Source organism: Mycobacterium sp. MOTT36Y (assembly GCF_000262165.1).
Taxonomy (GTDB): Bacteria; Actinomycetota; Actinomycetes; order Mycobacteriales; family Mycobacteriaceae; genus Mycobacterium; species Mycobacterium intracellulare.
Genome location: NC_017904.1, coordinates 4,862,154 through 4,919,824 on the forward strand (window position 1 = coordinate 4,862,154; position 57,671 = coordinate 4,919,824).

Below are 57,671 nucleotides of genomic sequence, written 5' to 3' on the forward strand. Positions count from 1 at the left end.
ACCGACTCCGAGCTGCTGGCCGCCCTGGCCATCCACCACGAGCTGCACCTGTGGCTGCCGCACCCCAGCGACCGGCTGTGGCGCGCGCTGGCCGGCACGCGCGGGGCGATCCCCCGCCGCGAGGACACCAGCCACCGCGCCGTGGGCCACCCGCTGCTCGCCACCCTGGGGCGGGACCTGCGCGAGCTGCAGCGCGGCCTGCCGGCGGACGCGCAGACCGACGAGTACCTGCCCGGCGAGGCGCGCCCGGACACGCTGCTCGGCTGGGTGCAGTCCGACATCGCCGCCAACGCCGTGCGGCCGCAGGGGCGCGCGCTGGCCGACGACGACCGGTCGGTCCAGATCCACAACTGCCACGGCCCGGCCCGCCAGGTCGATGTGCTGCTCGGCCTGCTGGCCGACGACCCGACGCTCGAACCGCGCGACATCCTGGTGATGTGCCCGGACATCGAAACCTATGCGCCGCTGATCGTGGCCGACTTCGGCCTGGGCGACGTGGTGCACGGCGCGCATCCCGCCCACCAGCTACGGGTGCTCCTGGCGGATCGCTCACTGGTCCAGACCAATTCGCTGCTGGCTGTGGCCTCCCAACTGCTGGGGCTCGCCGGCGGCAGGGTGACGGCCACCGAGGTGCTCAACCTGGCACAGGCCGCCCCGGTGCGCGCCCGGTTCGGGTTCACCGACGACGATCTGGAGGCCATCACCCGCTGGGTGCGCCAAGCCAACATCCGGTGGGGATTGGACCAGGAGCACCGGCGGCCCTACCACGTCGACTTCGTGCACAACACCTGGCGTTTCGGCATCGACCGGATCTTGGCCGGCGTCGCGATGTCCGACGATTCGAACGCATGGATCGACGCGACGCTGCCGCTCGACGACGTGAGCAGCAACCGGGTCCCGTTGGCCGGCCAGTTCGCCGAATTCGTCGCCCGGCTGCACCACGTGGTCGACTCCCTCACCGGCACAAGGACATTGACCGAGTGGCTGGCCACCCTCGCCGGCGCCATCGCCTCGTTGACGCGGGTGCACGAGTCCGAGGAGTGGCAGACCGGTCAGGTGCAACGGGAGTTCGCCGCGGTCCTGGCGCAGGCCGGGTCACGGGGCGGCACGATGCTGCGACTGCCCGACATCCGCGCGCTGCTGACCCGGCACCTCGCCGGGCGCCCCACGCGGGCCAACTTCCGCACCGGCACGCTGACGGTGTGCACCATGGTCCCGATGCGCTCGGTCCCCCACCGGGTGGTGTGCCTGGTCGGCCTGGACGACGGGCTGTTCCCGCGTCTCGGTGTCGTCGACGGGGACGACGCGCTGGCCCGCCGCCCGATGGCCGGGGAACGCGACATCCGTTCGGAGGACCGGCAATTGCTGCTCGACGCGATCGGCGCCGCCACCGAGAAACTGGTGATCACGTACACCGGCGCCAACGAATATTCGGGGCAGCCGCGCCCACCCGCGGTGCCGCTGGCCGAATTGCTGGACGCCCTCGACGTGACGACGCCGACGAAGGTGCGCCACCGCATCGTGATCGAGCATCCGTTGCAGCCGTTCGACGTTCGCAACGTCATCCCCGGCGAACTGGTGCCGAAGGTGCCGTTCAGTTTCGACCCCACGGTGCTGCGCGCGGCGCGCGCGGCCACCGGCGAACACACCGAACAACCCAAATTCGTTGCGGCGCCGCTGCCGCCCCCGCCGGCCGACGACGTCAACCTCGCCGACCTCGTCGGCTTCTTCAAAGACCCGGTGAAGGGCTTCTTCCGCGCCCTGGAATTCACGCTGCCCTACGACGTCGACGGCGTCCAAGACGCCATGCCGGTCGACATCAACGGCCTCGAGGAGTGGACCGTCGGCGACCGGATGCTGGGCGACATCCTGCGCGGGATGAGCCCCGATGACGCGCGGCAGGCCGAATGGCGCCGCGGCACACTGCCCCCCGGCCAGCTGGGCTGGCGCAAGGTCACCGAGATCCGCGACCAGGCCGCCGCGCTGGCGCTCGAGGCGCTGCGGCATCGGCAAGACCACCGATCGGCCGCCGCCTATGACGTCGACGTCGACCTGGGCGCCGGTCGCCGGCTCACCGGCACGGTGTCGCCGGTCTACGACGACGCCCTGGTGTCGGTGACCTATTCGAGGCTGGACGGCAAGCACCTGCTCGAATCGTGGATTCCGTTGCTGGCGTTGGCCGCTCACGACCCCGGCCGCGACTGGTCGGCGGTGTGCATCGGCCGGATGCGCCGCGGCAGAAGCATCCGGGTCGAGGGGCTGGGGCCACCGGACGGCGATCCCGTCGAGGTGCTGCGCGAGCTGGTGACGATCTACGACGCGGGACGGCGGGAACCGATCCCGTTGCCCATCAAGACGTCCTACGCGTGGGCGGCGGCCCGGCACGGCGGCGACGACCCGGCGGCCGAGGCGCGGCGCCGGTGGAAGACCAGCGACCGCTTCCCGGGTGAGGACCAGGCGCCGGCGCACGTGCGGGCGTGGGGGCGCGGCGCGCCGTTGGACGATCTGATGCAGCCGGTGCGGCCGGGCGAGGAGTGCGACGGCGAGGACAACCGGCTCGGCGCGTATGCGGCCCGGCTGTGGCTGCCGATGCTGCGCGCCGAGCGGAAGCTCATCTGATGCAGCGCTTCGACCTGTTGGGCCCGTTGCCGGCCGAGCGCTCAACCACCGTGCTGGAGGCCAGCGCGGGCACCGGCAAGACGTTCGCGTTGGCGGGCCTGGTGACGCGGTATCTCGCCGACGGCGCGGCGAGCCTCGATCAGATGCTGCTCATCACGTTCGGCCGCGCCGCCAGCCAGGAACTGCGGGAACGTGTCCGCTGCCAAATCGTCGCCGCGGTAAGGGTTTTCGCCGACCCGTCGACGGTCGGCGACAACCAGCTGGTGGCGTACCTGCTGGACGGCACGGACGATCAGCGCGCGGCGCGCCGACAGCGTCTCCGCGACGCGCTGGCCGGCTTCGACGCGGCGACCATCGCCACCACCCACCAGTTCTGCCAGCTGGTGCTGCGCTCGCTCGGCGTGGCCGGCGACACCGCCGCCAGCGTGACCCTGCTCGACAGCCTCGACGACCTGGTGACCGAGATCGTCGACGACCTCTACCTGGCGCACTTCGGGCAGGAGCGCGACGACCCGGCGCTGCACTACTCCGAGGCGCTGCGGCTGGCCCGCGAGGTGGTCAACAACCCGTCGACCCAGCTGCGGCCGCGCGACCCGGACCCCGATTCGCGGGCCGCCGTCTGCCTCCGGTTCGCCAATGACGTTCTGGCCGAGCTTGATACGCGCAAGCGCCGGCTGGGCGTCCTCGGCTACGACGACCTGCTGACCCGGCTGGCCGACGCGCTGGCCACCGACGGCTCCCCCGCCCGGCTGCGGATGCACCAGCGTTGGCCGATCGTCATGGTCGACGAGTTCCAGGACACCGACCCGGTGCAATGGCAGGTCATCGACCGCGCGTTCAGCGGGCGCTCCACGGTGATCCTGATCGGCGACCCCAAACAGGCGATCTATGCGTTTCGCGGGGGCGACATCGTGACCTACCTGCGGGCGGCCCAGACGGCGGGTGAGCGCAAGACGCTGGACATCAACTGGCGCAGCGATTCCGCGCTCGTGGCGCGGCTGCAGGTGGTGCTGCGCGGCGCCCAGCTCGGTGACCCCGCGATCGTGGTGAACGATGTCGGCGCGCATCACCGCGGCCACCGGCTCGCCGGCGCGCCCCGCAACGACCCGTTCCGGTTGCGCGTCGTGTCGCGAAAAACACTGGGACGCCGCGGCATTCAAAACCTGCCCATCGACGAACTGCGCGAGCACATCGGCGCCGACCTCGCCGCCGACATCCGCGCCCTGCTCGCCGCCGGCGCCACGTTCGACGGCGAGCCCCTGCAGGCCCGCGACATCGCGGTCATCGTGGAACGGCACCGGGACGCGCACGCCTGCTTCAAGGCCCTGTGCGACGCCGGCGTTCCCGCGGTCTACACCGGCAACACCGACGTGTTCACCTCCGAGGCCGCCGAGGACTGGTTGTGCCTGCTGGAGGCCTTCGACCAACCGCACCGGCCCGGCATGGTCCGCGCCGCCGCGGCGACGATGTTCTTCGGCGAGACGGCCCAAACGCTGGCGGCCGGCGGCGACGCCCTGACGGACCGGATCGCGAAAACGCTGCGGGAGTGGGCCGGTCACGCCCGGGAACGCGGCGTCGCGGCCATCTTCGAGGCCGCCCAGCTGCTGGGTATGCGCGATCGCGTGCTCGGCTGGCGGGGCGGCGAGCGGCACATGACCGACCTGGCGCACGTCACCCAGCTGCTGCAGGAGGTCGCCCACCGCGAGCATTACGGACTGCCGGCGCTGCGCGACTGGCTGCGCCGGCAACGCGACGAGCGTGGCGGCGCCCCCGAACGCAACCGCCGGCTCGACAGCGACGCCGCCGCCGTGCAGATCATGACCGTCTTCGTCAGCAAGGGCCTGCAATATCCGATCGTGTACCTGCCGTTCGCGTTCAACCGCAACACCCAGGACAGCGACGTGGTGCTGTTCCACGACGAGGACGGCACGCGTTGCCTGCACGTCGGCGGCAAGGACAGCCCCGACTTCAAAACCGTTGAGCGGCTGGGCCGTAAAGAGGATGCCAGCGACGACAGCAGGCTGACCTACGTCGCGTTGACCCGGGCGCAGGCACAGGTGGTGGCGTGGTGGTCACCGGCGTACTTCGAGCCCAACGGCGGCCTGTCGCGGCTGCTACGCGGGCGCCGGCCCGGCGACCCGGTCGTTCCGGACCGATGCGAACCCGCGAAGGTCTCCGACGATGACGCACTGGCCCGGTTGCGCGAATGGGAGGCCGCGGGCGGGCCGGTCATCGAGGACTCGGTGGTGGCGCCCGCGCCGTCGCTGCCGCCCGCGCCGGTGCCCCGGCACCTGGACAGCCGCCACTTCCACCGCGCCATCGACACCACGTGGCGGCGCACCTCCTATTCGGGACTGATCCGGGTGGCCCAGGCCAGCGGGGTCGGCAGCGAGCCCGACGTCGCCGGGCTCGACGACGAGGTCGGCGATATCCCGTTGTCCTCCCCGGCCGCCGGGCCGGACGTGCCCTCGCCGATGGCGGACCTTCCGGCGGGCGCGACGTTCGGCTCCCTGGTCCACGCCGTGCTGGAGACGGCCGACCCGTTCGCCGCGGATCTGACCGCCGAGCTCGAGGAGCACATCCGGGAGCATTCGGCGTGGTGGCCGGTCGCCGCGACCCCCGAGGAGCTGGCCGCGGCGATGGTGCCGATGCACGACACCCCGCTGGGACCGCTGGCGGGTGGGTTGACGCTGCGCCGCATCGGGCTCTCGGATCGGTTGCGGGAACTGGACTTCGAGCTTCCGCTGGCTGGCGGCGATCGGCCGTCGGTGGGGCCGGAGGCCCGCCTGGCGGACCTGGCGCCGCTGCTGCGCGAGCACCTGCCGCACGACGATCCGCTGGTGTCGTATGCCGACCGGCTGACGGACCGGGCGCTCGGTGACCAGTCGTTGCGCGGGTACCTCACCGGCTCGATCGACGCCGTGCTCCGGATTCCCGACGGCGCGGGGCACCGCTTCGTGGTGGTGGACTACAAGACCAACCGGCTCGGGGATCCCGAGCGGCCGCTGACGGCCGCCGACTACGACCGGCCGCAAATGGCGGAGGCGATGCTGCACTCGGACTATCCGCTGCAGGCGTTGCTGTACTGCGCGGTGCTGCACCGGTTCCTGCGGTGGCGGATACGCGATTACGACCCGGACAGGCACCTCGGCGGTGTGCTCTACCTGTTCGTGCGCGGCATGTGCGGCGCGGACACCCCGGTGCGCGACGGGCACCCGTGCGGCGTCTTCAGTTGGCGGCCACCGCCGTCGTTGATCACGGCCCTGTCGGACCTGCTCGACGCCCGGACGGTGCCCGCATGACGGCAGACGTGATGTTCGCGACCGGATTGCTGCGCACGTTCAGCGATGCCGGCGTCTTCGAGGCGGCGGACGTGCATGTGGCGCAACGGCTTACCGCGCTCACCGGCGAGTCCGACGAACGGGTCGCCCTGGCGGTCGCGCTGGTGGTGCGCGCGCTGCGGGGCGGTTCGGTCTGCGTCGATCTCCGCGCCACGCCCGGGCTGCTCGGCGACGCCGAGCTGCCGTGGCCCGGCGCCGACGACTGGCTGGCGGCGGTGCAGGCCAGCGCGTTACTCGGGCCGCCGCCGGTGCTGCGGTTTTTCGGCGATCTGCTGTACTTCGACCGGTACTGGCTCGAGGAGGAGCAGGTGTGCACCGACCTGCTGGCCCTGTCGGCGTCGCCGGTCGGCATCGAATCGTCCAGTTACGAACGGCTTTTCGAGCCCGGGTACGAGGAGCAGCGGGCCGCCGCCGAAATCGCGGTGTCGCAGGCGGTGACCGTGCTGACCGGCGGCCCCGGCACCGGCAAGACCACCACGATCGCGCGGCTGCTCGCCCTGCTCCTCGAGCATGCCGAGCGGGCCGGGATGCCGCCGCCCCGGATCGCGCTGGCCGCACCGACCGGCAAGGCGGCGGCGCGGCTGGCCGAGGCGGTGGCCGCGGGAGCCCGCCGGCTCGGCGCGGCCGACCGGGCGCGGCTGGCCGGCCTGTCCGGGACCACGCTGCACCGGCTGCTGGGTCCCCGGCCGGATACGTCGGTGCGGTTCAAGCACAATCGCGCCAACCGGCTGCCGCACGACGTCATCGTGGTGGACGAGACGTCGATGGTGTCGTTGACGATGATGGCCCGGCTGGCCGAAGCGGTCCGCCCGGACTCCCGGTTGATTCTGGTCGGCGACCCGGACCAGTTGGCCTCGGTGGAGGCGGGCGCCGTGCTGGCCGACCTGGTGGACGGGCTGTCCGCCCGCGGCGACGTGCGGGTGGCCGCCCTGCGCACGCCGCACCGATACGGCACGTCGATCGGCGCGCTGGCCGAGGCGATCCGGGTCGGCGACGCGGACCGGGTGGTGGAGCTGCTGGCGGCCGGGGGCGAGCACGTCGAGTGGGTGGATGCACAGCGCCCGGCCGATCGGCTGCGCGAGGTGCTCGTCGCGCACGCGCTGCGGCTGCGGTCGGCCGCGCTGCTGGGCGCGGCCGACGAGGCGCTGGCCACGCTGGACGAACACCGGCTGCTGTGCGCGCACCGCGAGGGCCCGTACGGGGCGACGCACTGGAACACGTTGGTGCAGAAGTGGATTGCCGAGGCGACGGGGCAGCCGGCATGGTCGCAGTGGTACGCCGGGCGCCCGCTGCTGGTGACCGCCAACGACTACGGCCTGCGGCTCTACAACGGCGACACCGGTGTGGCGGTGGCCGGCGCGGAGGGCCTGCGGGCGGTCATCGCCGGTGCCAGCGGGCCGCTAGACTTCGCGACCAGCCGTCTCGGCGAGGTGGAGACGATGCACGCCATGACCATCCACAAGAGTCAGGGCAGCCAGGCCGACGAGGTGACCGTGCTGATACCGCCGGAGGATTCGCGACTGCTGACGCGGGAACTGTTCTACACGGCCGTCACCCGGGCGCAGACCAGGGTGCGGGTGGTCGGGCCCGAGGCCTCGGTGCGCGCGGCGATCGAGCGCCGGGCGATGCGGGCCACCGGATTGCGGCAACGGCTGCGGGCCGACGCCGCCGCGACGTGACGGATGGCGGGGGCGCGGGCGACGGTCCCGCCCCGGCGTCCCAACCCGTCTCGCGGCGGGGCCCGGTCGTGCGCCTCGCCGTGTTCGCGGCCTTCCTGGCCGTGGTGTTCTACCTGGTGGCCGTCGCGCACGTCATCGACATCGAGGAGATCCGGCGGGTGGTGTCGGCCACCGGGCCGGCGGCCCCGCTGACCTACGTCGTGGTCTCGGCGGTGGCCGGGGCGCTGTTCGTGCCGGGCTCGATTCTGGCCGCGGGCAGCGGATTGTTGTTCGGTCCGCTACTGGGCGTGTTCGTGACGCTGGGCGCGACGGTGGGCACCGCGATCGTGGCGAGTTTCGTCGGCCGCCGGGCGGGTCGCGACAGCGCCCGGGCGCTGCTGGGCGCGCAGCGCGCCGACCGCTTCGACGCCCTGATCGGGCGCCGGGGGCTGTGGGCGGTGGTCGGGCAGCGTTTCGTTCCCGGCATCTCGGACGCGCTGGCCTCGTACGCGTTCGGGGCGTTCGGAGTTCCGTTGTGGCAGATGGCCGTTGGCGCGTTCATCGGTTCGGTTCCGCGGGCCTTCGTCTACACTGCACTGGGCGCCTCGATCGGCAACCGGTCGTCGCCGCTGGCCTACGCGGCGATCGCGGTGTGGTGCGTGAGCGCCATCGTCGGCGCGTTCGCCGCCCACCGCGGGTACCGGAGATGGCGCGCTCACGCCGGCCGTGACGCGGACACCGGTTCGCCAGAGCCGGGTTCCGAAGCCCGCTAGCCAACCAGCCGGGCGAAGCGGGTCGGCGCGATCTGACCTAGCGGCGATCGGATCTAGTGGCGATCGCGAACCCCGTTATGCCGCCCCTGGATTGTCGGCTTCGTCGTCGTTGCTTTCGTGGTGGAGGAGTTTTTCGGGGTGGTGGTAGGTGTTGGTGGGGGGTTGGCCGCGCTCGAGGTGGGGTGGTGGTTTCCATTCGGTCTCGCCGCGGGTGTTCTTTCGGGTGGTCCAGCCGCCGGGGTCCAGCATGCGGTGATGCGGGCCGCAGGCGAAGGTCAGCTGGTTGATGTCGGTGCTGTGACACTTGCTGTAGTCGGTGACGTGGTGGACTTCGCAGTAATAGCCCGACACGGTGCATCCCGGGGCGGTGCAGCCGCGGTCCTTGGCGTACAACACGATTCGCTGCCCCGGGGAGGCCAGCCGCTTGGTGTGATAGAGCGCCAGGGCCTTGCCCTTATCGAAAATCGCCAAGTAGTGATGCGCGTGGCGGGCCAGGCGGATCACCTCACTCATCGGCAGGATGGTGCCCCCGCCGGTCAGGGCTCGCCCGGCGGCGGCCTCCAACTCGGCCAGGGTGGTGGTGACGATGATGGAGGCCGGTAACCCGTTGTGCTGACCCAACTCCCCAGAGGCCAACAGCCCACGCAGCCCGGCCAGCAGGGCATCGTGGCCGCGCTGAGCAGCCGAACGGGTATCACGGTCGATGGCGGCCTGGCTGGGCGTGCCCTCCACACACGGAATGTCATCGAGCGGGTTGCACATCCCCGGGGCACCGAGTTTGGCCTCCACGGCTTCGAGGGTGGCGCGTAGTTCGGGGGTGATCAGGCCCCGCAACTCCGACATGCCGTCGGCTTGTTGGTTGCCCAGGGTCACCCCGCGGCTGCGGGCCCGGTCCTCGTCGGTGAACGTGCCATCGGGGTTAAGCGCATCGGTGAGCCCGCGGGCCAATTCTTTGAGGTGTTCGGGGCCGAACTGGGTGCCGAACCCGGCCAGTTGGGCTTCGGCGAACTCACGCGCCGCAGCGCTCACCCAGCCGGGTAGTTGGTAGTAGAACTTGCGGATCACGGCCACCTGACCCGCGCCCAGGTCTCCGGCGCGCTGGGCCGCCGCGGTGGCCGCCAACACCGGCGGCAACGGTTCACCGGTCAGGCCGTGGCGCTGACCTAAATCGGCGGCCTCTTTGATACGCCGAGACGCTTCGTGACGGCTGATCAGGGTGCATTCCGTCAAAGCATGGGACAAGCCGCCGCCCAGATCCTGGGACGGGACTTGGCGGGCCAGCGAATTGAGCAGCGGATGCTCAATGACCGGGATGCGCCGGCGCAGCCTCTCACAGCGCTCCAACACCGCCAGCTGCTGCTGAACGGTCAACGCGTCGAGCACCAACGCACACGCGCGGTCCACCTCGGCATCGAGCGCGTCGAACACCGCGTCGACATCGGGCAGACCAGTGGAACTCACACCGCCAAACTATCGACACACACCGACAAAAAACCCCGGATTGTGACCACTGAAACCACAGTGACACAAGGAATTTCGATATGCGTTTTCCGTATTCGAAAACGCGTCCGCGTCAGGCGTCGCGACGGCTTGGCCAAGGAGAGAAGGCGACTCGGGACCCTAGCCGGCCGCCCGCTGCGCCGCGACGAACAGGTTCCCGGGCACGTAGTCCCGCACCTCCTTGGCCGCCGCTCGGCCATAGCCGGCCATCAACTCGTCGGACGGTGTCACCGTCACGTCCCAGCCATGACGGCCGAACCACTCGCCGACGTCCTCGCGCTCCTCGAAGTACCACAGCTCGTCGGTCCTCGGCACCTGCCGGTCGGGATCGACCTCGGCCATCAGCGCCGCGATGCGATCCATCCGCTCCCGGCGCCTCGCGCGAAGCTGGGGGTCGAGGAACTTGGGGCCCAGCGCCTCCACGGCCACCCGGCTGCCGGGGACGGTGAGTCCCTGAATGCGTTCGAACAGCAGCTCCTGCGCCGCGGCCGGCAGATAGGGCATCAACCCCTCGGCCGACCACACGCTGGGCGCGCTGACGTCAAAACCCGCCTGCCGCAACGCTTCCGGCCAATCCTGGCGCAGGTCCACCGCGACGGGGACGCGGTGACAGGCGGGCTGCGCGCCGTGCTCGGCGAGCGTCGACGCCTTGAAGTCCAGCACCCGGGGCTGGTCGAGCTCGTAGACCGTCGTCCCCGCCGGCCAGGCCAACCGCCACGACCGCGCGTCCAGACCCGCCGCCAAGATCACCGCCTGCCGGATGCCGGCGGCCGTCGCGTCGAGGAAGAACTGGTCGAAAAACGCGGTGCGCGAGGCCATGTAGCCGACCATCGATTGCATCTGCAGCGGCAGCGTCGGTTCGGCTTCGACGACAGCGTCAGGTAGTCGCCCCGCCGAATGCCAGTTCCACACGCCGTCACCGGCGGCGTCGAGGAAGAGCTGGGCGAACGGATCGCTGATCAACGGGTTCTCGCCGCGGGTCTCCGCGGCGCGGGCGGCGGCCACGCCCAGGGCGGTCGCCCCCACGCTCTCGGTGATCTCCCAGCTGTCGTTGTCGGTCCTGGCCACGCGCACGTCCTTCCCACTTCGCTAGCAGGGCTACGTACCCGACCCTACGCGCGGCGGATGAGTGGCAGCTGTCCCCGAGCCGGGTATTGAAGTTAACTTGTCGGCGAGCCCATCGGCAGGGGCGAATCCGAAGGATCGTTGATACATGCGAGTTGACGGGCGCGACATCCCCGTTTCCGGCAGCCTGCTGCAGCCACTGACCCGACGGACCAACGACATCCTGCGACTCGTCCTGGCCTCGCTCTTTTTGGCGCTGGTGATCACGGGTTCGTTGGTCACCCGCCCGCAGTGGATCGCGCTGGAGAAATCCGTCTCGCAGATCGTGGGCGTCCTGTCGCCCACCCAATCCGACGTGGTGTACCTGGCGTACGGGCTGGCGATCGTGGCCCTACCGTTCATGATCCTCATCGGCCTGATCGTCGCCGGGCAGTGGAAGCTGCTGGGCGCTTACGCGACCGCGGGGCTGAGCGCGATCGTGCTCTTGTCGATCAGCGGCACCGGCCTGGCGGCGCCCCGCTGGCACTTCGACGTCCACGACCGGCTGAGCACGCTGCCGGCGCAGCTGCTCGACGACCCGCGGTGGATCGGGATGCTGGCGGCGGTGCTGACGGTGTCGGGGCCCTGGCTGCCGGCGCGCTGGCGGCACTGGTGGTGGGCGCTGCTGTGGGCCTTCGTCCCGATCCACCTGGTGATCAGCGCCGTCGTTCCGGCGCGATCGCTGGTGGGGCTGGCGGTCGGGTGGGTGGTCGGCGCGCTGGTGGTGCTGGTGGTCGGCACCCCCGCGCTCGAGGTGCCGCTGGACGCCGCGGTGCGCGCGATGGCCAAAGCCGGCTTGGTCGTCTCGCGGCTCACTGTGGTCCGGCCGGCCGGGCGTGGCCCGCTGATTCTTTCGGCCGACGGCGACGACGATTCCGGCCGGACGGCGCTGGTCGAGCTGTACGGCCCGCACCAGCGCAGCGGCGGTGCGCTGCGCCAGCTGTGGGGGAAGCTGAAGCTGCGCGACACCGAGACCGCTCCCCTGGTGACGTCGATGCGGCGCGCGGTGGAGCATCGCGCGTTGATGGCGATCGCCATCGGTGACGCCGGCCTGGCCAACACCGCGACGGTCGCCCTCGCCCCGTTGGACCGGGGATGGATGCTGCACTCGCACAAGCCCGCTCGGGGCACGCCCATCGACCGCTGCGCGGCGACGACGCCCGTCGTCCGGCTGTGGGAAGCGCTGCGGATCCTCAACGACCGCCAGATCGCCCACGGCGATCTGCGCAGCCAGCACATCACCGTCGACGACGGCGCGGTGTTGTTCGGCAGCTTCGGCAGCGCCGAGTACGGCGCGACCGATGCCCAGCTGCAGTCGGATATCGCGCAGCTGCTGGTGACGGCGTCGGCGCTGTATGACCCGAAGTCCGCGGTGCGCGCCGCGATCGAGGTGTTCGGCGCGGACACCATTTTGTCGGCGTCCCGCCGGCTCACCAAAGTCGCTGTGCCGCGGTTCATTCGGCGGTCGGTGCCGGACGCCGGCACGGTCATCTCCGCCGCACGCGCGGAGGTGAAGCGCCAAACCGGCGCCGATCAGATCAAGCCGCAAACCATCACCCGCTTCACCCGCAGCCAGATGATCCAGCTGGTGCTCTTCGGCGCGCTGGTCTATGTCGCGTATCCTTTCATCAGCACGGCACCGACGTTCTTCTCGGAGCTGAAGACGGCGAACTGGTCGTGGGCGCTGGTGGGCCTGCTGGTGTCGGCACTCACCTACGTCGGTGCGGCCGCGGCGCTGTGGGCCTGCGCCGACGGCATGGTGAACTTCTGGACGCTGTCAATCGCCCAGGTGGCCAACACTTTTGCCGCGACCACCACGCCCGCCGGGGTCGGCGGGCTGGCGCTGTCGACGCGGTTTCTGCAGAAGAGCGGCCTGTCGGCCATGCGGGCGACCGCGGCGGTGGCGCTGCAGCAGTCGGTGCAGGTGATCGCCCATATCGCGCTGCTGGTCGTGTTCAGCGCCGCCGCCGGCGCCTCGATGAATCTCTCCCATTTCGTGCCGAGCGCGACCCTGCTGTACCTGATCGCGGGTGTGGCGCTGGGCATCATCGGGACGTTCTTGTTCGTGCCCACGCTGCGGCGGTGGCTGTCCACCGAGGTGCGCCCGAAGCTGAACGAGGTGGTCGGCGACCTGGTGAAGCTCGCCCGCGAGCCGCGGCGACTGGCGCTGATCCTGCTGGGCTGCGCGGGCACCACCCTCGGCGCGGCGCTCGCGCTGTGGGCCAGCATCGAAGCCTTCGGCGGGGGAACGACATTCGTCGCCGTCACGGTCGTCACGATGGTCGGTGGGACGCTGGCCTCGGCCGCCCCGACCCCCGGCGGCGTCGGTGCCGTCGAGGCGGCGCTGATCGGTGGCCTGGCCGCCTTCGGGGTGCCGGCGGCGATCGGTGTGCCGTCGGTGCTGCTGTACCGGATGCTGACCTGCTGGCTGCCGGTGTTCGTCGGGTGGCCGGTGATGCGCTGGCTGACCACCAACGAGATGATCTGAGGAATCCCGGTCAGGAGTTGCCGGATTCGGCCTGCGTGACCACCAGAACCGTTGACCTGCGCGCGCTTTCGCCGGCCGTGGTGGTCAAGTACACCAGGTGGTAGTCCTCGGGAACCGACTGCGCCACCGTGATCGGGACGGAAACCGCGGCCGATCCGCCGTTGCCGAAGCGGCCGGGCGTGGGCGCCACGGTGATCCCGGCGTCGGTGGACGTGCCGGAAACCGTGTAGCCGTCGGGGACGTCGCGGCCGTCGATCATCCGTTGCGCGTCGAGGGTGACCGTGCCCGTGCGCCCCGGCGCGATCGTCACGACGGGTTGAGCGACGTTGACGGTCAACGCCGAGCTGCCCGCCCCGAACGACGGCGGCGCGTCCGCTTCGGATGTGCCCCAACGCTTGTCGGGATAGGCGGCGAGCGAGAACGTCAGCGTGCCGCCGGTGGTGATGATCGTCTCCGGCAGTGACGTGTGCTCGGTGGGCCGGCCGTCGACCTTCAGGCCGCTGACGTATTTGAGGTGGTGCGGCCCCGACGCGCCCGGCGCGGAGATCCGGAGGAATTTGCCTGCGGGCAGCGCGATTTCGATTCGGTCGAACAGCGGCGCGCCCACGGTGAGGATCGGCGTGCCCGGGGTGGCCGGGTACACGCCCAGCGCCGCCCACACGTACCAGGCGGCCAGCGCGCCCAGGTCGTCGTTGCCCGGCTCCCCGTCGGCGGTCGGCGCGAACAGTCCACGCACCCGGTCGACCGTGCGCTGGGTCTTCCACGGTTGCCCGATGTAGTTGTATAGCCATGGCACACCGAAACTCGGCTCGTTGCCCGCCCACAGGTAGGGCTGGTTGGGGCCGACGTTGAGCTTCTCGGTGAACCGATCGAGCCGGTCGGCCACGGCCGCGCGGCCGCCCAGGGCGGTCACCAGGCCCGCGACGTTGTGCGGCACCGACCAGACGTACTGCTCGGCGTTGCCCTCGTCGTACCCGACCTGGCCGAAGTTCTCCGGGGACACCACGACCGCGGGGCCGGGGCGGAAGAACCCGCTCCAGCTGCGGGGCACCACGGATCGGGTGGTGGGATTGAACAGGTTCTGCCAGTACTGCGACCGATTCTGGAATTCGGCGGCGGTCGCGGCGTCCCCGAGCGAGTCGGCGAATCGGGAGATGGCGAAGTCGTCGACCGACCACTCCAACGTGATCGAGGCGTCGGAGATCCAGCCGTTACGGCCGAATACCAGGGTGAACGGCGCATAACCGAACCGCAGGTAGGTCTCGATGCCCGGCCGCTCCACGTAACCGGCCAGCCCCGCCCCGCCCTTGGTCGCCCCGTCCACCATGTAGCGCAACGCGGCACGGACGTCGAAGTCCTTGGCCCCGAACGTGTTCAGGCTGACGATGAACGGCACCACGCTGTCCCCGGTCATCTCGCCGGTCGCGGCGTTGGCGAACGCCCAGCGCGGCAGCGAACCACTCTGCTGGGCGTCGTTGACCAGCGATTGCGCCATGTCGCTGGCCCGGTCCGGAAAGAGCATCGCCTGCAACGCCGCCAGGCACCGGTAGGTGTCCCAGTCGGAGAAATTGGCGTACTGGGTGTGGCCCGCGGCCACGGTGTGGATAGCGCCGTCGAACCCGACGTAGCGCCCGTCGGCGTCGTTGAACATGTTGGGGTGCAACAGGGATCGGTACAGGGAGGTGTAGAAGGTGGTCAGATCGTCGACATTCCGGCCGGCCACCGAGATGCGGGACAGCGCGGCGTTCCATTCCCGCGAGGCGGCGGCGCGCACGTCGTCGAAGCCGGCGGCGTCCTCGGCCGCCAGGTTGGCCCGCGCGCCCTCGATGCCGACGTAGGAGATGGCGGTGCGCATCTCGAGCGTCGTGCCGGCCGGGAATTCGACGTAGCCGCCGCTGTACGGCGCGTTCGCGCTGCGGGCACCGGCGTAGACCGTGGCGCCGTCCCAGGATCCGAAGGAGGTGAAGGGCCGGCTGAATTTCATGGCGAAATACACCGTGTAGGCGTTCGGCTTGTCGCAGAACCCCCCGCTGGTGGCCCAGCCGGTGATGGTGGTGTTGTCCTCCCCGATCTGGATGGTCGCGCGGGAGTTTCCCGCCAACGACGAGCCCGAGCGGACCTGCAACAGGGCGGGGCGGCCGTTGCGCGGGTAACTGAATCGCCCGACGCCCGTGTGCGCGGTGGCGGTCAGTTCGGCCCTCACGCCGGTGTCGGGAAACCGCACGGCGTAGTAGCCGGGCACGCCCTGCTCGGTGTCGTCGTGGGCGATCGTCTCCCAGGCGTTCCAGGGTTGCGGGCCGACGCCGCCGGTGGCCGGAAGCATCGAGATGTCGCCGAACGCAGCGCATCCCACCGACGCGTGGGTCATGCTGAACCCGGTCGAGCGCGGGTTGTCGTAGTTGTATCCGGCGTAGTTGCCGACGGTGTCCGGCGAGTACTGCACCATCCCGAACGGCACGGTGGCGCCGGGAAAGTTGTTGATCTCGCCGACCGTCTCGCCGCCCGTGCCGGTGCCGATGAGCGTCGCGACGTGGTCGACCGGATTGGCCACGAAGACGGGTGGGCCGTCATACCCCTTCGGCGGGGCGGCGGCGATGAAGGTCATGAAGACGGCCGACGCCGCGATGACCGCAATCAGCGCCCTTCGTGACCGCATAGAAGTCTCTTACTCCGATACGACCGCGCAGCGGCGCATTGCGGTGGCGTTTCCCCCGGGAATTGGAAAACGATCGCCCGACAACCGGGATGACGGCAAAATAGGCGAAAGATTCTGGCAAACATTTATTGCCTTTCGGCTACTGTCGTTTCAGCGTGCCGTACGCAGGTATCGGCCCCATTCTCGGGAGATGGGATTAATGAAACATTTGACCCTAGCAACCATTTCCGTGGCGCTGAGTTTGGCGCTCGCCGGTTGCGGCCACGACCACAAATCCAGTGACAAAACGTCCACGCCGACGACGTCGTCGACGAGCCCCTCGCAAACCACCGCGGCACCGGCGGCGAAGGCCAAATACACCATCGCCGACTACGTCAAGGACAACAACATCGCCGAGACGCCCGTCCGCCACGGCGATCCCGGGCCGAACGTCGACCTGCCGGTGCCCATGGGCTGGCAGCTCAATCAGAACTCGGGCACCTCCTACGGCGGCATCGTGCAGACCCAGCCCGCCAATCCTGCCGATCCGCCGTCGGTTTCGGCGCTGTTCTCCAAGCTCACCGGCAACGTCGACCCGGCCAAGCTCATCCAGTACGCCCCGGGCGAGGTGCAGAATCTGCCCGGATATCAGGGCGGCGGGGACGGCTCCGCGTCCACCCTCGCCGGGTTCCAGGCCTGGCAGCTGGGCGGCACGTACCAGAAGAACGGCAAGACCCGCGTCATCGCCCAGAAGACCGTGGTGATCCCCAGCCAGGGCGCGGTTTACGTGCTGCAGCTCAACGCCGATGGCCTGGAGAGCGATCAGGGGCCGCTGATGGACGCGACCAGCGTCATCGACGACCAGACCACCATCACGACCGGCTGAGTAGTAGGCCGAGGAGCCGGAGGGCCCTACATAGGAGAAACGGATGACAGAGCGGTCATACGCGGTAGATGCCGGGCATCCGCCGTCGGCGTTATTGCGTGTCGTCAACCCGGTGATGGGGCTTTTGCTGCGCAGCCCCTTTGCCGGCGCCGCGCGCAAGCAATTCATGGTGTTGAGTTTCACCGGACGCAAGACCGGGCGTCCGTACTCAGTTCCGTTGAGCGCGCATGTGATTGACGGTCAGCTCTACGCGCTGACGGGCGCGCCGTGGAAGCAGAACTTCCGCGACGGCGGCCCCGTCGACGTGGTGTACGACGGCACGACGACGGCGATGCGTGGCGAGCTCATCCGCGACCGGGCCGTCGTTTCCGATCTGTTGCTGCGCGCCGCCGAGTCTTATGGCGTGGCGCGCGCGCAGCGCATGATCGGGCTGAAGTTCCGCGATCGCCGCATCCCGACCCGCGACGAGTTCGCCGAGGCGGTCGACCGGCTCCACCTGGGGGCCGTCCGGCTGAGTGCGATCGGCTAGCCGCTCAGCCGGTGGGGTGGTCGGGCGCCCGCAGGTGCGCGGCGCGCAGGCACCGGTCGAAGCGCGAACGCGCGGTGATGACTTCCTTGCCCAGCGCCGTGAAGTCGTCGGCGATGCGTTGGGCCAGCACCCCGAGCTTCGTGTTTTTCGATTGGGACAGCGATTTGAGCATGGTGAAGGCGGCGTCCTCGTCGATGCCGTAGATCAGCATCAGCATCCCCTTGGTGCGGTCGATGACGCCGCGGCGCCCGACGATCTCGGCGACCTTGGCGCTGATGGATTCCTCCCGATTGCGCGCGGGCGGCGGCGTGACCTCGATGTAGAAGCCGTGGGTCCCGACGACCTCGTCGTTGTCGTCGCAGAACCGGTCGCCCACCACGATGACGTGGTGGATGAGGCCGCGGGTGTCCACGATGCGATGCCGCACGCTGAACGCCTGACGACGCCTGATCATGTCGTTGATGCCGTCGATCACCTGAGGCCGGTCCGCCGGGTGTTTGTGCGACAGCACCAGCTCGGTCGTGGGGGTCACGGTGCCGGGCTCGTAGCCGTGCATGCGCTGGACCTGGTCGGACCATACCCAGCGGTGGCCCTCGAAGTAGAAGCGGAACCAGCCGGCCCGCTGCGGGACGGCGCCGGCCAAACCGCGCTCGATCGCCGCGGCCTGGCGGTCTAATTCCCAAGCCACGGTGGGTTTTTCGCGTCGACGGCAAGCGGACCGGTAACAGCGTGCATCGGCGATCTCGAATGGATCGCCGACCCCCGGGCGGGAAATCCGGAACTGCGCATGCAGGAGTGAGATACCCCCATGGCCGTGAGGTTACAGTTTCTGACCGGTGGTCACCGCGGAAATCAGGAAATTGCCGGGCGAGTAAGTTTTCGGCGCGCTCATTGGCACGAACCCGCGCCGGCGGCCGCCCGGGTCCGGGTGATAACGGGCTCTTCGGCGGGTTGTTCGAAGCCGGCGTCGACCACGGCGCGCCGCACCGCCTCACCGACCGCCCCGGCGCGCGCGATCGGCACCAGCGCGATCACGCAGCCACCGAATCCGCCGCCGGTCATCCGCGCCCCCAGCGCGCCCGCGCGCACCGCGGCCGCCGCGATCAGGTCGATGCGTTCGGTGGTGATGTCGAAGTCCTCACGCATGGAGGCGTGCGAGGCGGTGAAGATCCGCCCGGCCTCGGCGTAGTTCCCATCGCCCAGTGCCGCAACGCAATCGATGACCCGCTGGTTCTCGCTCAGCACGTGGCGGGCGCGACGGGCATCGACCGGGTCCCGCACGGCGCCGAGGTCGGCGGGCCCGCGATCGCCGACCTCGCGCAGCGACGTCGCCCCGAGGTCGGCGGCGGCGCGCTCGCACGACTGACGCCGCGCCGCGTAGTCGCCGCCGGCATGGCTGTGGCGCTCCCGGGAGTCGATCAGCAGCAGGGCGACGCCGGCGGCGTCGGGGTCGAAGGCCACCGGCGTGACGGCGAGGTCGGCGAAGTCGATCAGCACCGCCGTCGCCGGCCGGCCGAACAGCGAGGCGAGCTGGTCGAGCAAACCCGTTGGGGCGCCCACGTACTCGTTTTCGGCGCGCTGGGCGAGGCGGGCCTGGTGCTTGCGGTCGATGCGCACGCCCGCGGCCGAGGCGATCGCCCCCAGCGCCGCGCATTCCAGGGCCGCCGAGGAGGACAGGCCCGAGCCCATTTCCACATCGCTGGTGATCGACATCGTGCCGCCGGGCACCGGGTAATCCGCCTGGCGCAGCGCCCAGACCACCCCGGCCACGTAGGCCGCCCAGCCGGTGACCTCCCCCGGGGCGGTGCCGAGCGCAATGCGCACCGGGGCGTCCGCGCGCTCACTGGTCACGGTGATCGCGTCGCCGGGGCCGGGCGTGAACGTCGCCACCGTGCGCTGCGGCAAGGCGATCGGCAGCGAGAAACCCAGGTTGTAGTCGGTGTGCTCGCCGATCAGGTTGATCCGTCCCGGCGCGCCGTAGCGCACCGTCACTGCAGTTCCCGTAACCGCTGCGCCACGCTTTCGGGGGTGACGTCACCGATGAAGGCGTCCATCGCCGATTCGGAGGCCGCCAGGTATTTGAGCTTGGTCGCGCTGCGGCGGATGGACATCAGTTCGACGTGGAAGTACCCGTCCGCCTGGACCCCGGCCCCGGAATACTGGTGCACCGCCGAAATGTAGGGCAGCGGCGTCGAATACATGCGGTCGAAGCGCCGCAGCACGTCGAGGTAGATGGCCACGAACCCGTCCAGCTCGTCCTCGTCGAGGCCGATCACGTTGGGCACGAACCGGTTCGGGTAGATGTGCACCTCGACCGGCCAGCGCGCGGCGAAGGGCACGAACGCGGTGAACACCTCGTTGCGCGCGACGATGCGGCCCCCATCGGTGACCTCGCGGGCCAGCAGATCACCGAACAGGTTGCCGCCGTGCTTGTTTCGATGCGCCCGCGCCTGCTCCAGCATGGCGACCGTCCGCGGCGTCAGGTAGGGATAGCCGTAGATCTGGCCGTGCGGATGGGTGAGGGTGACCCCGATCTCCTCGCCGCGGTTCTCGAAGCAGAACACCTGCTCGATGCCCGGCGCGGCCATCAGGTCGGCCGTGCGGTGGCGCCACGCATCGACCACCAGCCGCGCGTGCGCCGGCGTCAACGCCGCGAAGGAGCCGGTGTGATCGGCCGAAAAGCAGATCACCTCGCAGCGCCCGGGCGCCGGGGTCGACACGAAGCCGTCGGCGTCGCCGGGATCGGGAAGCGGCGTCGCGGCGCCCGACAGGCTGGGAAAGCGGTTCTCGAACACGACGACGTCGTAGTCGGGCGCGGGCACCTCGCTGGTCAGCCCGGTCGGGCCCGGGCACAGGGGGCACGCGTCGGGCGGCGGCTTGTAGGTGCGGTCCTGGCGCAGCGCCGCGACGATCACCCACTGCCCGGTCGTCCGGTCGAACCGCAACTGCGACTGTTCGGCCGTACGCGGCGGCAGGGGCCGGCGGTCCTCGACCGGCGCCGGACGATGCCCGGGCAGCGAGAAGAACAGCAGGTCACGGCCGTCAGCCAGCTTCGCTCGCGTCGGCTCAGTCACGATGTCGAAGACTAGCTTGGTCGCCGGCACCCGGTTCGGGTAACCATGGGGGTACGCGATAGAGAGGCGGTCACCGGAATAACTGTCCTGTACGAACGCGCCCGCAACTGGGTGATCGGCTCCGATCCGGGCTTGCTTCGGCTGCGGATGGCGACTCGGACAACGGCCGCGCTGGGCCTTTCGCTGCTGGTCCTTTTCGTCCTCACCAGGGCGACGGGACAACCCCTGACCGTCGCGCTGCTGGGCGTCGTCATCACCATGGTCGCGTCGCGGTCAGTCAACGAGCCCGACCCGCGCCAGCAACGAATCACCATGGCGCTCTTGCCCGTTCCCGCCGCGCTGGCCATCACCGCCGCCGCGCTGCTGGCCCCGCACGTGGTGGCCAGCGATGCCGTCTTCGTGCTGATCGTGTTCACCGCGGCCTACATCCGCCGCTTCGGGGCGCGCGGCAGGGCGCTGGGGATGGTCGCGTTCATGTCGTACTTCTTCACGCTGTACCTGCGGGCCCGCGTCTCGGAGCTGCCCTGGATGATCGGGGCGGTCGCGGTGGGCACGGTGTGCACGTACGTGATGACCGCCTACGTGCTGCCCGACCGCCCCGAGCGGGTGCTGCGCGCCACCATCCGGGCGCTGCGGGCGCGGATGGCGATCGTCATCGACACCACCGCCGAAGCGGTGCGGACGGGCCGCCTCGACGAACGGCGGCGCCGCCGCATGCGGGCGCGCACCACGCGGCTCAACGAGACCGCCCTGCTGGTGCAGAGCCAGATCGAGGACAAAGCCGATCCCGGCGCGCTGTGGCCCGGCGTCACCGCCGAACAGCTGGCCCCCTGGCTGCTGGACGCCGAGTTGGCCATCGAATGGGTCGCCACCGCCGGTCGGCGGGCCGCCGCCGTGGCGGGTGAGGCCCCGGAATCCATCCCGATCGGCACGCGGGTCCCGCTCGTCGACGCGCTCTCGCAGCTGGCCCGCGCGATCCGCCTGCCCGAACCCGAGGGGCTGCGGCGGGCGGCCGCCCGCGCGCAACGGCTGCTGGACGAGCTGCCCGAGGCTGGAGCCGCGGCCGAGGACGACCCGGGCGCCACCGCGGTCCGCCGCCTCGCCCTGGCGATCATCAACGCCGCGGGGGCGACGTCCGACGTGCGGGCGATCGTCGATCGGATGGCCGCCGGCGCCCCCCTTGACGAAACCGGCGGCGAGCGGCCGGCGGCCGACGAGCGCGCCGCGCCGGAGGGGGCCGCCGACGAGGCACGCCCCGGCGGGCTGCTGCCGACCACCCGGCAAGCCATCCAGGTCTGTATCGCCGCCTCGCTGGCCATCGTCACCGGGGAGCTGGTCTCGCCGGACCGGTGGTATTGGGCGGTGATCGCCGCGTTCGTGATCTTCGCCGGCACCAACTCGTGGGGCGAAACCCTGACCAAGGGCTGGCAACGCCTGCTCGGCACCCTGCTCGGCGTGCCCGCCGGCGTGCTGGTGGCCACGCTGCTGACCGGCCACGAAATTGGCGCTCTCGCCGGCATTTTCGTGTGTCTGTTCTGCGCCTTCTATTTCATGACGGTCACCTACAGCCTGATGACCTTCTGGATCACCACGATGCTGGCGCTGCTGTACGGCCTGCTCGGCCAGTTCTCCTTCGGCGTGCTCATGCTGCGGATCGAAGAGACCGCGATCGGCGCCGTCATCGGGGCGACGGTGGCCGTCGTCGTGTTGCCGACGAACACCAGAACCGCGATCCGCGCCGACACCCGCACCTTCCTGACGAGCCTGTCGGCGCTGATCGAGGTGTGCGCCGCCACCATGTGCGGAGAGGGCGGCGCCAGCCCGTCCGAGCAGGCGCGTCAGGTCGATCGGGATCTGCAGCAGTTCCGGGTCACCGCCAAGCCGCTGTTGGCGGGCGTCGCCGGACTCGCGGGGCGGCGCAGCATCCGCCGCGCCCTGGGCATCTTCACCGCGTGTGACCAATACGGCCGCAGCCTGGCACGCAGCAGCGAGCAGTATCGGGACCCCGTCGGGTCACCGCCGCCGGCCCCGAAACTGGCGCAGGCGTTTTCGGCGGCCGCCGCCCAGACGCGACGCAACATCGAGGCGTTGCAGGAGGCCATCGAGGGGGGTCACGCACCGACCCTGGTCTCGGCGGCCGACGACCTCGACGCCGCGGAAACCCTGGCGCGACAACAGGACGGCGACGGCCACGGCGCCGAGCCGCGGCCCGAGACCCGGCGGTACCTCACCGCGGTGCACGCCCTTCGCCAGATCGAGCGGGCCGTCATCACCGCCGCCACCAACCTCGGTGGACGCGAACGCGTGCGGACGGCCGAGCCCGCGTCACGCTGAGGCGCTTTGCTACCGATCGCGCGCGGCCGCGGCTACCATCGTGCTGACCGCCGCGGTCCGTAGCCACAGCCGAGGAGAAATCCCATGGCCACACCGAACCTCCCGCCGGGCTTTGATTTCACCGATCCCGACATCTACGCGCACCGGCTGCCGGTGCGGGAGTTCGCCGAACTGCGCGCCACCGAACCGGTCTGGTGGAACGAGCAGGCGCCGGATAAGGGCGGGTTCGGCGACGGCGGCTACTGGGCGGTGACCAAGCATCGCGACATCCGCGACGTCTCGCTGCGCAGCGACGTGTTCTCGTCGGCCGCCAAGTCGATCGTGCCGCGTTACCGGGAAGACTTGGCGGCCGGGCAGATTGAGGCGGGCCGGGCGTCGATGATCATGATGGACGACCCCGAGCACAGCCGGTTGCGCAAGATCGTGTCGCGGGCCTTTACACCGCGCGCGGTCGAGCGGCTGCGCGCCGAACTGTCCGAGCGGGCCCGGTGCATCGTCACCGAGGCCGCGGCGGCGGGGTCGGGCGACTTCGTCCGCCAGGTGGCCTGCGAGTTGCCGCTGCAGGCCATCTCCGCGCTGCTCGGGGTTCCGCATGAGGACTACGACAAGCTGTTCGACTGGACCAACAACATGATCGGCAGCGACGATCCGGAATTCGCCGGCAACGACGCGCTGACCTCGGCCGGCGAATTGATGTGGTACGCCATGCAATTGGCGGCGCGCAAGGCCGAAGAACCTGGCGACGATATCGTCACCACCCTGATTCAGGCCGATGCCGACGGCCAGCGCCTGTCGGAGGCCGAATTCGGCATGTTCGTGGTCACGCTGGCCGTCGCGGGAAACGAGACCACGCGCAACTCGATCACCCAGGGGATGATGGCCTTCACCGACTATCCGGACCAGTGGGAGCTCTTCAGGGCGCGGCGACCCAAGACCGCGGCCGACGAGATAATCCGTTGGGCCACACCGATCACCGCGTTCCAGCGCACCGCGCGCGAGGACACCGAGCTCGGCGGTGTGGCCATCAGAGAAGGTCAGCGGGTGGTGCTGTTCTACCGCTCGGCCAACTTCGACGAAGAGGTCTTCGACGACCCGTTCACCTTCGACATCCTGCGCAGCCCCAACCCGCACCTCGGTTTCGGCGGCACCGGGGCGCACTACTGCATCGGCGCCAACCTGGCCCGCATGACGATCGATGTGATGTTCAACGCGCTGGCCGACCGGCTGCCCGACCTGGCCCCGCTGGGAAATCCGGAGCGCCTGCGGTCGTCGTTCATCAACGGCATCAAGCACTGGCCCGTCGATTACCGAGGCGGCCACCCGGTCGCCTCATGAGGATCGCCATCAGCGGTGCCGGCGTGGCCGGGGCGGCGCTCGCCCACTGGCTGCATCGGACCGGCCACACGCCGACGCTGATCGAGCAGGCGCCGCACCTGCGCACCGGCGGCTACATGATCGACTTCTGGGGCGTGGGCTACCAGGTGGCCAAGCGGATGGGCATCGAAGGGCCGATCCGCGCCGCCGGATACGAGATGGAACGGCTCCGCTCGGTCGGCCCTCGCGGCGAGATCAAGGCGGACGTGGACGTCGACGTCTTTCGCCGCCTGCTCGGCGCCGACTTCACCAGCCTGCCGCGCGGCGATCTGGCCGCGGCGATCTACGCCACCATCGAGGACGAGGTCGAAACGGTCTTCGGCGACAGCATCTCGTTCGTCGACGAGCGCGACGACGGGGTCCGACTCGGGTTCGAGCGCGGCGGCGCGCGCGATTTCGACCTGCTGATCGGCGCCGACGGGCTGCACTCCAACGTGCGCCGCCTGGTCTTCGGGCCCGAACGAGAATTCGAGCGCTATCTGGGCTGCAAGGTGGCGGCCTGCGTGGTCGACCGTTACCGGCCGCGCGACGAGCTGGCCTACGTCACCTATGCCGAACCCGGCCGCCAATTGGCGCGTTTCGCGCTGCGCGGCGACCGCACCACGTTCCTGTTCATCTTCCGCGCCGACCACGACGGCACCGACACACCGCCGAAAGACCAGCTGCGCAACACCTTTGCCGACTGCGGCTGGGAAGCCCACGACATGCTGGCCGCGCTCGACGACGTTGACGACCTCTACTTCGACGTCGTCAGCCAGATCCACATGAACCGCTGGTCGCGGGGGCGCGTGCTGCTCATCGGGGATGCGGCCGGCTGCATTTCGCTGCTCGGCGGTGAGGGCACCGGCCTGGCGATCGCCGAGGCCTACGTGCTGGCCGGCGAACTCGGGCGCGCCGGGGGCGACCATCGCCGCGCGTTCGACGCCTACGAGATGCGGCTGCGTCCCTTCATCGAGGGCAAGCAGGCCGGCGCGGCGCGGTTCATCGGGTTCTTCGCCACCCGGACCCGATTCGGGCTGTGGTTCCGCGACCTGGCGCTGCGCACCATGAATTTCGCCCCGATGACACGGCTTCTCGCGCGCGACGTGCGCGACGACTTCGAGCTGCCCGACTACGGCATCTAGCCACCGATCACAAGCTCGGCTGCGGACTTTGTGTGTCGCGGCGCTCGCCCGTGGCGATGAAGTCCTCGATCAGCTCCACCACCTGGTTCGGCGCCTCCACCTGCGCGAAATGACCGACGTCGGGCAGGATTTCGAGCCTGGCGTCGGTGCGAGCCTTGTGCGCGGCGTACGCGTGATCGACGGGGATGATGCCGTCGCGTTCCCCCCAGATCGCCATGACCGGCAAGTCCTCACGCAGCGAGAGTCTGTTGAGCGCGCTGACCGCCTGGCCCCGGTAGTCGACCACCGACCTCAGCGTCCGCAGGAACGACTGGCGCGTCTCACCGTCGGACAACGACGAGTAGGCGCTCCACAGCTCGGCCCCGCGCGGCGACTGGATGCCCGCGCTTGTCAACCAGGACCTGAGCTTGTTGCCGACGGACAGGACGGGCGTGGGCGCGATGATCGGCAACACCAGCTCCGCCCCGGGGGCCGAGAGCAGCCGCAGGACCCATCCCACGTCGGGACCCAGGCCGCCGCTGCTGATCAAGATCAACCGCTTGGCGTAGTCGGGGTGCTGATAGACGAACTGCATGGCGACACCGCCGCCGAGCGAATGACCGACCACGGTGGCCTGGCTGACACCCAGTTCGTCGAGGAAATCACGAAGCCAGACCGCAAACGCGCCCAGCGAGTAGTCGGTGCGGGGCTTCGCGGACTGGCCGTGGCCCAGCAGGTCGGGCGCGACGATCCGGAACTTCTTCGACAGCTGCGGTATCACGGATCGCCAGGTCTCCGAACTCCCCGCCATACCGTGGATCAGCAGCAACGCTTCGCCGTCACCCTCGTCGCGATAGGCGATGCGATCCCCATGTAACTCGAGAAACTTCATGTCACTCATTCGGGCTGTGTACCCGCTTTGGCCCTGCTGACGACGCGGGCAGGGCAAATGCCCGCCCGTTGAGCAATGATCAAGGGCATGACCGAACCGGTTGCGGCCCGCGTGGCCGTCTACCTCGACTTCGACAACATCGTGATCTCGCGGTACGACCAGATACACGGGCGAAACTCGTTTCAGAAGGACAAGGCCAAGGGGCTCGAGCAGCATTCCGAACGGTTGGGCCAGGCGACGGTCGACGTCGGCGCCATCCTCGACTACGCGTCGTCGTTCGGGACCCTGGTGCTCACCCGCGCCTATGCGGACTGGTCGGCGGATATCAACGCCGGATACCGCGGGCAGCTGGTGGCCCGCGCGGTCGACCTGGTGCAGCTGTTCCCCGCGGCGGCCTACGGCAAGAACGGCGCCGACATCCGGCTGGCCGTCGACGCGGTCGAGGACATGTTCCGGCTGCCCGACCTGACCCACGTGGTGATCGTGGCCGGCGACTCCGACTACATCCCGCTGGCCCAGCGCTGTAAGAGGCTGGGCCGGTACGTGGTGGGCATCGGGGTGGCCGGGGCGTCGAGCCGGGCGCTGGCGGCCGCGTGCGAGGAGTTCGTCGTGTACGACGCGCTGCCGGGGGTTCCCGCGCTCGACCGCGAGCCCGGGCCGGCCGACACCGCCCCGCCGAAGCGGCGCGGCGGGCGCACCAAGGCGGCACAGGCCGAGGAGCCCGAGCCGCCCGACGCGCAGGCCGCCGCCACCGCGCTGCTGACGCGCGCGCTACAGATCGGCCTGGAGAAAGACGACGTCGACTGGCTGCACAACTCCGCGGTGAAGGCGCAGATGCGGCGCATGGATCCGTCGTTCAGCGAAAGGTCTTTGGGTTTCCGGTCATTCAGCGATTTTTTGCGGTCGCGTTCCGACATCGTCGAGCTGGACGAGACGTCGACGACGCGGATGGTGCGGCTGCGCGCGCAGGATTGAGCGGCGTCGCCCCCGCGTCGCGGCAATGCATTTTCTCGCTGGTGTATGGCGTTTCGCCGATGCGCGGATCGATATCGTTGACAGCGCCCCGGGGTGGCCATACATTGTCTGGGAGTCGTCCGCAGCTGGTGGGGGATCGATGAGGAGACCGTCATGACCGTCGGTGCCGCTCCCCCAAGCGTTTTCGACGCCGACCTGCCCACTCTGTCCTACCGTGACGACGAAACACCCGCGGAGGTCTACCCGCGCCTGCGGGAGGCGCAACGACACGCGCCCGTCGCACTGGGGCCGCACGGCCCCGAGGTGCTCGGGTACCACATGGTCCGGTCCGTCCTGCGGGACACGCGGTTCCAGATCCCGCCCGGCCTGAATCTCCTTGTCCAGGGCATCACTTCGGGCCCGCTGTGGGACAAGGTGGTCAACAGCCTGCTGTGCCTCGAGGGCGACGCGCACCACCGGCTGCGCAGCCTGACCTCCAAGGCGTTCACGCCGAAGGCCACCCTGCGCCTGCACGACACCATGGTCGGCGTGCTCAACGAACTGGTCGATCGGGTCGCCGGCGCCGGGCGCTGCGACGTCGTCACCGACATCGCGCGCCCGTATCCCGTGCCGATCATCTGCGCGCTGCTCGGGGCGCCCCGCGAGGACTGGCAACGGTTCTCGCTGTGGGCGGACGACGTGTTCAAGGCGTTCAGCTTCACCGCCGACCTGACCGAAGTGGAGCCCGTCGTGATGCGCGCGTGGCGCCAACTCGACGCCTATGTCGACGAGATGGTCGCCGGGCGCCGCCGCAGCCTGACCGACGACCTGCTGTCCGACCTGATCCGCGCCGAGGACGAGGGCGACCGCCTCGACGCGGCCGAACTGCGCATGCTGGCCGGGGGGCTGCTGCTGGCGGGGACGGACACCACCCGCAACCAGGTCGCCGCGTCGGTGCACCTGCTGTGCGAGCACCCGGAACAGTGGGAGCTGCTGCGCCGGCGACCCGAGTTGGCGATGCGCGCGGTCGAGGAGACCATGCGGCACTCGCCGATCGTGTGCGGGACGCTGCGGCTGGTGGCCGAGGACGCCGAGGTCGACGGCTACGTGTTTCCCGCCGGCACGATGGTCCTGCTCAACACCGGGGCGGCGAACCGCGACCCCACCGTCTACGACGACCCGGACCGCGTCGACATCACCCGCGAGGGCGCCCCGCCGATCCTGACGTTCGGCGGCGGCGCGCATTACTGCCTGGGCGCCAACCTGGCCAGGCGCGAGATCGCCGAGGCGCTGACCGTCTTGACCGCCCGCCTGCGCAATCCGCGCATCGCCGGCCCGGCTCCGTGGAAGCCGATGGGAACGCTGAGCGGCCCGCTGAGCCTGCCGCTGGAGTTCGACCGCTAGGCATCCGGCGCCGCTCAGGGATTCGGGTGTGAGCTCGCGGATTCGGGTGTGAATCCACGGCTTTGACTGTGCGCTGAGGGCGACGACACGCCGAGCGCGGCCGCCGTGGCTTCACAGTCAAAGCCAAGGCTTCACACCCAACGCGACGCCGTTGGCAATCCGCCGAGTCGCGGTGGCGCCGGGGCGGCCTTACGCTGCGGGGGTTACACGAACTTCACGGGGGTTTTCGATGCGCGCAACCTGGGGACCGGCGGCCGCCGCGGTCGCCTGCCTGGCGCTGTCGTCCTGCTCGGAAACCGTGTCGGCGCCCCCGCTGACCCCCACCGCGCCGACGTCGGCGTCGAAAACGACCACCCGTGCGGGACCCGCCCCGATCACGGGCCCGCTGGAAAAGGACTGGAAGAGCTACGGCGGCACGGCGTATTTCGGCTGCCCGCAGACCTTTTCGGCCGGCAAATCCGCACTCGACGACATCCGGCCGAAGATCTTCGACCCGAAGACGGGACAGTACGTCGCGCCGGCCATCCCCACGATCGCCGCCGGCGAGAACCTCACCGGCGCCATGTGCGCGCTGACCGGCGCCGCCGCCGACCTCAAGGTCGTCTACGTGGTCACCACCGTCAAGCCCGCCCAGGCCCCGGCGCCCGAAATCTCAAGGACCACCGCGTATTCCTACGACTGGTCCTCGGGCCACCAGGTCGCCACCAAAGAACTGCAGCCGCCGACCCCCGGCCTGAGGTTGGCGGCGCCGAAGGAATGGGGACTGGCCCCGACCGCCTCGGGCGTGGCGTGGGTGAACGCCTTCACTGACGGGCACGCCCCCGCGTCGCCGCCCCGAACCGTGGTGCTGTCCGGCGCCGACCTGTCGATCATGTGGGACGATCCCCAGCCCGCCCGAGTTTGGCAGGACGTCATTGCGTTCCCCCGCAACGCCGATCCCGGCAAGGCCTCGGGGGCCGAGCTGCGCCGCCCGAACGGGGAGGCGATCTACCGGGACGACGACGCGCAATCCGTGGACGCCGAATTGGCCGAGGGCCCAGACAAACTTGTGAAGATCACCCACCGGGAGTCGCGCAACCCACCGGCCGTCTCCACGATGTTCTATGACCTCAACGCCAAATCCCTCATCAAGATCGGCGATTCGGACCGGATCTCCGGCGGCGGGCTGAGCGCGGCCCTGTCCGACGGGAAACTGTTTGTCGACGGGCACAATTCGGAGAACTCCTCGTTCGGGTTCGGGGTGTGGAACCTGCGCAGCCAACAGTGGGACTTGCTCAAGAGCCGCGACGACGCCAAGAAGATGTCGATTTCGAAGCTGGCGTTCTTCGAAGACCACCTCTACCTCACCGCCGGCGGCGGCACGTTCTCGGTAATCGCCCTTCCTGCAACGGATCCCGTCGCGTCCGGCTGGTCGACACGCCCGTTCGAGCGGATATCCGGATGGACGCTGGTGTGCCGCGGCGAGACCGCGCCGTCGTCCAACGGCGAGTGCAAGGAGATCGTCATGGTGCAAGACCAGGACGGCCACTACCCCGGGCCCTGGTTTTGACGGTCGCCCGCGGTCAGATCCAGCCGAGGGCCTGCGGAACCATGTACAGGCCGAACCCGATGGTCACGAAGCACAGCGCGCGGGTGACGTATTTGTGCAGCCCGCGCATGCGCCACTGCTCGGGCAGGGCCCTGGCTTCCAGCGCCAGCAGCAGGCCCAGCACGATGGGCAGCAGCAACGCGTTCATGACTTCGACGTCGACGGCCAGATTGACCAGGTCGACGCTGGCCAGCACCAGCACCGCGCCCACGATGTGCGCCAGCGAATACGTGATGTAGAACCGGGCGGTGGCGCGGTTGGGCCGCTCGTTCAGCGTGTGCTTCCAGCCGAACACCTCCGCGAGCCCCCACGCGCCCGCGAGCGAGGCGACGATCGCGGCCACCAGCGCCGCGCCCAGCATGCCGAGCCCGAACAGCACCGTCCCGCCGACTCGGCCGAGGTAGGGCGTGAGCGACTGGGCGATCTGGCCGACGGTCTCCAGTTCCGCGCCGCCGCCGTGCGCGCCGCTCGTCCCAATGGTGGACGCCATGGTGACCACCACCGCGATCATGATCAGCTGGGTCAGCACCGCGCCGAAGGCGGTGTCGTAACGGGCCTGGCGAATCGTGTTCTCCGACAGGCGCTTATCGACCACCGCTCCCTGCTGGTAGAAGATCATCCACGGCATGATGACCGCGCCGACGTTGGCCGCGACCAGTAGCAGGTATGACGAGTTGCCGAGCGGCATCGACGACAACCCGTCCACGAGGGCTCTGGGGTCGGGCCGGGCCATGACCATCGCCACCAGGAAGGCCAGTTCGGCGGCGCCGACGACCAGGCCGATGCGCTCGACGCGCCGGTAGCTACCGGTCAGGGCCAGCGCCAGCAGCGCGACGGTCGCGACCGGAATGCTCACCCAGCGCGAGACGCCGAAGAGTTCACCCACGCCGGCCACCCCGGCGAACTCCGTGAGCAACGCCCCGATCGCCGAGGCGAACAGGGTGAACGCCGACAGCCACGCCCAGCCGCGGCCGAACCGCTCCCGGATCAGCGAGCCGTGGCCGCGCCCGGTGACGATGCCCAGCCGCACGGTCATTTCCTGCACGACGTAGAGCACCGGCATCAGGATCAGCTGCGGCAGCACCATCCGGTAGCCCCACTGGGCGCCGGACTGCGACGCGGTGATCAGCGACCCGGCATCGGTGTCGGCCAGCATCACCACCAGGCCGGGGCCCCACACCGACAGCAGCCCCCATCGCAGCCAGCGGCCACGGGTGCGCAGCGGTATTTGCGGCCGGTCCTCGGATTCGTCCGCCACCGGCGGGGTGGTCGTATCGGTCACCGGTGGATCCTAACTAGGGGCCGCCTAACCACGGGCGTTTGCCGGAGAGCGCCATTGGCCGAAAATGTGCCGCCATTCTCGAAAATGCGATAGGCGTTCTCGAATTGCGAGAGTACGTTGCCCAAGTATGCAAACGGTGCGTAGCTTCTGCCGCGTCTGCACCTCCGTCTGCGGCATCCTCGTCGACGTCGAGGGTGACGAGGTGCTCCGCGTTCGCGGCGATCAGGAGCATCCCTTCTCCCGCGGTTACACCTGCCCGAAGGGCCGCGCCCTGCCGCAACTGCACCACCACCCCGACCGGCTCGAACGCCCGAGGATGCGGGCGGACGGCCGCCTGCGCGACACCACATGGGACGCCTGCCTCGACGACCTGGGCACGCGGCTGAAGGACATCATCGACCGGCACGGGCCGCAATCGGTCGCGTTCTACTTCTCCACCATGGAAAGCGCCGGCTTCCGCATGGCCGAGGCGCTGCACGCCGCGATTGGCACACCGGCCAAGTTCAGCCCCCTGACCATCGACGGCACCGCCAAGCCTTTGGTCTCGGATCTGGTCGGCGGATTCATGGGGCTATCGGGCCGGACCGACCTGGACAACGCCGACTTCCTGATGCTCGTCGGCGTCAATCCCGTTGTCTCGCATGGACATGCGATCTCGATGCCCAATCCGACCGGCACGGTGCGCGAGATCGCGCGGCGCGGGCAGGTGTGGGTGATCGATCCCCGTCGCACCGAGACCGCCCGGCTGGCCACCGCCCATCTGGCGCCGCGGCCCAGCACCGACCACGCCGTCCTCGCCTACCTGGTGCGCGAGATCCTGCGCGACGGAATGAAATCCGACGTTCCCGTGCAGGGCATCGACGAGCTGGCGCGTGCGGTCGAGCCGTTCACGCTCGAGCACACCGCGAAGCTGGCCGATGTCGCCGAGGCCGACCTGGCCCGGTTGTTTGCGGGCGTGCGGGCCGCCAAGTGCGTCGCGGTCGAAACCGGCACCGGCGTCACGATGACCGCCGAGCGCGCCAACGTCACGCAGTGGCTCGCCTGGGTGCTGAAGATCCTCACCGGCGCGATGAACCGGCCCGGCGGGACGTGGTTTCACCCCGGATTCGCCTACCAGCTCGAGACTTTCGGCGAGTTTTTGCCCGTCACGCCGATCGAGGGATCCTTCGGTCCGGGACCGCGCAGCCGCCCCGAGGCGCAGGCGTTCATCAACGAGTGGCCCTGCGCGGCGCTGCCCGACGAGATCGCCGCGGGCAACATCCGCGCCCTGATCAACGTCGGCGGCAGCCTGGTCACCTCGTTCCCCGAGACCGGCAAGCTGATTCCGGCCCTACAGAGCCTCGAGGTGTTCGCGACCACCGAGATCATCAACAACGAGACCACCGAGCTGGCCACCCACGTCCTGCCCACCAAGGACCCGCTGGAACGCCCCGACATCACCATCCACGACATCCTGAGTTCGCATGTGTCCGTGCAATACAGCCCGGCCGTCGTCGAGCCGGTCGGCGAACGCCGCTCGATGTGGTGGGTGTTCGCCGAACTCGGCCGCCGGCTCGGCTACGAGCTCGGCAATCTCGGCGATCCCGACACCAGCACCGACGACGACGTGCTCGCCGTCCTGTTGGCCGGCGCCCGAACGGGATTCGACGAGGTGGCGGCGGTGGGTTGGGCCGAGGCCCCGCGCGAGCTGCCCGCGGCCTGGGTCGACGAGCACGTCGCGCGGATGGGCGGCTGGCGGCTGGCGCCGCCGCTGCTGGTGGACCAACTCGCGGGCCTGAAACCGCCCGCGCCGCTGGTGCTGGTGCCGCGCCGGCAGCGCCGAAAGCTCAACGGGCAGCTGGATTTTCTCGGTGAAGCCCCCGAGGTTCTCATCCACCCCGAGGACGGCGCCGCCGCGGGTGTCGCCGACGGGCAGAAGGTGACGGTGCGCAGCGCGAACGGCGAACTGACCGGCATCGCCAAGGTCGACGACTCCATTCGGCGCGGGGCGGTGTCGATCCCGCACGGCCACCACGCGGCCAACGTCAACCGCCTGACCAACAAGGACGACATCGACGTGGTGACCGGCATGGTGCGCTACTCGGGGGTGCCCGTCAGCCTGCATCCGGCCTGAAACACGCTGTCCTGGTTGGGCAGAAGACACCCTCCCGGTCGATGGGTTGGAGGAGTCGAACCGGGAGGGTGCCTGGCTTGGCGTTGGCGCTCGAAGGTCACTGCCCGGCGCGCAGGTCGCATTGGACGACGAAGCAGAGCCGGTCGGCGAAGGCGATGGTATCGGCGATCTTCTCGGCCAGCTCGGCGGCGCGGGCCTTGCGGACGCCGGCCAGCCCGGCCTGCGCGGCGAGGGCCGATTCGCGCGCCGTCGCCAGTGCCGTGCGGCAGTCGCGGAGTATTGAGAGTGTGGCGGGACTGATAGACATGTCGCCCCCTACAAATCGCGCTCTCACAGCGATACCCGCCCCGGGGCCCGCCACACCGACGTGGCGCAAATTTTTACAACCAATTTGTAGAAATTGCGCACGTGTCGCACAACGTCGCCGCCGGCCCCTGGTCGGCCGGCCGGAACGCGGGCGCAGAGCAAACCGAAATTCACGGTGTGCGACGGCGCGCGGGCCTACCAAAAATTGTGGTGGCAGGTACAGGATTCGAACCTGTGAAGCTTTCGCGACGGATTTACAGTCCGCTCCCATTGGCCGCTCGGGCAACCTGCCGCCAGACAGGTTACAACGAGCGAGTAGACAAAGCACAAACGCCTATCACCGGATGAAGGGACGGAATGCATGGCGGACTCATCGTTCGACATCGTCAGCAAAGTGGATCGCCAGGAGGTCGACAACGCGCTCAACCAGGCCGCAAAGGAGCTGGCCACGCGGTTCGACTTCCGCGGCACCGACACCACGATCGCCTGGAAGGGCGACGAGGCTATCGAGCTGACGTCGTCCACCGAGGAACGCGTCAAGGCGGCCGTCGACGTCTTCAAGGAGAAGCTGATCCGCCGGGACATCTCCATGAAGGCCTTCGACGCCGGCGAGCCCCAGGCCTCCGGCAAGACCTACAAGGTCAGCGGCTCGCTCAAGCAGGGCATCAGCAGCGAGAACGCCAAGAAGATCACCAAGCTGATCCGCGACGACGGCCCCAAGTCCGTCAAGACCCAGATCCAGGGCGACGAGATCCGGGTCACCAGCAAAAAGCGCGACGACCTGCAGGCCGTCCAAGCGCTGCTGAAGCAGGCCGACCTGGACGTGGCGCTGCAGTTCGTCAACTACCGGTGATCGCCGCTCGCGAGCGTGACGGTGCGGCCCGCGCGGTTTCGCGACTTCCTAGCCCGACCAACCGGTGGGTCTCTAGGCTAGTGACGAGTCCCACAATTTGAGCGAGGTTCACGATGACCGTGACGCCCCAGGAGGCCGCCGGCGACGGCGGGACCGAGGCCGACTGCTTCGATGTCATCATCGTCGGAGCCGGCATCTCCGGCATTGACGCCGCCTACCGGATCACCGAACGCAATCCCCAGCTGACCTACACCGTCCTGGAGCGGCGCGCGCAGATCGGCGGGACGTGGGACCTGTTCCGCTACCCCGGGGTGCGCTCCGACAGCAGCATCTTCACGCTGTCCTTCCCGTTCGAGCCGTGGACCCGCGAAGAGGGCGTGGCCGACGGCGTGCACATCCGCGAGTACCTGGCCGCCACCGCGCGCAAGTACGGCATCGACCGCCACATCCGGTTCGACAGCTACGTGCGCTCGGCGGACTGGGACTCCGCGACCGACACCTGGACGGTCACCGTCGAACAAAACGGGGAGCGCAGGCTCTACCGCGGTCGCTTTCTGTTCTTCGGCAGCGGCTACTACAACTACGACGAGGGCTACACCCCCGACTTCCCGGGCATCGAGGAGTTCCAGGGCACGGTGGTGCACCCCCAGCACTGGCCCGAGGACCTGGATTACGCCGGCAAGAAGGTCGTGGTGATCGGCAGCGGCGCGACCGCGGTGACGCTGCTGCCGTCGCTGTCGGACCGCGCCGCCAAAGTGACCATGCTGCAGCGCTCGCCCACCTATCTCATCTCGGCGTCCAAGTACGGCACGGTCGCCGCCGTCGCGCGAAAGCTGCTGCCCCGCAAGCCCGCTCATCTGGTCGTCCGCATGTACAGCGCCCTGACCGAGGCGGTGTTCTTCGCGTTGTCGCGCAAGGCGCCGGGGTTCGTGCGGTGGCTGCTGCGGCGCAAGGCGATCAACAGCCTGCCGGCCGGATACGACGTCGACACCCACTTCAAGCCGCGGTACAACCCCTGGGACCAGCGGATGTGCCTGATCCCCGACGCCGACCTGTACGAGGCCATCAGCGCCGGGCGCGCCGACGTGGTCACCGACCACATCGACCATTTCGACGCGACCGGCATCGCACTCAAGTCCGGCGGGCACCTCGACGCCGACGTCATCGTCACCGCCACCGGCCTGCAGCTGCAGGCGCTGGGCGGGGCCACGATCAGCCTGGACGGCAACGAGATCAAGACCAGCGACCGGTTCGTCTACAAGGCGCACATGCTCGAAGACGTGCCGAACCTGTTCTGGTGTGTGGGCTACACCAACGCGTCGTGGACGCTGCGGGCCGACATCACCGCCCGGGCGACGGCAAAACTCATGGAGCACATGGCCTCTCACGGCTACACGCGCGCCGCCCCGCACCGCGGCAACGAGCCGATGACCGAGAAGCCGTCGTGGGACATCAACGCCGGCTACGTGTTGCGCTCGGTGCACGCGCTGCCTAAGTCCGGCACCAAGCGGCCGTGGAACGTGCGGCAGAACTATCTCGCCGACGCCATCGACTACCGCTTCGACCGCATCGAGGAGGCAATGGTGTTCGGCCGGACCGCCGACCGCACCGCGCTGGCCGGATAGCCACGCACGGGAGTTCGTGAACTACTCCCAAATCTCAGATGTCGGCAATACGCTGATCGCCATGGCATCTGAGAAGCGCGAACCCAAAGTCGTTGTCCTCGGTGGCGGCAGCTGGGGCACCACCGTGGCCTCAATCTGCGCGCGCCGCGGGCCGACGCTGCAATGGGTGCGCTCCGAGGAGACCGCCCGCGACATCAACGACAACCACCGCAACAGTCGCTACCTCGGCAACGACGTCGAGCTGAGCGACACCCTGCGCGCCACCACCGACTTCGCCGAGGCGGCGAACTCCGCCGACGTCGTGGTCATGGGCGTGCCCTCGCACGGCTTCCGCGGGGTGCTCACCGAGCTGGCCCGGGAGCTGCGGCCGTGGGTGCCGGTGGTGTCCCTGGTCAAGGGCCTCGAGCAGGGCACCAACATGCGCATGTCCCAAATCGTCGAGGAGGTGCTGCCCGGGCACCCCGCGGGCATCCTGGCCGGTCCGAACATCGCGCGCGAGGTCGCCGAGGGTTACGCCGCCGCCGCGGTGCTGGCCATGCCCGACCAGCATCTGGCGACGCGGCTGTCCGGGCTGTTCCGCACCAGGCGCTTCCGCGTGTACACCACCGACGACGTCATCGGGGCCGAAATGGCCGGGGCTTTGAAGAACGTGTTCGCCATCGCCGTCGGCATGGGGTACTCGCTGGGCATCGGCGAAAACACCCGAGCGCTGGTCATCGCCCGCGCGCTGCGGGAAATGACGAAGCTGGGCGTCGCGGTGGGTGGGGACCCGGACACCTTCCCGGGGCTGGCCGGGCTGGGCGACCTGATCGTCACGTGTACCAGCCAGCGCAGCCGCAACCGTCACGTCGGTGAACAACTGGGGGCGGGCAAACCGATCGACGAGATCATCGCCTCGATGAACCAGGTCGCCGAGGGGGTCAAGGCCGCCAGCGTGATCATGGAGTTTGCCAACGAATTCGGCCTCACCATGCCCATCGCCCGTGAGGTCGACGCCGTGATCAACCACGGCTCGTCCGTCGAGGAGGCCTACCGCGGCCTGATCGCCGAGGTGCCCGGCCACGAGGTGCACGGCGCGGGCTTCTGACCTGGGCGTCGCGGGCTGGCCAAATTCAAATCTTTGCGTTCTCTATGGGCCGCTCACGTCCGCTTGACCCCGGTTTGCCAGCAAAATACCGTCAGACCAGGTAGTCAGTGATTTTCCGGTTGCGATCCTGCTCGTCGTCCGGATGTAATCCGCTGCACGCCAACCCGTTACGAAGATGTAACTGGCCGCAAGAAGGGCGGATATCGGAACATCCCCCGCAAACTCCCAACGAGGGACGTGACCGATGCAAGACATTGAACGGGCGGGCGATCGGCTCCCCACCGCGTCACGCGCCGACCGGCTGCGCGGCATCATCCGGCACGACCTGCCCTCCTCGCTGGTGGTCTTTTTGGTCGCGCTCCCCCTGTCGCTGGGAATCGCGATCGCCTCGGGCGCCCCGGTGCTCGCCGGCCTGATCGCCGCGATCGTCGGGGGCATCGTCGTCGGCAGCGTGGGGGGCTCCCCGCTGCAAGTCAGCGGCCCCGCGGCCGGGCTGACCGTCATCGTCGCCGGGCTGGTTTCCGAGTTCGGTTGGGGCATCACGTGTTTGATCACCGTCGCCGCCGGGACCCTGCAGGTGCTGTTGGGGCTGAGCCGCGTGGCGCGCGCCGCCCTGGCGATTTCACCGGTCGTCGTGCACGCCATGCTGGCCGGCATCGGCATCACGATCGCCCTGCAGCAGGCGCACGTGTTGCTGGGCGGAAAATCCAAGAGCACCGCCTGGCACAACCTGATCGGCCTGCCCGGGCAGGTCGTCGGTGCGCACCGGCCGGGGGTCATCCTGGGCGTCCTGGTGATCGTCATCATGGTCGCCTGGCGGTGGGTGCCCGCCAAGGCTCGCCGGGTACCGGGTCCCCTGGTCGCGATCGTGGCGGTCACCGCGCTCTCGGTCGTCTTCGGATTTCACGTGCGCCGGATCGACCTCGAGGGGTCACCGCTGGACGCGCTGAGGCTGCCCGACCTTCCCCACGGCAACTGGGGCGCGTTCACCGTCGGGGTGATCACCGTCGCGCTCATTGCCAGCGTCGAGAGCCTGCTGTCGGCGGTGTCGGTCGACCGGATGCACAACGGGCCACGCACCGACTTCAACCGGGAGCTGGTGGGACAGGGCGCCGCCAACATCATCTCGGGGACCGTCGGCGGGCTGCCGATCACCGGGGTCATCGTCCGCAGCTCCACAAATGTCAACGCGGGCGCCAAATCCCGGGCGTCGGCGATCATGCACGGCGTCTGGATCCTGCTGTTCACCATTCCGTTCGCCGGACTGGTCGAGCAGATCCCCACCGCCGCGCTGGCCGGTCTGCTGATCGTCATCGGCGTCCAGCTGCTCAAGCCGGCGCACATCGAAACCGCAATGAAGCACGGCGATCTCGCCGTGTACGTGGTGACCGCCGTCAGCGTCATCTTCCTCAATCTGCTGCACGGCGTGCTGATCGGCCTCGCACTGGCCATCGCGCTGACCGGATGGCGAGTGATCCGGGCCAAGATCGAGGCGGAGCCGGTTGGCGACGAATGGCGGGTGACGATCGAGGGCGCGGCCTGCACCTTCCTGGCGCTCCCGAGGCTGACGCGGATGCTGACGTCGGTTCCGCGGGGCGCGACGGTGACGGTGGCGATCTCGGTCCATTACCTCGATCACGCTGCGCACCAAACGATTACCGACTGGCAGCGGCAGCACGAGGCGACAGGCGGGACCGTCGAAATCCGGGGTGTGATGGAGACGGGTCACCGCGCCGCGGACGAACCGCTGGTCGAGGCCCAGGCGCCCGGGGCCGCAGCGTAATTGCGCGCCCCGCGCTTATAGCGCGCCGCGCGCTCAGTCGACGTCGATCCTGATGTGCAGCCGCTTGCCGCACACCTGCGCCAGGCGCTGCAGCACGTCGACGCGCGGCACCTCGTCCCCGCTCTCCCACGCGGCCACGGCCTCGCGGGTGGTGCCCAGTGCGTGCGCCAGTTGTTCCTGGTTCATCCCGGCACCGGCACGGGTCTCGAAGACCAAATCGGGCAGATTCAGCGCCAGCCCGGCTTCGTGAATATCGATCGAGTCAGAGTGCGACATCGCCATCACCGCTTCCATCAATGGAAAGCCTAGGATTACAGCTAACTCCGATGTTACGTGCGGTTCGGCCGGTGTGCACGCGGCGTTTTACCGCCGTTTCCTACCGCCCGGCCATCTGCTCGAGGCGGCGGATGCGGTCCTCGATCGGCGGGTGCGTCGAGAAGAGCGACCCGATCCGCTCGCCGGCTCGAAATGGGCTGGCGATCATCAGGTGTGCCTGGCTGGCCAGCTGGGGCTCGGGCGGGAGCGGGGCCGCCTGGACCCCACCGGAGATCTTGCGCAGGGCCGACGCCAGGGCCAGCGGGTCCCCGGTCAACACCGCGCCCGATTCGTCCGCCTGGTATTCCCGCGACCGGGACACCGCGAGGCGCACGACCGTCGCCGCGATCGGGCCGAGCAACGAAACCAGCAGCAGCGCAAAGGGATTCTCGCCGTCGCGGCTGTTGCCGCCGAACATGCCGGCGAACATCGCCATGTTGGCCAACGCGGTGATCACCGACGCCATCGCACCGGCGATGCAGGAGATCAGGATGTCGCGGTTGTAGACATGCGACAGCTCGTGTCCCAGCACGGCGCGCAGCTCGCGTTCGGTGAGGATGCCCAAAATGCCGGTGGTGCAACACACCGCGGCGTTGCGCGGATTGCGGCCGGTCGCGAACGCGTTGGGCGCGTTGGTGTCGCTGATGTACAGCCGGGGCATCGGCTGGTGCGCGGCGGTGGCCAGCTCCCGGACGATCCGGTACATCGCCGGCGCCTGGAGCTCGGAAACCGGCTGCGCATGCATCGCCCGCAGCGCCAGCTTGTCGCTGTTGTAGTAGGTGTAGACGTTCATGCCGATGGCGAACAGCACCGCGAGAAACATCGCGGTCTTGCCGAACAACGAGCCCACAAACACGATCAACGCGGACATGCCGACCAAGAGGGCAAACGTCTTGAACCTGTTGGCATGCGGATGCCAGGTCATCGGTGTCCTCCTAGGACATTCCGGAGCACACTCCGGAACACTCGTTCATTGTCGACTATTGAACGCCCGAGACGGCCGAAGGAGTTCCGTGACGCGCTAGCCGTGCCGGCTGATGGTGTAGTCGACCAGCGTCTGCAGCGCGTGCCGGCCGGGCACGTCGGGCAGCAGCGCCAGCTCCTGGTGTGCCTGCGCCGCATAATCCTGCAGCGACCGCTTGGCCTTGGCCATGCCCTCCGACGCCCGCAGCAGCGCCAGCGCCTCGGCCACCGTCTCGTCGTCGTCGATGGGCCCGACCAGCAGCTCGCGCAGCCGCGCCGCGTCGGGGCCGGGTTCGCGCAGCGCGTAGACCATCGGCAAGGTGTGCACGCCCTCGCGCACGTCGGTGCCGGGCAGCTTGCCGGACTCGCGGGAGTCGCTGTCGATGTCGATGATGTCGTCGGAGATCTGGAAGGCGGTGCCCACGATGCCGCCGAGGCGGCTCAGCCGCTCCACCTGGTCGGCGTCGGCGCCCGAGAACATCGCGCCGAAGCGGCCCGCCGCGGCGATCAGGCACGCGGTCTTCTCGTAGACCACCTTCAGGTAGTGCTCGATCGGGTCCGCCCCCTCGGCCGCCCCCGTCAGGCCGCGGGTCTCGCGCATCTGCCCGGTCACCAGCTGGGCGAATGTCTCGGCGATCAGCCGCACCGCCTCGGGCCCCAGCCGGGACACCAGCCGCGAGGCGGTGGCGAACAGATAGTCCCCAGCCAGGATCGCGACGTTGTTGCCCCAGCGCACGTTGGCGGTGGGCGTGCCGCGGCGCACCTCGGCCTCGTCCATCACGTCGTCGTGATACAGCGTGGCCAGGTGCACCAGCTCGATCACGGCGCCGGCGATCGTCACGTCCGCGGCGTCGGGATTGGGCCCCAGCTGCGCCGACAGCACGGTGAACAGCGGCCGGAACCGCTTGCCGCCGGCCTTGAACAGGTGGGTCAGCGACTCGGTCATGATCTCGTCGGCGCTGCGCAGTTCGGTGTCCATGAGCTGCTCGATCCGCCCGACACCGTCGCGCACCGTCGCCGCGAAGGCCGCGTCGCCGAGATCAACGCCCGCCACCACCGTCGCCGGAGTATTCACGGGACCAAACATACTGGTGTGCATGAACACGGGAGCGACCCGAGCCCACGTGGTGGTGGTGGGCGCCGGACCCGCCGGTTCGGGGGCGGCGGCGTGGGCCGCGCGCGCAGGCCGCGAGGTCCTGGTTATCGATTCGGCGAGCTTCCCCCGCGACAAGGCCTGCGGTGACGGGCTGACCCCGCGCGCGGTCGCCGAGTGCGAACGCCTGGGGCTCGGGGACTGGCTGGACGCCCGCATCCGGCACCGCGGGCTGCGGATGAGCGGGTTCGGCGGCGAGGTGGAGGTGGACTGGCCCGGCCCGTCCTTCCCGTCGACCGGCAGCGCGGTGGCCCGCGTCGAGCTGGACGACCGGATCCGCAAAGTCGCCGAGGATTCCGGAGCGCGGATGCTGCTGGGCACCAAAGCCGTTGGCGTGCAACATGACTCATCGGGACGGGTGACATCGTTGACCTTGGCCGACGGCACCGAAGTCGGGTGCCGGCAGTTGATCGTGGCCGACGGCGCCCGTTCGTCGCTGGGGCGCAAGCTGGGCCGGCGCTGGCACCAGGAGACGGTGTACGGCGTGGCGGCCCGCGGGTACCTGAGCACGCCGCGCGCCGACGACCCCTGGCTGACCTCGCATCTCGAGCTACGCGGACCCGACGGCTCCAAGGACACAGTGCTGCCCGGCTACGGCTGGATTTTTCCGCTCGGCAACGGCGAGGTGAACATCGGCGTCGGGGCGCTGTCGACATCGAAACGACCCGCCGAGCTGGCGCTGCGGCCGCTGATCGACCACTACACCGACCTGCGCCGCGACGAGTGGGGCTTTGTCGGCCCGCCCCGGGCGGTGTCGTCGGCGCTGCTGCCGATGGGCGGCGCGGTGTCCGGGGTCGCCGGGCCCAACTGGATGCTGATCGGCGACGCCGCGGCGTGCGTGAACCCGCTCAACGGCGAAGGCATCGACTACGGGCTGGAGACGGGCCGGCTGGCCGCCGAGTTGCTGGACGGCCGCGACCTGTCGCAGGCGTGGCCGTCGCTGCTGCGGGAGCACTACGGTCGCGGCTTCTCGGTGGCGCGCCGGCTGGCGCTGCTACTGACCTTTCAGCGATTCCTGCCCGCGACCGGGCCGATCGCGATGCGCTCGACGACGCTGATGACCATCGCCGTGCGGGTGATGGCCAACCTGGTCACCGACGAGGACGCGGACTGGGTCGCGCGCGCCTGGCGGGGCGGTGGCCGGCTGTCCCGGCTGATCGACCGCCGCACCCCGTTCAGCTGAGCCGCGGCCGCATCGCCGCTGGTCGGAGGGCGCGGCGACCCTGCCGGGACGCACGATCGGCGCCCGCCGTTTGTCGGCGCGGCCGGAACCGGGCGTGTATAGTCCAGCTAATGAAGGGAACGATGCTGGCTACTATCGGTGCCGCTGCCGCTGCTGTTGCTGCTTTCGCGCTGGCCGCGCCGGCGCCGCTCTCCGCGCCCGCCCAGGCGGACCCGCCGCCGACGGCGCCGTACCCGACCCCGCGGACGCCGTCGCCGCCCAGCGACTACGACGCGCCGTTCAAGAACACGGTCAACGGGTTCGGCATCTACCAGCCGCAGGACCAACTGGCCTGGCTGGGCAAGATCACCTGCGACCGGATCGACCACGGCGTCGACCACGACGCCCACCAGTCCGCGACGTTCATCCAGCGCAACCTGCCGCGCGGCACCACCGAGGGCCAGTCGCTGCAGTTCCTGGGCGCGGCGGTCGACCACTACTGCCCGGAGCACATCGACGTCGTCCAAGCGGCCGGCAACCACTAAGTCCGTCTCAGCGCGGGGGCAGGTGCCCGGCGTGTAGGGCGACGATGCCACCCGTCAGGTTGCGCCACCGCACTCCCACCCAGCCGGCCTGGGTGAGCTGCTGCGCCAACCCCTCCTGATCGGGCCACGCCCGGATCGACTCCGCCAGGTACACGTAGGCCTCGGGGTTGCTGGACACCGCGCGCGCCACCCGCGGCAGCGCGCGCATCAGGTACTCCTTGTAGACGGTGGCGAACAGGCCGTTGGTGGGGGTGGAGAACTCGCACACCACCAATCGGCCGCCCGGGCGGGTGACGCGCGCCATCTCGCGCAGCGCGGCCTGGGTGTCGACGACGTTGCGTAGCCCGAAACTGATTGTGACGGCATCGAATACGTCGTCGGCGAACGGCAGCCTGGTGGCGTCGCCGGCAACCTTCGGCACGTGGCGCGCCGCCCCCGCCGCCAGCATGCCCACCGAGAAATCGGCGGCCACACACCACGCCCCGGATTTCTTCAGCTCGACGGTCGATACCGCGGTGCCCGCGGCGAGGTCCAGCACCCGCTGGCCCGGCCCGATCTCCAGCGCCGCCCGGGTGGCCTTGCGCCAGTGGCGGTCCTGGCCCATCGAGAGCACGGTGTTGGTCAGGTCATAGCGCCGGGCGACGCCGTCGAACATCGACGCGACGTCGCGGGGGTCCTTGTCCAACTCGGCGCGGCTCACCACACGGACGGTACCCCCAGGGAATTCCGCGGCGACAGCAGCGTTGCAACTCTGCGTGACTGACAAAGTGTGGTTCATCACCGGTACATCGCGCGGTTTCGGACGGGCGTGGGCGATCGCGGCACTCGAGCGGGGCGACAGGGTCGCCGCCACCGCGCGCGATACGGCGTCGCTGGACGATCTGGTGCGCAAGCACGGCGACGCGCTGTTGCCGATCCAGTTGGACGTGACCGACCGCGCCGCGGACTTCGCGGCCGTCAAGCGGGCGCACGATCACTTCGACCGCCTCGACATCGTGGTGAACAACGCCGGCTACGGGCAGTTCGGGTTCGTCGAGGAACTCTCCGAGCGAGACGCCCGCGACCAGATCGAGACCAATGTGTTTGGCGCACTGTGGATCACCCAGGCCGCGCTGCCGTACCTGCGCGAGCAGGGCAGCGGCCACATCATCCAGGTGTCCTCGATCGGGGGCATCACCGCGTTCCCGTTGGTCGGCATCTACCACGCGTCGAAATGGGCGCTGGAAGGCTTTTCCCAGGCGCTGGCCCAGGAGGTCGCCCAGTTCGGTGTGCACGTCACGCTGATCGAGCCGGGCGGCTTCGACACCGACTGGGCCGGCGCCTCGGCCAGGCACGCCGAGCGGCTGCCGGCCTACGACGACCTCCGCGCGGCCGTCGAGGCCGAACGCAGCCGGCGGTGGGCCAGCCCGGGCGACCCGTCCGCCTCGGCGGCCGCGCTACTGAAGGTGGTCGACGCCGAAAAGCCGCCGCTGCGAGTGTTCTTCGGCTCGTCCCCGCTGGAGACGGCCAAGGCCGACTACGAGAGCCGGCTCCGCACCTGGGAGGAATGGCAGCCCGTCGCCGAGTTGGCGCAGGGCTGATCGCGCCGTCACTCCCCCTGCGCGTACCGCCTGGCGGACAGCCGGCGCCGCTCGAACGGCGACAGCACCGCCTCGTAGTGGCCGAGCAGCTCGTCGCAGATCACCGACCAGCTGCGGCCGACGACGCTGCGCCGTGCGGCCGGCGCGTAGCGCGCCCGTTCGGCGAGCAGGTGCGCGACGGCCTCGGGCAGCCGGGCCTCGAACTCGTTGACCCCCAACAGCAGACCGGTACGCCACGGGGTGACGAGGTCACGTGGGCCGCCGGCGTCGGGGGCTATGACCGGCAACCCCGACGCCAGCGCTTCCTGCACGACCTGACAAAACGTCTCGTGCTCACCGGGGTGCACGAACACGTCCATGCTGGCGTACGCCGCGGCGAGCTCGTCGCCGTAGAGCGCACCCGTGAAAACCGCTGTCGGCATTGCCGATTGCAGTTTGTCGCGGTCGACGCCGTCACCCACGATGACGAGCTGCACCGCGCCGCCGGCGGCCAGCCCGGCGAGCCGCTCGACGTGTTTTTCCGGCGCGAGCCGGCCCACGAACCCGACGATGGGCTTGCCGTGCGGTGACCACCTCCGCCGCAGCGCCTCGTCGCGCGCCGACGGCGCGAACCGCAGCACGTCGACGCCGCGCGCCCACCGGTGCACCCGTGGAAAACGGTGGGCGACAAGCGCTTCCATCGTCACCGTGGACGGCGCCAGCGTGCGGTCGGCGAGGCCGTGCAGGTGCCGGAACCAGGCCCACGCGGCCCGTGCCGTCATCGGGATGCCGTAGCTGGCCGCGAAACCCGGGACGTCGGTCTGATACACCGCGACCGTCGGCACCCCCAACCACCGCGCCGCGCGCACCCCGCCATACCCCAGCAGCGCCGGCGACGCCAAATGCACGACGTGCGGGTCGAATCCGCGCAGGACGCTCACCAGCCGGGGCGTCGGCACGCCGAGCGGCAGCGTGGTCACCTTCGGGAACATTCGTGCGGGCACCCGGTGCACGCGGATGCCGTCGTGAATGCGCGCCGCCGGCGGTTCGCCGGGTGGCGTGTCGGGGGCGATGACGAGGGCCTCGTGGCCGGTGCGGCGCAGGTGCTCGAGCACCCGGATCACCGAGTTGCTGACACCGTTGACTTCCGGCAGGAAAGATTCCGCGACGATGGCAACGCGCACCCCATCACCGTCTCAGCGCCGCCTGTCGACAAGGTTGCCTCCGGGCGTCCGTCACGCGAAATTTGCAGGTTCGGCGGTTTCGGTGCCTTCGGCGCGGCGGTCCAGCCATTTGTCTCCCAGTGCCAGCGCCGCCAGCAGCGCCGCCGCCCCCAGCCAGGCCACCACCGCGATGGATCCCGCCGGGATGATCGCGAGCCCCGCGTTGCGGTGTTGCACGCGGACCAGGTTCGGGTCGTTCTTGTTGTACTCGACGTAGATTCGCATCCCGGTGGCCAGGTGGGACGGGTAGAGCACCCCGAGTTCGGGGCGGTAGGTGACCCGCTCGGGGGTGACGAATTCGATGGTGGAGCGGCGCGGCCCGGCGCTGAGCACCTCCGCCTGCGCGACGCCCATGTTGTGGGTGATCGCAAGGTCGTTGCGCCACGCGCCGGCCACCAGCAGCACCGACTGCAGCGTGACCAGGCCGGCGACGATCAGCACCGCGATCCGGGCCCATCGCAACGCGATCCTGGCAGGTGTTTTCGGAGGTTCGTCGCTGCGTCCGTGAATCAGTAAGTGCAGCAACATTTTTGGCGTTGGCGCCATCTACAGCGCCGCCTTGATGGCGGCGTGCAGCTGCCGCAACGAGGAGCGGTCCGCCTTGACTTCCAGCACCCGCATCCCGGGGCCGGGATCGTCGAGGGCGGCGTGCAATTCGCCGACCTCGATCTGGCGGCTCTCCACGTGATACGCGCGGCACAGCGCCCCCACGTCGACGTCGTGCGGGGTTCCGAAGATCCGCGACGACACGTCGGAGAACCGCGGGTCGCCCTGCTCGAGCAGTTCGAAGATGCCGCCGCCGTTGTCGTTGGAGACCACGATGGTCAGGCGGCGCGGGGTGGGTTCGGTGGGGCCGATCAGCAGCCCGGAGCTGTCGTGCACGAAGGTCAGATCGCCGATCAGCGCGACGGTCCGCGCCGGGTTGTCCGGGTTGCCCTCGCGTTCGTGGGCGAGTGCCGCCCCGATCGCGGTGGACACGGTGCCGTCGATCCCGGCGACCCCGCGGTTGGATCGCACCCGGATGCCGTGGGTGTCCAGGCCGACCAGCGCCGCGTCGCGGACCGGGTTGGACGCCCCGAGCACCAGCTGGTCGCCGGGCCGCAGCGCGTCGGCCACCGCCGCCGCGACGTGCAAACCGGTGGTCAGCGGGTGCGCCGCGAGCTGGCCCCGCACCGCGTCGTTCGCGTGCCGGTTCGTCTCGGCGCACCGGTGCAGCCACGCCGGGTTCGGCGCCCCGGTGGTGACCGCCCGCGTGCCGGTGGCCTGCGAGTTTCCCGAGACGTCGGGCCAGCGGGGGCCGGTGGTCAGCGCGAACACCGGCACCTTGGGGTCGGCCAGCAGCGCCGACACCGGGCGGTGCAGGGTCGGGCGGCCGAGCATGATCACCTGCTTGGGCCGCAGCAACGGCAGCGCCAGGGGGTGCAGCGGGTTAGGAGGGGGCTGGCCAGAAAATGAAGTCGGTTCGGCCACGGTGGGCAGCTGGGCGAGGGCGGGATGGGTGCCGGCGCCGTGGCCGGCGATGACGACCGTGTCGGGCGTCAGGTCGATCTCCAGCGGCTGGTCGAAGGTGACCGGCGGGGTGTAGGTCCATGGCCGGCCGCCCGGGCGGCCCGGCGGGAGCACCGCGCCGCGGGGTTCGGGATCCGGCACCAGCGGTTCGCGCAGCGGGATGTCGAACTGGACGGGTCCGGCGTTGGCGGTGCGCGATCCGGTGGCGGCCGCCAGCACCCGGCAGGTGGCCGAGCGCCAGGTGGCGTTGTGCGCGTCCAGCCGCTCGGGGGCGTCCTCGGCGAGGCCCAGGCTGATGGTGGCCCGAACCTGGGTGCCGAAATAGCCCAGCTGCTCCATGGTCTGGTTGGCCCCGGTGCCCAGCAGTTCGTAGGGCCGGTTGGCCGACAGCACGATCAGCGGCACCCGCGCGTAGTTGGCCTCCACCACGGCCGGGCCCAGGTTGGCCACGGCCGTGCCGGACGTCATGGCGACGCACACCGGCGCGCCGGCGGCGATCGCCAGGCCGATGGCCAGGTAGCCGGCGGTGCGTTCGTCGATGCGGACGTGCAGCCGGATCCGGCCCGACCGGTCGGCGTCCTGCAGCGCGAAGGCGAGCGGCGCGTTCCGCGAACCCGGGCACAACACCACGTCGCGGACGCCGCCGCGAATCAGCTCGTCAACGACCACGCGAGCCTGGGTCGTCGAGGGGTTCACTCCTACAGGGTGTCACAGCCCGCTTAGCACACGTCGAGCGTGGAGTTGTTGGGGCAAATCGCCGCGATTTCGCCCCACAAGTCGACGCTCGGCGCCTGCCTCGGCTCGGCGAGGGCGCCTACCTCGGCTCGGCCGGGCGCCTATCGCGGCTCGGCGAAGAACTTGAGCATGGCGGCGTTGACGGCGTCGGGCCGCTCGAAGAACCCGAGGTGCCCGGTGTCGGGGATCTGCATGTAGCGGCCGTTGGGCAGCGCGTCGGCGACCTCCCGGCCCAGATACGGCGGCGTCAGGACGTCGTCGGAGAAGCCGATCACCAGCACCGGCGTCGCGATGCTGCGGTACGCCGACAACCGGCTGGTGTAGGGCGCGACGTCCAGCTGGGCCCGCATGCCCGGCGTGGGCTTGACCGGCCAGGTGGAAAACATCGCGATCCAGTCGGCGACCGCGGTGTCGTCGTTGAGCGTCTTGCGGGAAAAGTTTTCCAGCAGGCGGATTTTCGCCTCGTAGGCGGCCGGCAGCGTGACGCCGGCGTCGGCCAGCTCGGCCTCGGCGTCGCGGAAGAACTGCCGCGCACGGTCCATGCGGCCGCGGGTGCCCATCAGGACCGCCGCGCTGACCAGATCGGGCCGGGCGAGCATGAGTTCCTGGGTGATGAAGGCGCCCATCGACATTCCGACGATGCGGGCGGGGGCGGCGTTCAGCCCCTCGATCAGCGCCACGGTGTCGGCGACCATCGTTTGCGTCGAGAAGCCCTCGGCGTTCTCCGTGGCGCCGATCCCGCGATTGTCGAAGGTGATGACGCGGTATCCGGCCGCCAGGAACGCGGGGACTTGATAGGGGTGCCAGGTCCGTCCGGCGCCGCCGTGGCCGGCGATAAAGACCACGGGCTCACCGGAGCCGCGGTCGTCGTAAGCCAGGTTGATCACCCGGACGACGGTACAAGCAACCGATGGCACGCCTTGACCCGGTCGATCCACCACTGCCGACGCTCGGGTGGTGCCGCCAGCGCGGCCAGCCGCGCCGGATCCGGCGTCACCGGCCCGACGGCCAGGTGCCCGTCGACGGGCGGGGCGGTCTCGGCCACGTCGTCCACGAACAGCCCGCCGGTGCCCAGCCCGCAGGCGTGCCGAAGCCGCGGCAGGGCCGCCGCGGCGGTCAGCCCGGTGCCGATCCCGACCGCCGAGTCCAGCGCGCTGGAGACCACGACGGGGATGTCGATCTGGTCGGCGATGGCGAGCAGGGCCGAAATCCCGCCCAGCGGGGCGACTTTGAGCACCGCGATGTCGGCCGCCCCGGCGCGGACCACGGCCAGCGGGTCCTCGGCCTTGCGGATGCTTTCGTCGGCGGCGATCGGCACGTGTGGCATGTCCGGGCGGCGCCGCAGCTCGGCGAGTTCGCCGACCGTCGCGCAGGGTTGTTCGAGGTACTCCAGCGGGCCGTCGGCCGTCAACGCCGCGGCCGCCTCGACCGCCTGCTCGACGCTCCAGCCGCCGTTGGCGTCCACCCGCACGGTCGGCACCAGGTCGCGCACCGCGTTGACCCGCGCGACGTCGTCGGCCAGTGTCTGGCCGGGCTCGGCGACCTTCACCTTGGCCGTCCCGGCGCCGGGAAAGCGGGCCAGCACCTCTGGAACGTCGGCGGCGGGCACGGCCGGCACCGTGGCGTTGATCGGGATGCGGTCCCGGCGGACCGGCAGCGGCTGGCGGTAGGCGGCCTCGATGCCCGACGCCAGCCAGTGCGCGGCCTCGGGCGGCTGGTATTCGACGAAAGCCCCGAACTCCCCCCAGCCGGCCGGGCCCTCGATCAGCGCGACCTCGCGGGTGGTGATGCCGCGGAACCGCACCCGCATGGGCAGGGCCACCACGTGCAGGCGGTCCAGCAGGTCCTCGAGGGGCGGCGTCACGCGCTGTAGACCTGGCGGCCCGCCAGATAGGTCGCCCGCACGTCGAGGTCGGCGATCCGCTCGGGCGCCACGGTGCGCGGGTCGGCCGAGAGCACCACGAGATCGGCGTACTTGCCGACCTCGAGCGAGCCGATCACGTCGTCGGAGAACAGCTGCCAGGCGGCGTCGATGGTCTGGGCGCGGATCGCCTGCTCGACCGTCAGCCGCTCCTCGGGTCCGAGCACCCGGCCGCTGGGCGCCGTGCGGGTCACCGCCACGCTGATGTTGCGCAGCGGCTCCTCGGGCGTGACCGGCGGATCGTTGTGCAGCGAGATCCGCATCCCGGTGGCCACCGCGGATCCCGCTGGCATCCAACGGGTTCCGCGCTCCTCGCCGAACAGCCCGTCGACGATGACGTCGCCCCAGTAGTGGATCTGGTCGACGAAGATGCTGCAGGTGACGCCGAGGTCGTGGGCGCGCCGCAGCTGCTCGGGCCGGATGGCGCCGACGTGTTCGAGCCGCAACCGGTGGTCGTCGCGCGGATGGCGCCTGACGACATCTTCGTAGACGTCGAGGATGGTGTCGACGCCGGCGTCGCCCTGCACGTGGCAGGCCATCGGCCAGCCGAGCGGGAAGTAGGCGCCGACGATCTCGTGCAGCTGCTCTTTCGTGTAGTTGGCGCAGCCGCAGGACCCGGGCGCGACGCCGATGATTCGGGTGGCCTCGGTGTCCAGGTACGGGAACGAGAGGTCGATGTTGCCGATCCAGGGCGAGCCGTCGACCCAGATCTTGATGCCGACCTGGCGCACGATGTCGTCGCCCTGCCCGGGTGTGGCGTCGGTGGACATTTGCGGGTTGGAGATCTCGTAGGTCCGCAGCCGGACCGTCAGCTGGGAGCGCAGCCCTTCCACCAGCGGCCGAAAGCCGGGGTCGAAGGCCATCTCCGAGCAGGTGGTCAGCCCGGCGCGGTTGAGCCGGGCACATTCGGCGAGCAGCATCCGCGGATAGTCGGCGAAGTCGATGACCCCGCCCAGCAGCGGGAACACCGCGCCGGTCTCCTCGGCGGTGCCGTCGAGTTCGCCGTCGGCGTCGCGGCCGTATTTGGCGCCCTTGGGGTCGGGGGTGTCGCGGTTGAGGCCGTGCAGCTGGGCGGCGCGCGAGTTGAAGTACGCCTTGTGCCCGGAGTTGTGCATGATCACCAGCGGGGTGTCGGGCGCGATGCCGTCGAGCCAGCCCAGCGTGGGTTCGGGAAGTCCGTTCTGCAGCAGCGGATCCCAGCCGTTGAGGTAGGCGCCGTCGGATCCGCGCCGCGCGACCTCGGAACGCACCGCGGCGACGACGTCGTCGGCGCTGCGCATGGTGACCGGGCGGATGTCGACGAGGCGGTCCGACAGGGCGACGGCCTCCATCAGCGGATGGCCATGGGCCTCAACGAATCCCGGCATGACGCAGCCGTCACCCACGTCGACGGTCTGGGTGTCCGGGCCGGTGAACTCCGCGATTTCGGCGCGGGATCCGACGGCGATGATCTTGCCGTCTTTCACCGCGAGGGCCTCGGCGGTGGGCCGCGCCTCGTCGACGGTCAGGATGGTTCCGGTCACGACGAGATCTGCCTGCCCCATGGGGAAGGATCCTAGTAACCGGGTGGCATTTTATGCACGAGTTCTCCGGCGGCAGTATGCAACGGATTGTTCCTGCTCTTGCCAAATCGTTGTCGCAAAATGACAGCATTGGTCGGTGACTGTGACATTCACGGCCGAGTTCGGAGGATGCGCGAATACTTTGACCAATAGAGGGTGTGCCGATCTCTATTCTGGGTCCCTATCGAAAGGCGAGTTGCTGGGGCGGGCCGCAGTGACTGGCAGACGCGTGACGTACGTGCCTACACTCTCGTCTGTGCAGCAGACGTTGCGTGTTGATACCGCGGGTTTGCAGGCGATGGCCTCCCGCTGGGGTTCTTCAGTGGAAGGACTAAACGCGACGGTAGCTCCCGCGGCGCGAGGGTTGCCGTGTCAGGCCAGCGCGGCCGCAGTCAACGCCGCCCACATTGATGTCACCGCGTTCAGCGCGGCGCTTGCCACACATATGGGCACGCACGTGACCGGCGTCGCCCAAGGCAACACCTCTTACCTCACCGCAGAAGCTGATTCGGCCGCCAAACTCGCAGCGGTGGCTCACCCGGTTACCAGCGTGTAGCGATGGCAGCGGTCGTGGGGGTGCCCGGCCTGTCGACGCTGTTGGCTTGGCCCACTGAGCATCTCACCGATGCGGCCGCTCACTGGGAGGACGTAGGCGAGCGTAGCTATGGTGTGGCACACCAGATCTGGCGAGATGCGCTCGCAGTGGATTGGCACGGTGAAGCCGCCGAGAAGCTGCGCTCCGCGACGCATGCGGACCTGCGAACTACCAACGCATCAGTCGACCAGCTTCAGGCGGCCGCGCGCGTCGCGCGCGATGGAGCATCGGATCTGTATGCGGCCCGCTCTCGAGTGCACTACGCCGTCGAGGATGCTCGCACAGCCGGATTCGGAGTCCGCGAAGATCTTTCGGTCACCGACTGCATGACCGGCGGATCAGTCGCCCAAAGGGCTGCGCGGCAAGCGGCAGCCCAAGCCTTCGCCAGCGACATTCGTCTGCGCGCCGCACAACTGGTAAGCCTGGATCAACAAGTCGCCGGAAAAATCACTGCCGCCATAGCCGGAATACGCGATACCTTCCCACAAAGCACCGCCCCTGTCGCCTCTCGACCGGCACCCAACGGCCATATCCAGGCTGTCGACCACACGTGGAAACGAGATGGTGGCAACGGCCAATCGGATCCGCCCCCGCCTGGTCCTCCCGCCCGAGGGTTACCGCCCGAGGGCGTTCATCCACCGGTCGATGGTCCCCTGACGCCAGGGCCGGCCAGCCGCCCCAGCGAACGAAGTGTCGGCGGCCAAAGTCTGTGGGATGAGCACGGTGGAGAATGGCGCTACTTCCCGGGCGACAAATGGCACAATCCGCACTGGGACTACAACCCCCATTCGAACCCAAATTCTCCTTGGGACAATATTCCGATCAATGGTCTTCCCCCTCGCATCGGTGGCGCTCCGCCGATCATCTCTGGGCTGCCGCCGTGGCTTCAAAACCCTGCGGCGGCGGGGGTGCCCGGACCGCCACAGAACCCACTACTGGCGCCGTTCCCTGGTGCGACCATGCCCACTCCCCCACCCGCACCTTCCCCGCCCCCAGGCCCGGGCTTGATGCCGCACATTGACCTGCCCGCACCGGGCCCGGGTGACCTGCAAACGGCGGGCGGCGAGACCGCAGTGGTCGCCGGCGGGGGTCTGCTGCTGCTGATATTGGGGGCGCTGGCTCTTGCCTGAGAACCGAACTGATACGACGCGCCGGCCCTTCGACCCCGCCGGGGTGTCGTCACTTGCGGAAGTGCTCGCCGAGCACACTGGCGGGCTGACATTCGTTCCCCCAGCACACCTGCCGCTGTGGCTACCCGACCTCACCGTGCCACAGGGATGGGACCTTGGGGCGGTCGAGGGTCCCACTGTGACGAGGATGCTCCTGAGGCGACTCGGTAGTGGGGACAACTGGGATGGCTGCGAGGTCCTAAATCTCTATCGTGTGTCAGGCACAGTGCCCGAAAAACTGGTATTCGACAACGCCGACCGCACGTTGCGCGACAGCGGCGCCGATTCCATCCACACACACCACATCGATACGCCGCCGCGGTATGGCGTGATCGCTATGCGTTCATCAGGCCTGCTACATATCGGCGCGCGCACGGTGCACAGCCAATACACGTACTACGCGATCAATACCGCTGCTGGCGGCGCGCTCATCGAGCAGGCGGTGATGGTCGGCAGCGACGCGCAACCCACGCTAAGTGGCGAGGCGGCGAAGCTCACCGACGATCTGTACCGCGCTCTGCTAGCGAGCATCGACCGCGCCCCGGCGCCGAGCCCACGAAACACAGGCAAATACGCCACTGGCCGGCGCCCAGCCCCTAGCTCGTCGTCAACGACCCCAATCGCAACAGGACCAGCGGATACCGGCCGTAAGTGGAGACCCATGAGCATCATTCGCGTCAACTTTCTTCCTGAATTTTATTTTGGCGACGACGCTGTTTTATTGACTTTGGACGGCGGCGGAGTCGACAAACTCAAAGCCGCACTCAGTGACGCCAAGCAGCACGGGGCATCGCGACTCGAGCATGACGGAGTTACGCATGAGTTCCATATTGAGTCCGACGCAGCCGATATCGAACTCGGCCCTATCCACGTTGTGTGGCGGCTCGACGAAGCAAAGGCGGCCGAGATCATTGCAGACCTCGCTGTTCTCAGCGACGAGGGCACCGTAGGTCGTCCAACCAGTGGCCACTTCTACGTCGACATGTCCACGCCCACCAAAACCCTCGTCGTGTCCCGGGACGAATATGTCGATGTGGTCTACCCCTGGCAATCACCGGCCTAGCTCCGGGACCTCGTTATTGCGATGGATCTGTTCTTGTGCTGATGCGAGACAGGAACTGGCAATCCTCATCCCCTTACTTTTGAGTCGGCCGACTAGAAACCGGAGACAAATGGTCGTTGTTGGCTGAAATATCGTGGTTGGATTCAGCTCAGCCTACGAAGGGGCCGGGATTATGCTCGCCACAGCTATTTCTATTGCATCTGCCGTGATCGCAATTGCGTCGGCAGTTAGCTCAGCCCGAACTAGCTACCAGGTTAACGGGAGCGGCTTCAAAGCTTCCCAAGCCCTGCTAACGGACCTCGCCACCTTGCTCGCGGCTCTGCGGTCGATAGCTGTCAAGGGTGCAATGGCGATGGGCGAGCAGCGTAAGACGCCGATCCCCATCGACGTGGAGCTGGCTACCGTGCGCGCGTTTATGACTAATACGAGTGGTCTCGCACTTTCTCTCTACGCCGGAAGAGTCGGAGCGGCCGGTGCACCGGATGATCCTGTGGCAGCCTCATGGCGCGTATTCCGCATGCAGCTTACAAACCTAGCAACGACGACCGTCACGAAGCCATCAGACAATCAAACCGCCGGCATGCTGGCACTCGAGCTTGAGCGCACCTTAAGCGCTCTCGACAAGAAGGCGATCAAACAGATCCGGCGCGAGATCAAAAATATGCCGAATGTCCTGTCATCCCTAACGAATTCACGGCAGAACGACGTTCTTCTAGTAGCGCTGGAAAGCGTTGTCTCAGATCAAAAAGCTATAGCAGGTCTAGGTGCCGCGGGGAAACGACTGCGTCAACTCAAGGCTTCCGGTGTAGAGGACGCAGACATTGACCTGTGGTTAGCAATGGAAGATGAAGATCTCGAGGCAGCAAAAAACGCTCTGGAGCGGGGCGCCGATCCAAGCAAGTCCCTTGGGGAAGTCGTTGATAGGTACGAGAACATGAACTTGGACTGAGCCGCGGCCGGTTCGACTCGCGTCATCGCGTCCCGGGGTCTTCGAGGGTGCGGCTGACCCAAATTGCAACACGTTCTAGTCTTGCCACATGAGTGACGAGCTGCTGCGCAACCCGACCCACAACGGCCACCTGCTCGTGGGCGCCCTCAAGCGCCACAAGAACAAGCCGGTGCTGTTCCTCGGCGACACCACGCTGACCGGTGGTCAGATGGCCGAGCGGATCAGTCAGTACATCCAGGCGTTCGAGGCGCTCGGCGCGGGCACCGGTGTGGCGGTCGGACTGCTGTCGCTCAACCGCCCCGAGGTGCTGCTGATTATCGGCGCCGGCCAGACCCGCGGCTATCGGCGCACCGCCCTGCACCCGCTGGGCTCGCTGGACGACCACGCGTACGTGCTCAACGACGCCGGCATCAGCTCGCTGATCATCGACCCCAACCCGATGTTCGTCGAGCGCGCGCTGGCCCTGCTGGAGAAGGTGCCGGGGCTCAAGCAGATCCTGACCATCGGACCGGTGCCCGAGGCGTTGAACGGTGTCGCGGTCGACCTGGCGGCCGAGGCGGCCAAGTACGACCCGCAGCCGCTGGTCGCCGCCGACCTGCCGCCGGATCAGGTCATCGGCCTGACCTACACCGGCGGCACCACCGGCAAGCCCAAGGGCGTGATGGGCACCGCGGCTTCGATCTCGTCGATGACCCAGATCCAGCTCTCGGAGTGGGAGTGGCCGGAGGACCCGCGGTTCTTGATGATCACCCCGCTCTCGCACGCGGGGGCGGCGTATTTCCTGCCCACCCTGATCAAGGGCGGCGAGATGCACGTGCTGCCCAAGTTCGACCCGGCGGATGTGCTGAAAACCATTGAGGAGAAACGCATTACGGCCACCTTCCTGGTGCCGTCGATGCTCTACGCGCTGATGGACCACCCGGACTCACACACCCGCGACCTGTCGTCGCTGCAGACCGTCTATTACGGCGCGTCGGCGATCAACCCGGTGCGGCTGGCCGAGGCGATCCGCCGCTTCGGCAAGATCTTCGCCCAGAACTACGGGCAGTCCGAGGCGCCGATGGCCATCACCTACCTGGCCAAGAACGAGCACGACGAGAAGCGGCTCACCTCGTGCGGGCGCCCGACCCTGTTCGCGCGGGTGGCGCTGCTGGGCGAGGACGGCAAGCCGGTCCCCCAGGGCGAGCCCGGCGAAATCTGTGTCAGCGGACCGCTTTTGGCCGGCGGGTACTGGAATTTGCCCGACGAGACGGCGAAGACCTTCAAAGACGGCTGGCTGCACACCGGCGACATGGCCCGCGAGGACGAGGACGGCTTCTACTTCATCGTCGACCGGGTCAAGGACATGATCGTCACCGGCGGCTTCAACGTCTTCCCCCGCGAGGTCGAGGACGTCGTCGCCGAGCACCCGGCGATCGCCCAGGTATGCGTGGTCGGCGCGCCGGACGAGAAGTGGGGCGAGGCCGTCACCGCGGTGGTGGTGCTGCGCCCCGACGCGCCCCGCGACGACGCCGCGATCGAGAAGATGACCGCCGAGATCCAGGCCGCGGTCAAGGACCGCAAGGGCTCGGTGCAGTCACCCAAGCGGGTGGTGATCGCCGACTCGCTGCCGTTGACCGGGCTGGGCAAGCCGGACAAGAAGGCCGTGCGCGCGCAGTTCTGGGAGGGCGCCGAGCGCTCCGTGGGCTGAGGCTGCCGCGCGTCGCGCCGAGCGCCCGGGTGGCCGGGCGTTCGCGACGCGGCGCCCGGCTGGCCGGGCGCTCGGTCAGGTCGCCGAGACGCCCGCGACGAGCAGGTCGAGCATGCGGCCGGTCTGCTCCGGTGAACCGCTGACCAAAAAGATGCCGATGAGGCTGGACACAACGTCGTCGGCGCGCACGTCGGCGCGCAGGCTGCCGTCGTCGGCGCCCGCCCGCAACAGCAGCTCGACGGCGCCGACGATG

Annotated in this window: 46 protein-coding genes and 1 tRNA gene (2 of these 47 cut by a window edge); 26 read left to right on the forward strand and 21 right to left on the reverse strand. The window is 69.3% G+C overall.

All coding sequences use genetic code 11. From position 1 onward, the window contains the following. The 4 genes in view from recC to W7S_RS22270 are tightly spaced (each overlapping or abutting the next) and all read left to right on the forward strand, a layout consistent with a single transcriptional unit that may run on beyond the window. Nucleotides 1-2,619, forward strand: partial view of an exodeoxyribonuclease V subunit gamma gene (recC, locus tag W7S_RS22255; protein ID WP_014712411.1) — the 3' portion only. The gene continues 672 nt to the left of window position 1, outside the view; only the last 2,619 of its 3,291 coding nucleotides appear in the window; its start codon lies beyond the left edge, outside the window; it ends in the stop codon at nucleotides 2,617-2,619. Next, nucleotides 2,619-5,921, forward strand: a complete 3,303-nt coding sequence (recB, locus tag W7S_RS22260; protein ID WP_008260972.1) for an exodeoxyribonuclease V subunit beta — start codon at nucleotides 2,619-2,621, stop codon at nucleotides 5,919-5,921. The genes recC and recB overlap by 1 nt, the downstream gene beginning before the upstream one ends. Further along, nucleotides 5,918-7,639: an exodeoxyribonuclease V subunit alpha gene (gene recD, locus W7S_RS22265; RefSeq protein ID WP_020823625.1), complete on the forward strand. Its 1,722-nt coding sequence runs from the start codon at nucleotides 5,918-5,920 to the stop codon at nucleotides 7,637-7,639. Before recB ends, recD begins: the two co-directional genes overlap by 4 nt. After that, complete coding sequence (locus tag W7S_RS22270) at nucleotides 7,636-8,391, forward strand: TVP38/TMEM64 family protein (RefSeq protein ID WP_008260976.1); 756 nt, start codon at nucleotides 7,636-7,638, stop codon at nucleotides 8,389-8,391. The genes recD and W7S_RS22270 overlap by 4 nt, the downstream gene beginning before the upstream one ends. A 75-nt stretch (nucleotides 8,392-8,466) precedes the next feature. Here W7S_RS22270 and W7S_RS22275 read toward each other — a convergent pair whose 3' ends face one another. Beyond that, nucleotides 8,467-9,852 carry an HNH endonuclease signature motif containing protein gene (locus W7S_RS22275; RefSeq protein WP_008260978.1) on the reverse strand — a complete coding sequence of 462 codons (1,386 nt, stop codon included), beginning with the start codon at nucleotides 9,850-9,852 and terminating at the stop codon, nucleotides 8,467-8,469. A 159-nt stretch (nucleotides 9,853-10,011) separates the two neighbouring features. Beyond that, nucleotides 10,012-10,959, reverse strand: a complete 948-nt coding sequence (locus W7S_RS22280) for a class I SAM-dependent methyltransferase (RefSeq protein ID WP_008260979.1) — start codon at nucleotides 10,957-10,959, stop codon at nucleotides 10,012-10,014. Between the two features lie 145 nt (nucleotides 10,960-11,104). Between W7S_RS22280 and W7S_RS22285 the strand changes: the two genes are divergently transcribed. Further along, nucleotides 11,105-13,483: a lysylphosphatidylglycerol synthase transmembrane domain-containing protein gene (locus W7S_RS22285; RefSeq protein WP_008260980.1), complete on the forward strand. Its 2,379-nt coding sequence runs from the start codon at nucleotides 11,105-11,107 to the stop codon at nucleotides 13,481-13,483. Between the two features lie 10 nt (nucleotides 13,484-13,493). Here the strand turns inward: W7S_RS22285 and W7S_RS22290 are convergent, their stop codons facing one another. After that, entirely contained in the window at nucleotides 13,494-16,139 is a 2,646-nt protein-coding gene (locus W7S_RS22290) for a GH92 family glycosyl hydrolase (protein ID WP_014712412.1), read from the reverse strand. A 199-nt stretch (nucleotides 16,140-16,338) separates the two neighbouring features. On the opposite strand from W7S_RS22290, the gene W7S_RS22295 reads away from it, so the two are divergent. Then, nucleotides 16,339-17,004 (forward strand): LpqN/LpqT family lipoprotein, encoded by a 666-nt coding sequence (locus W7S_RS22295; protein WP_008260982.1) that lies wholly within the window; start codon nucleotides 16,339-16,341, stop codon nucleotides 17,002-17,004. Nucleotides 17,005-17,047: 43 nt separating this feature from the next. Continuing rightward, complete coding sequence (locus W7S_RS22300) at nucleotides 17,048-17,533, forward strand: hypothetical protein (protein WP_014712413.1); 486 nt, start codon at nucleotides 17,048-17,050, stop codon at nucleotides 17,531-17,533. A 4-nt stretch (nucleotides 17,534-17,537) separates the two neighbouring features. On the opposite strand, the gene W7S_RS22305 is transcribed toward W7S_RS22300, so the two are convergent. The 3 genes from W7S_RS22305 to galT all read right to left on the reverse strand — a co-directional run bounded on the left by W7S_RS22305 (nucleotide 17,538) and on the right by galT (nucleotide 20,637). Further along, nucleotides 17,538-18,221, reverse strand: coding sequence for a PAS and ANTAR domain-containing protein (locus tag W7S_RS22305; RefSeq protein WP_008260984.1), 684 nt, complete (start codon nucleotides 18,219-18,221; stop codon nucleotides 17,538-17,540). Nucleotides 18,222-18,421: 200 nt separating this feature from the next. Then, nucleotides 18,422-19,525, reverse strand: coding sequence for a galactokinase (locus tag W7S_RS22310; RefSeq protein ID WP_008260985.1), 1,104 nt, complete (start codon nucleotides 19,523-19,525; stop codon nucleotides 18,422-18,424). Continuing rightward, nucleotides 19,522-20,637: a galactose-1-phosphate uridylyltransferase gene (galT, locus tag W7S_RS22315; protein WP_008260986.1), complete on the reverse strand. Its 1,116-nt coding sequence runs from the start codon at nucleotides 20,635-20,637 to the stop codon at nucleotides 19,522-19,524. Before galT ends, W7S_RS22310 begins: the two co-directional genes overlap by 4 nt. A gap of 81 nt (nucleotides 20,638-20,718) precedes the next feature. On the opposite strand from galT, the gene W7S_RS22320 reads away from it, so the two are divergent. The 3 genes from W7S_RS22320 to W7S_RS22330 all read left to right on the forward strand — a co-directional run bounded on the left by W7S_RS22320 (nucleotide 20,719) and on the right by W7S_RS22330 (nucleotide 25,439). Continuing rightward, entirely contained in the window at nucleotides 20,719-22,941 is a 2,223-nt protein-coding gene (locus W7S_RS22320) for an FUSC family protein (RefSeq protein WP_008260987.1), read from the forward strand. An 84-nt stretch (nucleotides 22,942-23,025) separates the two neighbouring features. Further along, nucleotides 23,026-24,276: a cytochrome P450 gene (locus W7S_RS22325; RefSeq protein WP_008260988.1), complete on the forward strand. Its 1,251-nt coding sequence runs from the start codon at nucleotides 23,026-23,028 to the stop codon at nucleotides 24,274-24,276. After that, on the forward strand, nucleotides 24,273-25,439 hold the full coding sequence (locus W7S_RS22330; RefSeq protein WP_008260989.1) for an FAD-binding domain: 1,167 nt from the start codon (nucleotides 24,273-24,275) through the stop codon (nucleotides 25,437-25,439). The genes W7S_RS22325 and W7S_RS22330 overlap by 4 nt, the downstream gene beginning before the upstream one ends. 7 nt (nucleotides 25,440-25,446) lie before the next feature. Here W7S_RS22330 and W7S_RS22335 read toward each other — a convergent pair whose 3' ends face one another. Then, on the reverse strand, nucleotides 25,447-26,319 hold the full coding sequence (locus W7S_RS22335; protein ID WP_014385836.1) for an alpha/beta fold hydrolase: 873 nt from the start codon (nucleotides 26,317-26,319) through the stop codon (nucleotides 25,447-25,449). A gap of 66 nt (nucleotides 26,320-26,385) precedes the next feature. Between W7S_RS22335 and W7S_RS22340 the strand changes: the two genes are divergently transcribed. The 3 genes from W7S_RS22340 to W7S_RS22350 all read left to right on the forward strand — a co-directional run bounded on the left by W7S_RS22340 (nucleotide 26,386) and on the right by W7S_RS22350 (nucleotide 30,217). Further along, nucleotides 26,386-27,285: an NYN domain-containing protein gene (locus tag W7S_RS22340; protein ID WP_014385837.1), complete on the forward strand. Its 900-nt coding sequence runs from the start codon at nucleotides 26,386-26,388 to the stop codon at nucleotides 27,283-27,285. A gap of 153 nt (nucleotides 27,286-27,438) precedes the next feature. Beyond that, nucleotides 27,439-28,668, forward strand: a complete 1,230-nt coding sequence (locus W7S_RS22345) for a cytochrome P450 (protein WP_008260994.1) — start codon at nucleotides 27,439-27,441, stop codon at nucleotides 28,666-28,668. A 229-nt stretch (nucleotides 28,669-28,897) separates the two neighbouring features. Beyond that, a complete protein-coding gene (locus W7S_RS22350) occupies nucleotides 28,898-30,217 on the forward strand; it encodes a hypothetical protein (RefSeq protein ID WP_008260996.1) in 1,320 nt (439 codons plus the stop codon). Nucleotides 30,218-30,230: 13 nt separating this feature from the next. Here the strand turns inward: W7S_RS22350 and W7S_RS22355 are convergent, their stop codons facing one another. Next, the gene (locus tag W7S_RS22355; RefSeq protein ID WP_008260998.1) at nucleotides 30,231-31,538 is read right to left on the reverse strand and encodes an NRAMP family divalent metal transporter; all 1,308 of its coding nucleotides are present in this window, start codon (nucleotides 31,536-31,538) and stop codon (nucleotides 30,231-30,233) included. Nucleotides 31,539-31,665: 127 nt separating this feature from the next. On the opposite strand from W7S_RS22355, the gene W7S_RS22360 reads away from it, so the two are divergent. Beyond that, nucleotides 31,666-33,651 carry a molybdopterin-dependent oxidoreductase gene (locus tag W7S_RS22360; RefSeq protein WP_008261000.1) on the forward strand — a complete coding sequence of 662 codons (1,986 nt, stop codon included), beginning with the start codon at nucleotides 31,666-31,668 and terminating at the stop codon, nucleotides 33,649-33,651. Nucleotides 33,652-33,748: 97 nt separating this feature from the next. Here the strand turns inward: W7S_RS22360 and W7S_RS22365 are convergent, their stop codons facing one another. Beyond that, nucleotides 33,749-33,958, reverse strand: a complete 210-nt coding sequence (locus W7S_RS22365) for a hypothetical protein (protein WP_008261002.1) — start codon at nucleotides 33,956-33,958, stop codon at nucleotides 33,749-33,751. 207 nt (nucleotides 33,959-34,165) lie between these two features. Continuing rightward, nucleotides 34,166-34,249 (reverse strand) — tRNA-Tyr (locus W7S_RS22370). 69 nt (nucleotides 34,250-34,318) lie between these two features. Between W7S_RS22370 and W7S_RS22375 the strand changes: the two genes are divergently transcribed. From W7S_RS22375 to W7S_RS22390, 4 genes are all read left to right on the forward strand, one after another. Continuing rightward, nucleotides 34,319-34,810, forward strand: coding sequence for a YajQ family cyclic di-GMP-binding protein (locus W7S_RS22375; RefSeq protein ID WP_008261003.1), 492 nt, complete (start codon nucleotides 34,319-34,321; stop codon nucleotides 34,808-34,810). 113 nt (nucleotides 34,811-34,923) lie between these two features. Continuing rightward, complete coding sequence (locus W7S_RS22380) at nucleotides 34,924-36,435, forward strand: NAD(P)/FAD-dependent oxidoreductase (RefSeq protein ID WP_008261004.1); 1,512 nt, start codon at nucleotides 34,924-34,926, stop codon at nucleotides 36,433-36,435. 61 nt (nucleotides 36,436-36,496) lie between these two features. Then, nucleotides 36,497-37,522, forward strand: a complete 1,026-nt coding sequence (locus W7S_RS22385; protein WP_008261006.1) for an NAD(P)H-dependent glycerol-3-phosphate dehydrogenase — start codon at nucleotides 36,497-36,499, stop codon at nucleotides 37,520-37,522. Nucleotides 37,523-37,766: 244 nt separating this feature from the next. After that, a complete protein-coding gene (locus W7S_RS22390; RefSeq protein ID WP_008261008.1) occupies nucleotides 37,767-39,305 on the forward strand; it encodes a SulP family inorganic anion transporter in 1,539 nt (512 codons plus the stop codon). 33 nt (nucleotides 39,306-39,338) lie between these two features. On the opposite strand, the gene W7S_RS22395 is transcribed toward W7S_RS22390, so the two are convergent. The 3 genes from W7S_RS22395 to grcC1 form a co-directional block, all read right to left on the reverse strand. Further along, complete coding sequence (locus W7S_RS22395; RefSeq protein WP_008261010.1) at nucleotides 39,339-39,599, reverse strand: helix-turn-helix transcriptional regulator; 261 nt, start codon at nucleotides 39,597-39,599, stop codon at nucleotides 39,339-39,341. 82 nt (nucleotides 39,600-39,681) lie between these two features. Beyond that, nucleotides 39,682-40,545, reverse strand: a complete 864-nt coding sequence (htpX, locus tag W7S_RS22400) for a zinc metalloprotease HtpX (protein ID WP_008261012.1) — start codon at nucleotides 40,543-40,545, stop codon at nucleotides 39,682-39,684. 96 nt (nucleotides 40,546-40,641) lie between these two features. After that, nucleotides 40,642-41,658 carry a nonaprenyl/(2E,6E)-farnesyl/geranylgeranyl diphosphat synthase gene (gene grcC1 / locus W7S_RS22405; RefSeq protein WP_008261013.1) on the reverse strand — a complete coding sequence of 339 codons (1,017 nt, stop codon included), beginning with the start codon at nucleotides 41,656-41,658 and terminating at the stop codon, nucleotides 40,642-40,644. A 22-nt stretch (nucleotides 41,659-41,680) separates the two neighbouring features. On the opposite strand from grcC1, the gene menJ reads away from it, so the two are divergent. Both menJ and W7S_RS22415 read left to right on the forward strand, forming a co-directional pair. After that, the gene (gene menJ, locus W7S_RS22410) at nucleotides 41,681-42,919 is read left to right on the forward strand and encodes a menaquinone reductase (RefSeq protein WP_041298077.1); all 1,239 of its coding nucleotides are present in this window, start codon (nucleotides 41,681-41,683) and stop codon (nucleotides 42,917-42,919) included. A gap of 110 nt (nucleotides 42,920-43,029) precedes the next feature. After that, a complete protein-coding gene (locus W7S_RS22415) occupies nucleotides 43,030-43,443 on the forward strand; it encodes a DUF732 domain-containing protein (RefSeq protein WP_008261015.1) in 414 nt (137 codons plus the stop codon). 7 nt (nucleotides 43,444-43,450) lie between these two features. On the opposite strand, the gene W7S_RS22420 is transcribed toward W7S_RS22415, so the two are convergent. Further along, nucleotides 43,451-44,143: a demethylmenaquinone methyltransferase gene (locus W7S_RS22420; protein ID WP_014712415.1), complete on the reverse strand. Its 693-nt coding sequence runs from the start codon at nucleotides 44,141-44,143 to the stop codon at nucleotides 43,451-43,453. A 55-nt stretch (nucleotides 44,144-44,198) separates the two neighbouring features. Here W7S_RS22420 and W7S_RS22425 point away from each other — a divergent pair, with 55 nt between their 5' ends. Next, a complete protein-coding gene (locus tag W7S_RS22425; RefSeq protein ID WP_014712416.1) occupies nucleotides 44,199-45,023 on the forward strand; it encodes an SDR family oxidoreductase in 825 nt (274 codons plus the stop codon). An 8-nt stretch (nucleotides 45,024-45,031) separates the two neighbouring features. On the opposite strand, the gene W7S_RS22430 is transcribed toward W7S_RS22425, so the two are convergent. The 6 genes from W7S_RS22430 to W7S_RS22455 form a co-directional block, all read right to left on the reverse strand. After that, nucleotides 45,032-46,186 (reverse strand): glycosyltransferase family 1 protein, encoded by a 1,155-nt coding sequence (locus tag W7S_RS22430; protein ID WP_014712417.1) that lies wholly within the window; start codon nucleotides 46,184-46,186, stop codon nucleotides 45,032-45,034. Between the two features lie 51 nt (nucleotides 46,187-46,237). Continuing rightward, a complete protein-coding gene (locus W7S_RS22435; protein WP_036429527.1) occupies nucleotides 46,238-46,771 on the reverse strand; it encodes a DUF3592 domain-containing protein in 534 nt (177 codons plus the stop codon). Continuing rightward, a complete protein-coding gene (gene menD, locus W7S_RS22440; protein WP_008261024.1) occupies nucleotides 46,772-48,430 on the reverse strand; it encodes a 2-succinyl-5-enolpyruvyl-6-hydroxy-3-cyclohexene-1-carboxylic-acid synthase in 1,659 nt (552 codons plus the stop codon). Between the two features lie 140 nt (nucleotides 48,431-48,570). Continuing rightward, the gene (locus tag W7S_RS22445) at nucleotides 48,571-49,356 is read right to left on the reverse strand and encodes an alpha/beta fold hydrolase (RefSeq protein WP_008261025.1); all 786 of its coding nucleotides are present in this window, start codon (nucleotides 49,354-49,356) and stop codon (nucleotides 48,571-48,573) included. Next, the gene (locus W7S_RS22450; RefSeq protein WP_008261026.1) at nucleotides 49,353-50,333 is read right to left on the reverse strand and encodes an o-succinylbenzoate synthase; all 981 of its coding nucleotides are present in this window, start codon (nucleotides 50,331-50,333) and stop codon (nucleotides 49,353-49,355) included. The genes W7S_RS22445 and W7S_RS22450 overlap by 4 nt, the downstream gene beginning before the upstream one ends. Further along, the gene (locus W7S_RS22455; protein ID WP_008261027.1) at nucleotides 50,330-51,934 is read right to left on the reverse strand and encodes an amidohydrolase; all 1,605 of its coding nucleotides are present in this window, start codon (nucleotides 51,932-51,934) and stop codon (nucleotides 50,330-50,332) included. The genes W7S_RS22450 and W7S_RS22455 overlap by 4 nt, the downstream gene beginning before the upstream one ends. Before the next feature lie 274 nt (nucleotides 51,935-52,208). Here W7S_RS22455 and W7S_RS27635 point away from each other — a divergent pair, with 274 nt between their 5' ends. The 5 genes from W7S_RS27635 (at nucleotide 52,209) to fadD8 (ending at nucleotide 57,418) form a co-directional block, all read left to right on the forward strand. After that, nucleotides 52,209-52,508, forward strand: a complete 300-nt coding sequence (locus W7S_RS27635; protein ID WP_231504804.1) for a hypothetical protein — start codon at nucleotides 52,209-52,211, stop codon at nucleotides 52,506-52,508. A 2-nt stretch (nucleotides 52,509-52,510) separates the two neighbouring features. Next, entirely contained in the window at nucleotides 52,511-53,677 is a 1,167-nt protein-coding gene (locus W7S_RS26540; protein WP_081490140.1) for a hypothetical protein, read from the forward strand. Nucleotides 53,678-53,942: 265 nt separating this feature from the next. Then, a complete protein-coding gene (locus W7S_RS22465; protein ID WP_036455279.1) occupies nucleotides 53,943-54,779 on the forward strand; it encodes a hypothetical protein in 837 nt (278 codons plus the stop codon). A gap of 352 nt (nucleotides 54,780-55,131) precedes the next feature. Next, nucleotides 55,132-55,728, forward strand: a complete 597-nt coding sequence (locus tag W7S_RS27640; RefSeq protein ID WP_231504805.1) for a hypothetical protein — start codon at nucleotides 55,132-55,134, stop codon at nucleotides 55,726-55,728. A gap of 88 nt (nucleotides 55,729-55,816) precedes the next feature. After that, the gene (fadD8, locus tag W7S_RS22470; RefSeq protein ID WP_014712421.1) at nucleotides 55,817-57,418 is read left to right on the forward strand and encodes a fatty-acid--CoA ligase FadD8; all 1,602 of its coding nucleotides are present in this window, start codon (nucleotides 55,817-55,819) and stop codon (nucleotides 57,416-57,418) included. Between the two features lie 75 nt (nucleotides 57,419-57,493). On the opposite strand, the gene W7S_RS22475 is transcribed toward fadD8, so the two are convergent. Next, nucleotides 57,494-57,671, reverse strand: the end of a protein-coding gene (locus W7S_RS22475) for a TetR/AcrR family transcriptional regulator (protein ID WP_036429528.1). 365 nt of this gene lie beyond the right edge of the window; the window shows 178 of its 543 coding nt (coding positions 366-543); its start codon lies off the right edge, out of view; it ends in the stop codon at nucleotides 57,494-57,496.

Bases quoted from the DNA above. Each gene is read 5' to 3' on its own strand.
- recB (WP_008260972.1), top strand. From the start codon at position 2,619: ATGCAGCGCTTCGACCTGTTGGGCCCGTTGCCGGCCGAGCGCTCAACC.
- recD (WP_020823625.1), top strand. From the start codon at position 5,918: ATGACGGCAGACGTGATGTTCGCGACCGGATTGCTGCGCACGTTCAGC.
- W7S_RS22285 (WP_008260980.1), top strand. From the start codon at position 11,105: ATGCGAGTTGACGGGCGCGACATCCCCGTTTCCGGCAGCCTGCTGCAG.
- W7S_RS22290 (WP_014712412.1), bottom strand. From the start codon at position 16,139: ATGCGGTCACGAAGGGCGCTGATTGCGGTCATCGCGGCGTCGGCCGTC.
- W7S_RS22295 (WP_008260982.1), top strand. From the start codon at position 16,339: ATGAAACATTTGACCCTAGCAACCATTTCCGTGGCGCTGAGTTTGGCG.
- W7S_RS22300 (WP_014712413.1), top strand. From the start codon at position 17,048: ATGACAGAGCGGTCATACGCGGTAGATGCCGGGCATCCGCCGTCGGCG.
- W7S_RS22325 (WP_008260988.1), top strand. From the start codon at position 23,026: ATGGCCACACCGAACCTCCCGCCGGGCTTTGATTTCACCGATCCCGAC.
- W7S_RS22330 (WP_008260989.1), top strand. From the start codon at position 24,273: ATGAGGATCGCCATCAGCGGTGCCGGCGTGGCCGGGGCGGCGCTCGCC.
- W7S_RS22335 (WP_014385836.1), bottom strand. From the start codon at position 26,319: ATGAGTGACATGAAGTTTCTCGAGTTACATGGGGATCGCATCGCCTAT.
- W7S_RS22340 (WP_014385837.1), top strand. From the start codon at position 26,386: ATGATCAAGGGCATGACCGAACCGGTTGCGGCCCGCGTGGCCGTCTAC.
- W7S_RS22345 (WP_008260994.1), top strand. From the start codon at position 27,439: ATGACCGTCGGTGCCGCTCCCCCAAGCGTTTTCGACGCCGACCTGCCC.
- W7S_RS22350 (WP_008260996.1), top strand. From the start codon at position 28,898: ATGCGCGCAACCTGGGGACCGGCGGCCGCCGCGGTCGCCTGCCTGGCG.
- W7S_RS22360 (WP_008261000.1), top strand. From the start codon at position 31,666: ATGCAAACGGTGCGTAGCTTCTGCCGCGTCTGCACCTCCGTCTGCGGC.
- W7S_RS22365 (WP_008261002.1), bottom strand. From the start codon at position 33,958: ATGTCTATCAGTCCCGCCACACTCTCAATACTCCGCGACTGCCGCACG.
- W7S_RS22375 (WP_008261003.1), top strand. From the start codon at position 34,319: ATGGCGGACTCATCGTTCGACATCGTCAGCAAAGTGGATCGCCAGGAG.
- W7S_RS22380 (WP_008261004.1), top strand. From the start codon at position 34,924: ATGACCGTGACGCCCCAGGAGGCCGCCGGCGACGGCGGGACCGAGGCC.
- W7S_RS22385 (WP_008261006.1), top strand. From the start codon at position 36,497: ATGGCATCTGAGAAGCGCGAACCCAAAGTCGTTGTCCTCGGTGGCGGC.
- W7S_RS22390 (WP_008261008.1), top strand. From the start codon at position 37,767: ATGCAAGACATTGAACGGGCGGGCGATCGGCTCCCCACCGCGTCACGC.
- W7S_RS22395 (WP_008261010.1), bottom strand. From the start codon at position 39,599: ATGGAAGCGGTGATGGCGATGTCGCACTCTGACTCGATCGATATTCAC.
- htpX (WP_008261012.1), bottom strand. From the start codon at position 40,545: ATGACCTGGCATCCGCATGCCAACAGGTTCAAGACGTTTGCCCTCTTG.
- menJ (WP_041298077.1), top strand. From the start codon at position 41,681: ATGAACACGGGAGCGACCCGAGCCCACGTGGTGGTGGTGGGCGCCGGA.
- W7S_RS22415 (WP_008261015.1), top strand. From the start codon at position 43,030: ATGAAGGGAACGATGCTGGCTACTATCGGTGCCGCTGCCGCTGCTGTT.
- W7S_RS22435 (WP_036429527.1), bottom strand. From the start codon at position 46,771: ATGGCGCCAACGCCAAAAATGTTGCTGCACTTACTGATTCACGGACGC.
- W7S_RS22455 (WP_008261027.1), bottom strand. From the start codon at position 51,934: ATGGGGCAGGCAGATCTCGTCGTGACCGGAACCATCCTGACCGTCGAC.
- W7S_RS26540 (WP_081490140.1), top strand. From the start codon at position 52,511: ATGGCAGCGGTCGTGGGGGTGCCCGGCCTGTCGACGCTGTTGGCTTGG.
- W7S_RS27640 (WP_231504805.1), top strand. From the start codon at position 55,132: ATGGGCGAGCAGCGTAAGACGCCGATCCCCATCGACGTGGAGCTGGCT.
- fadD8 (WP_014712421.1), top strand. From the start codon at position 55,817: ATGAGTGACGAGCTGCTGCGCAACCCGACCCACAACGGCCACCTGCTC.